Source organism: Sphingobium sp. IP1, assembly GCF_002708645.1.
GTDB classification, from domain to species: Bacteria; Pseudomonadota; Alphaproteobacteria; order Sphingomonadales; family Sphingomonadaceae; genus Sphingobium; species Sphingobium yanoikuyae.
This window is the reverse complement of the sequence record NZ_NOIW01000030.1, coordinates 1-54,828: the sequence shown is the minus strand read 5'-3', so window position 1 is coordinate 54,828 and position 54,828 is coordinate 1. Positions and strand designations below refer to the sequence as shown.

The 54,828-nt window shown below is 61.1% G+C and carries 60 protein-coding genes and 3 pseudogenes; 31 read left to right on the top strand and 32 right to left on the bottom strand.

Annotated features, from left to right (window positions below; translation table 11 throughout):
• The first annotated feature begins 53 nt into the window (after positions 1-53).
• The 8 genes from CG471_RS12795 to CG471_RS12760 all read left to right on the top strand — a co-directional run bounded on the left by CG471_RS12795 (position 54) and on the right by CG471_RS12760 (position 5,386).
• Entirely contained in the window at positions 54-680 is a 627-nt protein-coding gene (locus CG471_RS12795) for an acyl-homoserine-lactone synthase (RefSeq protein WP_099232089.1), read from the top strand.
• Entirely contained in the window at positions 677-1,549 is an 873-nt protein-coding gene (locus CG471_RS12790) for a phytanoyl-CoA dioxygenase family protein (protein WP_004209632.1), read from the top strand. Before CG471_RS12795 ends, CG471_RS12790 begins: the two co-directional genes overlap by 4 nt.
• The gene (locus tag CG471_RS12785; protein ID WP_004209633.1) at positions 1,546-2,145 is read left to right on the top strand and encodes a GntR family transcriptional regulator; all 600 of its coding nucleotides are present in this window, start codon (positions 1,546-1,548) and stop codon (positions 2,143-2,145) included. Before CG471_RS12790 ends, CG471_RS12785 begins: the two co-directional genes overlap by 4 nt.
• A 161-nt stretch (positions 2,146-2,306) precedes the next feature.
• On the top strand, positions 2,307-2,876 hold the full coding sequence (locus CG471_RS12780) for a helix-turn-helix transcriptional regulator (RefSeq protein ID WP_004209634.1): 570 nt from the start codon (positions 2,307-2,309) through the stop codon (positions 2,874-2,876).
• A gap of 60 nt (positions 2,877-2,936) precedes the next feature.
• On the top strand, positions 2,937-3,299 hold the full coding sequence (locus CG471_RS12775) for a hypothetical protein (protein WP_004209635.1): 363 nt from the start codon (positions 2,937-2,939) through the stop codon (positions 3,297-3,299).
• Positions 3,300-3,348: 49 nt separating this feature from the next.
• Positions 3,349-3,810 carry a hypothetical protein gene (locus CG471_RS12770; RefSeq protein ID WP_004209636.1) on the top strand — a complete coding sequence of 154 codons (462 nt, stop codon included), beginning with the start codon at positions 3,349-3,351 and terminating at the stop codon, positions 3,808-3,810.
• An 88-nt stretch (positions 3,811-3,898) separates the two neighbouring features.
• On the top strand, positions 3,899-4,387 hold the full coding sequence (locus tag CG471_RS12765) for a MarR family winged helix-turn-helix transcriptional regulator (protein WP_037490798.1): 489 nt from the start codon (positions 3,899-3,901) through the stop codon (positions 4,385-4,387).
• Between the two features lie 54 nt (positions 4,388-4,441).
• Positions 4,442-5,386: a HEPN domain-containing protein gene (locus CG471_RS12760; protein WP_099232090.1), complete on the top strand. Its 945-nt coding sequence runs from the start codon at positions 4,442-4,444 to the stop codon at positions 5,384-5,386.
• Here CG471_RS12760 and CG471_RS30660 read toward each other — a convergent pair whose 3' ends face one another.
• The 7 genes and pseudogenes from CG471_RS30660 to folE all read right to left on the bottom strand — a co-directional run bounded on the left by CG471_RS30660 (position 5,387) and on the right by folE (position 9,417).
• Entirely contained in the window at positions 5,387-5,554 is a 168-nt protein-coding gene (locus CG471_RS30660) for a DUF6771 family protein (protein WP_004209640.1), read from the bottom strand.
• 355 nt (positions 5,555-5,909) lie between these two features.
• Positions 5,910-6,311: a hydroxyisourate hydrolase gene (uraH, locus tag CG471_RS12755; protein WP_004209641.1), complete on the bottom strand. Its 402-nt coding sequence runs from the start codon at positions 6,309-6,311 to the stop codon at positions 5,910-5,912.
• 126 nt (positions 6,312-6,437) lie between these two features.
• Positions 6,438-6,977: a lipocalin family protein gene (locus CG471_RS12750; RefSeq protein WP_080993714.1), complete on the bottom strand. Its 540-nt coding sequence runs from the start codon at positions 6,975-6,977 to the stop codon at positions 6,438-6,440.
• A gap of 91 nt (positions 6,978-7,068) precedes the next feature.
• Positions 7,069-7,827, bottom strand: coding sequence for an SDR family NAD(P)-dependent oxidoreductase (locus CG471_RS12745; protein WP_004209644.1), 759 nt, complete (start codon positions 7,825-7,827; stop codon positions 7,069-7,071).
• A complete protein-coding gene (locus tag CG471_RS12740; protein ID WP_048939285.1) occupies positions 7,824-8,507 on the bottom strand; it encodes an NAD(P)/FAD-dependent oxidoreductase in 684 nt (227 codons plus the stop codon). The genes CG471_RS12745 and CG471_RS12740 overlap by 4 nt, the downstream gene beginning before the upstream one ends.
• A gap of 87 nt (positions 8,508-8,594) precedes the next feature.
• A pseudogene (locus CG471_RS31785) lies at positions 8,595-8,783 on the bottom strand (NAD(P)-binding protein); the annotation flags it as partial.
• Between the two features lies 1 nt (position 8,784).
• Positions 8,785-9,417, bottom strand: a complete 633-nt coding sequence (gene folE, locus CG471_RS12735) for a GTP cyclohydrolase I FolE (RefSeq protein ID WP_004209646.1) — start codon at positions 9,415-9,417, stop codon at positions 8,785-8,787.
• Positions 9,418-9,500: 83 nt separating this feature from the next.
• Between folE and CG471_RS12730 the strand changes: the two genes are divergently transcribed.
• Positions 9,501-10,115 carry a PAS domain-containing protein gene (locus CG471_RS12730; protein WP_048939287.1) on the top strand — a complete coding sequence of 205 codons (615 nt, stop codon included), beginning with the start codon at positions 9,501-9,503 and terminating at the stop codon, positions 10,113-10,115.
• Here CG471_RS12730 and ispH read toward each other — a convergent pair.
• On the bottom strand, positions 10,112-11,980 hold the full coding sequence (gene ispH / locus CG471_RS30655; RefSeq protein ID WP_080993715.1) for a 4-hydroxy-3-methylbut-2-enyl diphosphate reductase: 1,869 nt from the start codon (positions 11,978-11,980) through the stop codon (positions 10,112-10,114). The genes CG471_RS12730 and ispH overlap by 4 nt on opposite strands.
• 136 nt (positions 11,981-12,116) lie before the next feature.
• Here ispH and CG471_RS12720 point away from each other — a divergent pair, with 136 nt between their 5' ends.
• Positions 12,117-13,604, top strand: coding sequence for a phytoene desaturase (locus tag CG471_RS12720; RefSeq protein ID WP_037509653.1), 1,488 nt, complete (start codon positions 12,117-12,119; stop codon positions 13,602-13,604).
• Positions 13,605-13,672: 68 nt separating this feature from the next.
• Here the strand turns inward: CG471_RS12720 and CG471_RS12715 are convergent, their stop codons facing one another.
• From CG471_RS12715 to CG471_RS12700, 4 genes are all read right to left on the bottom strand, one after another.
• A complete protein-coding gene (locus CG471_RS12715) occupies positions 13,673-15,283 on the bottom strand; it encodes an FAD-dependent oxidoreductase (protein ID WP_004209650.1) in 1,611 nt (536 codons plus the stop codon).
• Between the two features lie 29 nt (positions 15,284-15,312).
• The gene (locus CG471_RS12710) at positions 15,313-18,222 is read right to left on the bottom strand and encodes a TonB-dependent receptor (RefSeq protein ID WP_234415667.1); all 2,910 of its coding nucleotides are present in this window, start codon (positions 18,220-18,222) and stop codon (positions 15,313-15,315) included.
• Positions 18,223-18,350: 128 nt separating this feature from the next.
• Positions 18,351-19,052, bottom strand: coding sequence for a FecR family protein (locus CG471_RS12705; RefSeq protein ID WP_257211519.1), 702 nt, complete (start codon positions 19,050-19,052; stop codon positions 18,351-18,353).
• 220 nt (positions 19,053-19,272) lie between these two features.
• Entirely contained in the window at positions 19,273-19,731 is a 459-nt protein-coding gene (locus CG471_RS12700; RefSeq protein ID WP_240700618.1) for an RNA polymerase sigma factor, read from the bottom strand.
• Positions 19,732-20,247: 516 nt separating this feature from the next.
• Between CG471_RS12700 and CG471_RS12695 the strand changes: the two are divergent.
• Positions 20,248-20,966 (top strand): annotated as a pseudogene (locus CG471_RS12695) (transposase); the annotation flags it as partial.
• Positions 20,967-21,071: 105 nt separating this feature from the next.
• Here CG471_RS12695 and CG471_RS12690 read toward each other — a convergent pair.
• The 6 genes from CG471_RS12690 to groES form a co-directional block, all read right to left on the bottom strand.
• Positions 21,072-21,713 carry a response regulator transcription factor gene (locus CG471_RS12690; RefSeq protein ID WP_004209656.1) on the bottom strand — a complete coding sequence of 214 codons (642 nt, stop codon included), beginning with the start codon at positions 21,711-21,713 and terminating at the stop codon, positions 21,072-21,074.
• 281 nt (positions 21,714-21,994) lie between these two features.
• Positions 21,995-22,279, bottom strand: coding sequence for a DUF1905 domain-containing protein (locus tag CG471_RS12685; RefSeq protein ID WP_234415665.1), 285 nt, complete (start codon positions 22,277-22,279; stop codon positions 21,995-21,997).
• A gap of 385 nt (positions 22,280-22,664) precedes the next feature.
• On the bottom strand, positions 22,665-22,853 hold the full coding sequence (locus tag CG471_RS12680) for a hypothetical protein (RefSeq protein ID WP_004209657.1): 189 nt from the start codon (positions 22,851-22,853) through the stop codon (positions 22,665-22,667).
• 210 nt (positions 22,854-23,063) lie between these two features.
• Positions 23,064-23,249: a YdcH family protein gene (locus CG471_RS12675; RefSeq protein ID WP_004209658.1), complete on the bottom strand. Its 186-nt coding sequence runs from the start codon at positions 23,247-23,249 to the stop codon at positions 23,064-23,066.
• 56 nt (positions 23,250-23,305) lie between these two features.
• Positions 23,306-24,931, bottom strand: coding sequence for a chaperonin GroEL (groL, locus tag CG471_RS12670; RefSeq protein ID WP_004209659.1), 1,626 nt, complete (start codon positions 24,929-24,931; stop codon positions 23,306-23,308).
• A 55-nt stretch (positions 24,932-24,986) separates the two neighbouring features.
• Positions 24,987-25,301: a co-chaperone GroES gene (gene groES, locus CG471_RS12665; protein ID WP_004209660.1), complete on the bottom strand. Its 315-nt coding sequence runs from the start codon at positions 25,299-25,301 to the stop codon at positions 24,987-24,989.
• 272 nt (positions 25,302-25,573) lie between these two features.
• Here groES and CG471_RS12660 point away from each other — a divergent pair, with 272 nt between their 5' ends.
• From CG471_RS12660 to CG471_RS12650, 3 genes are read left to right on the top strand one after another with little or no spacing between them, the layout of a single operon-like run.
• The gene (locus CG471_RS12660) at positions 25,574-25,810 is read left to right on the top strand and encodes a hypothetical protein (protein WP_004209661.1); all 237 of its coding nucleotides are present in this window, start codon (positions 25,574-25,576) and stop codon (positions 25,808-25,810) included.
• Entirely contained in the window at positions 25,807-26,076 is a 270-nt protein-coding gene (locus CG471_RS12655) for an usg protein (RefSeq protein WP_004209662.1), read from the top strand. Before CG471_RS12660 ends, CG471_RS12655 begins: the two co-directional genes overlap by 4 nt.
• Entirely contained in the window at positions 26,073-26,645 is a 573-nt protein-coding gene (locus tag CG471_RS12650; RefSeq protein ID WP_037490812.1) for a hypothetical protein, read from the top strand. The genes CG471_RS12655 and CG471_RS12650 overlap by 4 nt, the downstream gene beginning before the upstream one ends.
• 18 nt (positions 26,646-26,663) lie before the next feature.
• Here CG471_RS12650 and CG471_RS12645 read toward each other — a convergent pair.
• The 8 genes and pseudogenes from CG471_RS12645 to CG471_RS12610 form a co-directional block, all read right to left on the bottom strand.
• A pseudogene (locus CG471_RS12645) lies at positions 26,664-26,984 on the bottom strand (NADH dehydrogenase ubiquinone Fe-S protein 4); the annotation flags it as partial.
• Entirely contained in the window at positions 26,968-27,483 is a 516-nt protein-coding gene (locus CG471_RS12640) for an Hsp20/alpha crystallin family protein (RefSeq protein WP_004209663.1), read from the bottom strand. The gene CG471_RS12640 and the pseudogene CG471_RS12645, both read right to left, overlap by 17 nt.
• 100 nt (positions 27,484-27,583) lie before the next feature.
• Positions 27,584-28,057 carry an Hsp20 family protein gene (locus CG471_RS12635; RefSeq protein WP_004209664.1) on the bottom strand — a complete coding sequence of 158 codons (474 nt, stop codon included), beginning with the start codon at positions 28,055-28,057 and terminating at the stop codon, positions 27,584-27,586.
• Between the two features lie 520 nt (positions 28,058-28,577).
• On the bottom strand, positions 28,578-28,769 hold the full coding sequence (locus CG471_RS12630) for a hypothetical protein (protein ID WP_004209666.1): 192 nt from the start codon (positions 28,767-28,769) through the stop codon (positions 28,578-28,580).
• Between the two features lie 48 nt (positions 28,770-28,817).
• Positions 28,818-29,390, bottom strand: coding sequence for a class I SAM-dependent methyltransferase (locus CG471_RS12625; protein WP_004209667.1), 573 nt, complete (start codon positions 29,388-29,390; stop codon positions 28,818-28,820).
• 661 nt (positions 29,391-30,051) lie between these two features.
• Complete coding sequence (locus CG471_RS12620; protein ID WP_004209669.1) at positions 30,052-32,385, bottom strand: xanthine dehydrogenase family protein molybdopterin-binding subunit; 2,334 nt, start codon at positions 32,383-32,385, stop codon at positions 30,052-30,054.
• Entirely contained in the window at positions 32,382-33,365 is a 984-nt protein-coding gene (locus CG471_RS12615; protein WP_004209670.1) for a xanthine dehydrogenase family protein subunit M, read from the bottom strand. Before CG471_RS12615 ends, CG471_RS12620 begins: the two co-directional genes overlap by 4 nt.
• Positions 33,362-33,868 carry a 2Fe-2S iron-sulfur cluster-binding protein gene (locus CG471_RS12610; RefSeq protein WP_004209671.1) on the bottom strand — a complete coding sequence of 169 codons (507 nt, stop codon included), beginning with the start codon at positions 33,866-33,868 and terminating at the stop codon, positions 33,362-33,364. Before CG471_RS12610 ends, CG471_RS12615 begins: the two co-directional genes overlap by 4 nt.
• Before the next feature lie 345 nt (positions 33,869-34,213).
• Between CG471_RS12610 and CG471_RS12605 the strand changes: the two genes are divergently transcribed.
• Both CG471_RS12605 and CG471_RS12600 read left to right on the top strand, forming a co-directional pair.
• Entirely contained in the window at positions 34,214-35,044 is an 831-nt protein-coding gene (locus CG471_RS12605; protein WP_004209673.1) for a S1/P1 nuclease, read from the top strand.
• A gap of 1 nt (position 35,045) precedes the next feature.
• Positions 35,046-35,246 carry a DUF5818 domain-containing protein gene (locus tag CG471_RS12600; RefSeq protein ID WP_004209675.1) on the top strand — a complete coding sequence of 67 codons (201 nt, stop codon included), beginning with the start codon at positions 35,046-35,048 and terminating at the stop codon, positions 35,244-35,246.
• 24 nt (positions 35,247-35,270) lie between these two features.
• Here the strand turns inward: CG471_RS12600 and CG471_RS12595 are convergent, their stop codons facing one another.
• The 3 genes from CG471_RS12595 to CG471_RS12585 are packed head-to-tail and all read right to left on the bottom strand — an operon-like array spanning position 35,271 to position 40,802.
• Positions 35,271-38,612 (bottom strand): error-prone DNA polymerase, encoded by a 3,342-nt coding sequence (locus tag CG471_RS12595; RefSeq protein WP_004209676.1) that lies wholly within the window; start codon positions 38,610-38,612, stop codon positions 35,271-35,273.
• Complete coding sequence (locus tag CG471_RS12590; protein ID WP_080993680.1) at positions 38,609-40,150, bottom strand: DUF6504 family protein; 1,542 nt, start codon at positions 40,148-40,150, stop codon at positions 38,609-38,611. The genes CG471_RS12595 and CG471_RS12590 overlap by 4 nt, the downstream gene beginning before the upstream one ends.
• Positions 40,074-40,802 (bottom strand): ImuA family protein, encoded by a 729-nt coding sequence (locus CG471_RS12585; protein WP_037490814.1) that lies wholly within the window; start codon positions 40,800-40,802, stop codon positions 40,074-40,076. The genes CG471_RS12590 and CG471_RS12585 overlap by 77 nt, the downstream gene beginning before the upstream one ends.
• Before the next feature lie 129 nt (positions 40,803-40,931).
• Here CG471_RS12585 and CG471_RS12580 point away from each other — a divergent pair, with 129 nt between their 5' ends.
• The 14 genes from CG471_RS12580 (at position 40,932) to CG471_RS12515 (ending at position 52,177) form a co-directional block, all read left to right on the top strand.
• Positions 40,932-41,591, top strand: coding sequence for an SOS response-associated peptidase family protein (locus CG471_RS12580; RefSeq protein WP_004209686.1), 660 nt, complete (start codon positions 40,932-40,934; stop codon positions 41,589-41,591).
• 123 nt (positions 41,592-41,714) lie between these two features.
• The gene (locus tag CG471_RS12575; RefSeq protein WP_080604484.1) at positions 41,715-42,359 is read left to right on the top strand and encodes an SOS response-associated peptidase; all 645 of its coding nucleotides are present in this window, start codon (positions 41,715-41,717) and stop codon (positions 42,357-42,359) included.
• A gap of 8 nt (positions 42,360-42,367) precedes the next feature.
• Positions 42,368-42,544, top strand: a complete 177-nt coding sequence (locus tag CG471_RS30650; RefSeq protein WP_170978466.1) for a hypothetical protein — start codon at positions 42,368-42,370, stop codon at positions 42,542-42,544.
• A gap of 231 nt (positions 42,545-42,775) precedes the next feature.
• Entirely contained in the window at positions 42,776-43,762 is a 987-nt protein-coding gene (gene trbB, locus CG471_RS12565; protein ID WP_004209691.1) for a P-type conjugative transfer ATPase TrbB, read from the top strand.
• Complete coding sequence (locus CG471_RS12560; RefSeq protein ID WP_004209692.1) at positions 43,759-44,094, top strand: TrbC/VirB2 family protein; 336 nt, start codon at positions 43,759-43,761, stop codon at positions 44,092-44,094. The genes trbB and CG471_RS12560 overlap by 4 nt, the downstream gene beginning before the upstream one ends.
• Positions 44,094-44,363 carry a VirB3 family type IV secretion system protein gene (locus CG471_RS12555; RefSeq protein WP_004209694.1) on the top strand — a complete coding sequence of 90 codons (270 nt, stop codon included), beginning with the start codon at positions 44,094-44,096 and terminating at the stop codon, positions 44,361-44,363. The genes CG471_RS12560 and CG471_RS12555 overlap by 1 nt, the downstream gene beginning before the upstream one ends.
• Positions 44,360-46,846, top strand: coding sequence for a conjugal transfer protein TrbE (trbE, locus tag CG471_RS12550; protein ID WP_099232086.1), 2,487 nt, complete (start codon positions 44,360-44,362; stop codon positions 46,844-46,846). Before CG471_RS12555 ends, trbE begins: the two co-directional genes overlap by 4 nt.
• Complete coding sequence (trbJ, locus tag CG471_RS12545) at positions 46,843-47,529, top strand: P-type conjugative transfer protein TrbJ (protein WP_099232085.1); 687 nt, start codon at positions 46,843-46,845, stop codon at positions 47,527-47,529. The genes trbE and trbJ overlap by 4 nt, the downstream gene beginning before the upstream one ends.
• A gap of 1 nt (position 47,530) precedes the next feature.
• On the top strand, positions 47,531-47,773 hold the full coding sequence (gene trbK-alt / locus CG471_RS31780) for a putative entry exclusion protein TrbK-alt (protein WP_080604485.1): 243 nt from the start codon (positions 47,531-47,533) through the stop codon (positions 47,771-47,773).
• A complete protein-coding gene (trbL, locus tag CG471_RS12535) occupies positions 47,770-49,008 on the top strand; it encodes a P-type conjugative transfer protein TrbL (RefSeq protein ID WP_099232084.1) in 1,239 nt (412 codons plus the stop codon). Before trbK-alt ends, trbL begins: the two co-directional genes overlap by 4 nt.
• A 4-nt stretch (positions 49,009-49,012) precedes the next feature.
• Positions 49,013-49,696: a conjugal transfer protein TrbF gene (gene trbF / locus CG471_RS12530; RefSeq protein ID WP_004209700.1), complete on the top strand. Its 684-nt coding sequence runs from the start codon at positions 49,013-49,015 to the stop codon at positions 49,694-49,696.
• Positions 49,693-50,700: a P-type conjugative transfer protein TrbG gene (trbG, locus tag CG471_RS12525; RefSeq protein WP_004209701.1), complete on the top strand. Its 1,008-nt coding sequence runs from the start codon at positions 49,693-49,695 to the stop codon at positions 50,698-50,700. Before trbF ends, trbG begins: the two co-directional genes overlap by 4 nt.
• Positions 50,700-51,968: a TrbI/VirB10 family protein gene (locus CG471_RS12520; RefSeq protein ID WP_004209703.1), complete on the top strand. Its 1,269-nt coding sequence runs from the start codon at positions 50,700-50,702 to the stop codon at positions 51,966-51,968. Before trbG ends, CG471_RS12520 begins: the two co-directional genes overlap by 1 nt.
• Complete coding sequence (locus tag CG471_RS12515; protein WP_004209704.1) at positions 51,968-52,177, top strand: DUF2274 domain-containing protein; 210 nt, start codon at positions 51,968-51,970, stop codon at positions 52,175-52,177. The genes CG471_RS12520 and CG471_RS12515 overlap by 1 nt, the downstream gene beginning before the upstream one ends.
• Positions 52,178-52,343: 166 nt before the next feature.
• Here CG471_RS12515 and CG471_RS12510 read toward each other — a convergent pair whose 3' ends face one another.
• On the bottom strand, positions 52,344-52,694 hold the full coding sequence (locus CG471_RS12510; RefSeq protein ID WP_080604549.1) for a response regulator: 351 nt from the start codon (positions 52,692-52,694) through the stop codon (positions 52,344-52,346).
• 334 nt (positions 52,695-53,028) lie between these two features.
• On the opposite strand from CG471_RS12510, the gene CG471_RS12505 reads away from it, so the two are divergent.
• On the top strand, positions 53,029-53,826 hold the full coding sequence (locus tag CG471_RS12505) for a hypothetical protein (RefSeq protein ID WP_004209706.1): 798 nt from the start codon (positions 53,029-53,031) through the stop codon (positions 53,824-53,826).
• A gap of 152 nt (positions 53,827-53,978) precedes the next feature.
• Here CG471_RS12505 and CG471_RS12500 read toward each other — a convergent pair whose 3' ends face one another.
• Positions 53,979-54,155: a hypothetical protein gene (locus CG471_RS12500; protein ID WP_234415664.1), complete on the bottom strand. Its 177-nt coding sequence runs from the start codon at positions 54,153-54,155 to the stop codon at positions 53,979-53,981.
• Positions 54,156-54,396: 241 nt separating this feature from the next.
• Positions 54,397-54,606: a hypothetical protein gene (locus tag CG471_RS12490; RefSeq protein WP_072893433.1), complete on the bottom strand. Its 210-nt coding sequence runs from the start codon at positions 54,604-54,606 to the stop codon at positions 54,397-54,399.
• Positions 54,607-54,828 lie beyond the last annotated feature (222 nt).

Genomic DNA, 54,828 nt, shown 5'->3' with positions numbered 1-54,828 from the left:
GTCGGGCTGCGATGATGTCATGCGTGCATGTTCAATCATGACAGGAACAGCACATGGCTTCCCCGATCATCCGGGACCCGCATATCGACGAGGATATGGTGCTCCGCGCCATGTTCGAAGCGCGCAAGCGGGTCTTCATCGACCTGCTCAAATGGGATCTTCCGGTGCTGGCCGACCGCTATGAGGTTGACCATTTCGACACGCCAGACGCGCAATATCTGGTGCTGACCGATACGGAATTGCATCATCGCGCCTCAACACGGCTGCTGCAGACAAACCGGCCCCATATCCTCGCGGACATCTTCCCGCATCTGTGCGCTGGTCCGGTCCCGACCGGCGACCATGTCCGGGAGATCACCCGTTTCTGCCTTGATCGCGACCTCAGGGCCGCTGAGCGGCTTGACGCGCGCAACCAGCTCGTGATCGCGCTTGTCGATCATGCCCTGGCCAATGGCATCGGCTCCTACACCGGCGTCGCCGAGCGCTCGTGGTTCGCGCAGGTCGCGACATTCGGCTGGCGATGCGAAGCGCTGGGCCAGCCGGTTCGGCATAGAGATCAGTTCCTCATCGCCCTGCACATCCATATCGATGCAAGCACGCCGTCCATGCTTGAACGGGCGGGGATCCATGCCTCGCTTCAATATCAGCTGAGCGCCCCACGCCATGGGAGGCGCGCATGATGCGCCTACAGGCTTGGGACATCAGCATGCGGGAGACGCTGCTGCGAGACGGCTACTGCGTCATCGAGGATGCGCTGCCGCCAGACGTCATCCATGCGCTCAATGCAGATCTTGAACCCAGTTTCGCCGCCACCCCGCTCTGCCAGGGACGCTTCTATGGCGAGAGGACCAGGCGCTTTGGCGGCCTGCTCAAGCGCTCGCGCGACGCGCAGGCGCTCGTCCTCAACCCGGTCATCATGGACCTGGTCGAGGCCGTGCTGAAGCCCGCCTGCGACCGGATCCAGCTCAATGTCATGCAGGCGATCGAGATACTGCCCGGCCCAGCCCAGCAATTGCCGCATCGCGATCATAGCATGTGGCAGGGTGCCAAGGGGGCGCATGAATATCTTGTCAATGTGATCTGGCCGCTCGATGCCTTCTCCCGCGAAAATGTTGCGACACTTGTCTACCCCGGCAGCCATGGCGAAGCCGGCATGGCCAGGGCTGGACAGGAGGAACCCATCGTCGCCCAATGCCCGGCGGGCAGCGCGATCTGCTTTCTTGGCTCGACGGCCCATGGTGCAGGCGCCAATATCAGCCAGAGCGCCAGGCGTGCCATCGTGGTCGGATACTGCCTTGGTTGGCTCAAGCCCTATGAGAATCATTGGCTCGCCTATCCGCCTGCAGTGGCCAGACATTTCAGTCCCGAACTTGCGGCGCTGGTCGGCTATGCCCAGCATCGCCCCAATCTGGGCAATTATGAAGGTCAGTGCCCGTCGATCCTGCTCGGTGACAATCTGCCCGACCATGTCGGTGCGATCGATGCGCTGCGGCCCGATCAGGAGGCGCTGCTGGCCGCGTATTTGGAAAGCGCTGGAGAAAAGGCATGAGCCCGGCCCATGTGCTCGAGCCCACCTATGATGCGCTGCGCCGGCGGCTGATTGCCGGTGCCTGGCCGTCGGGCTTTCGCCTCGAGGCGACCAAGCTGGCGATGGAGCTGGGCGTCAGCATCACCCCTGTGCGCGACAGTCTCAGTCGCCTTTCGGGCGAGCGGCTGGTCCAGGCCACGGCAGGGATCGGCTTCCATGTGCCCCGTCTCGATGCCGCCGATATCAGCCAGTTGCTCGACTGGCACCAGATGCTGCTCGGCATCGCGGTGCAGCGGCTCGAAACCAACCAGGCCGCGCTGACCATTCCCCATGGCCATAATGGCATCGCGGATCATAGCGCGATCCTGTTCGGTTCGATCGGCATGGCGGCCGGCAATGGCGAACTGGACCGGGCGGTCGCCAATGCGGCGGCGCGGCTTGGCCCCTATCGCCGTATGGAAACCGAATTGCTGGCCGACGCCCCAGCCGAAATCGAGCGGATCGACCAATTTGCGCACGCCGGGAGATGGCAGGCGCTCAAGGCGCTCCTGGAGCATTATCATGAACGCCGGCGCGCGATCGCGTCGCAATTGGCCCAGGCGGTTCGCGACAGCTGATTGCGCGCAATCGACGGGGCCAAGGTCAAGGCCGGCACGATCATCCTCGCGTTTCCAATCCCGGCCCCGATCATCGCTGAAAAAGCGTTTGGAATTGCAACGCAATATCGCCTGAGGGAAGATGCCCCCACCCCGAAGGCCGAGAGGTTCCAGACGCACGCATGACCGAGACGCAATTTGATCGGCTGACGCCTCGCGAGTGCCAATGCCTGCTGATGGTGCGCGATCTCAAAAGTTCGGAGGATATTGCCCGCGCCCTCAATATCAGGCCCGGCACCGTCAACACCTATATCCGCGACGCGGTCGTCAAGCTGGGCGCGCGCGACCGCCGGCATGCGGCCCTGCTCTATGCCGAGCATCTGGCCCGGATCGTGCCGCCATCTACCACTAGCGCCCCCGAGAAAATAGGGGGCGATTTGATAGGTCTAGCCGATCAGGCCGATCCTGCAGCAGCTGTGCCACACGCCCAGAACGCCATCGATCGGTCCAGGCCGGAGGATGGTCTTGAGGGCGAGAGGCGGTCCGTCACCCCGCCTCGCGGGCAGGTCAATCTCGGCCTGCTCGTGCGGGAAATTCTCGATGGAACGAGACCGGACGGGATGACGCTGGTTACGCGGTCGCTTCTCACTCTGGCGGTCGCGATCGCGATCGGCTTCTGCTTCTTCGCGATCAGCGCTGGCCTAGGCATGCTATTCAGCATTGCCGATTTTCTCCGCCGCCTCTCCCACTGAGCCTTCCCCACACCGGCATCACAGCAGGTGCGCCACGATACTGGCGCGAGGAGAATGCGCATGTCCAAGCCGACCGACCATCCGCTCCATAGCGGCATCATGACCGTCGCTGCGGCAATCCAGCTGGCCGAGAAGTCTGCCGACAGCGGCATCGTCTCGACGGCCGAGCTCATCATCGCAACGATCAGGGTCCAGGAAGATCAGGGTCTTCCGCCCGGTATTGCCGAACCGGCGCTCGCCAAGCTGCGGCGCGCGATCGATGCCCATATGGAAAGCCGAACAGCGATCGTGGAAGCCCATGCCGAATATGGCCGGATCGCCAAGCGCTTCGGGGCCACGCCAGAAAGCTTCGGTCCGACCTGGCCCTGCCAGCAGGCCAAAGCGCCCTCTGCGCCTGTCGCCACGCTTGCAGCCGCCGCCTGAGCCCGATTTGCAAATGAGGGAAGGCCAGCCTTAATGTGGACAAGCGACCATGATCCTGCTGGCCTTCCTCATCCTTTCGGCAATCTGCTGCAGCTATGCCCTGGTGCGGGGCGGCAGCCCCGAGCGGCTGACCGCAGGAGTTTTTCTTGCAGGCACCTTCGCCTCGATCATGATTTCCATCCATGCGCCTCCCCCGCCAGAGGGCTTCCAATCGGCGATCTTCCTGGTCGATCTCGCCATGCTGATCGCGCTGGGGGCGATCATGCTGTTCGCGCGCCGCTACTGGCCGATGGCGATCACGGCCTGTCAGCTGCTGGCGGTGATGGGCCATGTCATCCGGTTGCTCGATCCGCAGATCGTTCCTGTCCTCTACTGGATCAGCACCGCCTTCTGGGCCGTGCCGCAGATGCTTTTCCTGGCGGCTGCCACCGCGCGGCATCGCAGTCGGCTCCGCCGCCATGGCGTCGACCCGGCCTGGTCGCGCCGGCCTGCCGCCGACCACGCCGGGTAAAAGGCACAAGCCCAGCGCAGCGGCATGTCGGGCCAAGAGCCGGACTTATCCACAGGTCAGACCTGCGTCATGCCGGAAACAAGGCGAGATGACCGATCAACCGCGCAAGGCGCTCCGACCTGGCAACATGGCGGCGCCAGGAAAGCCTGCCAGGATGCTAGCCGGCACCAAACGGCGGCGCGTGCCCCGAGCCCCTACTCCTTTGGAGGACGAGATGGGTGCAAGATTCATCCGATCGATCGGCGAGATGCGCCGTCGCCGCGCTGATCATGCCGCGCTTGTCCAATCGGCTGAACCGGCATGGGATATCATGCTCGACATCTATGCCTGCGCCCTTGAACGGATCGACCTCTCTGTCACGGCGGTAGGAATTGCCGCAGGGATTGCGCCGGCAACCGCGCAGAGATGGATCAAGAAGCTGGCAGCGCTCGGCGTCATTGAAAGGCTTGCCGATCCCCGTGATCGCCGCCGCAAGCTGGTGAGACTATCCCCGGCAGCGCTGGCGGCCATGCACCATTGGCAAACTGAAGCGCGCGCGATCTTGGAACAGATCGTACGTCGTGAAGAGCCATCGTGACGAACGGCCGGCCCCTCATTGCAGCCGCCCTGCGGACTAAGCTAGGATAGGATGATGCGGACCGATCTGGATCATTTGCCCGGCGACAAACAGCGCGAGCTCGAACGGGTCGTGCGGATCATCTTCGAGGAATTCGAGGATGCGCTGGCGCTCGCCAACCATGGCTGGAAGAAGCGCGGCCGGATCGAGAAGATCATTCTCTATGGCAGCTATGCCAGGGGCGGATGGGTCGACGAACCGCACACCGCCAAGGGCTATCAGTCCGACTATGACATTCTCATCATCGTCAATGACAAGCGGCTGACCGAGCGGGTCGACTATTGGCTCAAGCTCGAGGACCGCTTCAATCGCGAACTGGCGATCACCCACGCGATCCGTACCCCGGTCAATTTCATTGTCCATACGCTGCAGGAGGTGAATGACGGTCTGGCCCATGGCCGCTATTTCTTCATGGACGTGCGCGAAGACGGCATCGCGCTCTATCAGGTCGAAGACAGCGAGCTCCATGTTCCCAAGCCAAAGACGCCCGACCAGGCGCTTGCCATGGCACAGGAATATTTCGAGGAGTGGTTTCCTACGGCAAACCATTTCCACGCGTCCGCTTTGCATTCCGCGTCGCAAGGTTGGCTAAAAAAAGCGGCATTTGACATGCATCAGGCCACTGAACGGCTCTATCACTGCGTGCTGCTCGTCACGACCTTCTACACGCCCCATGTCCATAATATCGGATTCCTGCGCACACGGGCGGAGCGGCTGGATCGCCGGCTGGTCGATGTCTGGCCGCGCGAGCGGCGCATCGATCAGGCACGCTGGGAAAAGCTCAAAGAGGCTTATGTGAAGGCCCGCTATTCCAAGCATTACAAGATCAGCGAAGCGGAACTCAGCTGGCTTGGCAGACAGGTCGAGGATCTGGGCTGTGTGGTGCATGAAGTCTGCGCCGAACGGATAGCCGAGTTGAAGCGGACTGCCGGCGTTCTCGCCCGAACATCCAGGACCTGATCATTCGGGCAGTTCGCCCTGCTTGCGGATGGCGTCGGCAATGATCATGGCGAGCGACTCCTCCGCACGGACACGGGCGCCTAAATCCTTCGATGTCAGATCCTGCCGGATCCAGATCGGGGCGCGTTTGATCACGGCGAGAATGGCGGCCTGTACGAATTCACTCATATGCGCGCCTATGCCGGGCCTTGGCTATCGAGGCAACGCATCGGTCTCACACATCCGTGGGGCGCGGCGATGCGGGTGCAAAAAACATGATCCACTATAGTGAGTGGGCCGCCGCCGGACACGGATACCGCGCTTCTTGCCTTTGCTATCCCCGATGTCTCGACGTCATGTCCCTGCAGCGGAAAGAAGATTGCACTCAATATGCGCCGATTGGCTGTCCTTTGCGCTAGCCAATTGGCGACTGAGAGAAAGCGCAGGCCGATAGGTACTGGCTCTCAAACCCTCAGCTGCACATCATCGACGGTTTGGCCAACTGGCTTCGACCGCGGATCTCAAGAGCTTCGCTCCCTGCACATTAGTTGCCCCGGTAAGTCGAGTATCCATAAGGGCTGACTACCACCGGGACATGATAATGGCCCTCTTTGTCGGCAACGCGGAAGGTCAGGACAATTTCAGGAAAGAAGGGATTTGCAGACGCATCGGGATATTTCGACATATCGAATTCAAGGCGGTAGACGCCCGTGTCGAACAGGCCGCCATCGTCGAAGCTACGAACACGACCATTGGCATCCGTCGTTGATTTGGCCACTTGCTGCCAGACGCCATCCGCCGAGCGCTTGGACAGTGCAACAGGCACGCCCTTGCCGCCGGTGCCACGTGCAAGGTCGAGCACATGCGTGGAAATTTCAGCGGCGGTGGCCGGGAAGACGCTGCACCCATAGATTGAGGCGAATACGGCCAAGGTAGCTAGTTTCATGGTGACCTCCCCGAAAAGCGATGCTCTTTTCCAAAATACGTCCATTTGGCTCACGTCCTCCCGCCCGATGCTCAAAGCGGGCTGAGTGCGTCCAGTTCCCGCTATGAGAAATGTCGAAACGCGCCATCATTGGCGGGTGATGCGTACCAGATTCCAGTCATATCCCAACCGTTTGACGCGCTCGGCAAGCTCGGTTTTCATCTGGTCCGAAGGATGTTGGTCACGGGTCAGTACCCACAGATAGCGGCCGCTGGGTTCTCCGACGATAGACCAGCTATAGTCATCGCCATGATCCAGCACCCAATAGTTGCCATAGAATGGGCCGAAGAATGATACCTTGAGCTTGGCGTTGCCGCTACCCTCGACCAGCTTGGCCTTGCCGACCGATTCCTTCCATTTCGATCCCCGGCGTCCACGGTTGACGACCCGGACGGTGCCGTCCGGATTCATCACATAGTTGGCTGTGACGCCGTCCATGTCCTTCTGAAAAGGTGCCTCATATCTGAATTGCTCGAACCAGAGCCCCATATACTGTGCGAGGTCGACGGCTTTGGCGGGGGCGGGTACATTAACGTTACCAACTGGTCCGGGCCGCTGGATGAGCGCGCATGCGCCTAGTAGAGTCGTGGCAGCCAGCAGGCTGCCGATAATCAATTTTCTATGCATCTTGCTTTCACGATATGTTGGAATTTGCCTGCTATACGCACCGAATGTTGGATGTTTCCGTGAAGGAGGGAGACGCGCCGCTCGTACCACTTTAGTCTGGCAGCCGGACTCCGTTCCACGCGAACAGCCCGCCACTGTCTTGCGGTGTAAGCCCATCGAGCACATCGAGCAGCCGCTCCGCAGCATATTCCGGCGTGAAGATTTTTCCGGTCGAAATGCGGGCGGTGAAGGGAGCGGAAAGGGCGCTCCTTACGGTGCCGGGATGGAGGGCAGCGGCGATGGCCTGGGGATGTGTCCGCCCCATCTCGATCGCGAAATTTCGGATCATCATGTTCAGTGCTGCCTTGCTTGCCCGATAGGCATGCCAACCGCCAAGCCGGTTATCGCCGATCGACCCGACCTTTGCTGAGAGCACAGCGAAGATGGCGCGTCGATCTTTCGCAAGCCGTGGCAGGACATGTTTGGCGATGAGAGCGGGGCCGATAGCATTTATCAAATAGCTTCGTGCGAGTGCTTTGGCGTCCAGGGCACGCATCGTCTTTTCCGGAGCGATTGCCGCCACCTGATCGTGCAACATGCCGGTGCAGACAAATATCAGGTCGAGCGAGCTTGGCAGAGTTGCTGCTGCCGCGGCAATCGACGCCTCATTCTCCAGGTCGAAGCTGAAGGGCACGCAGTCCGGGGCCGGGACAGATCGACCTTTTCGCGAGCCGGTGTGGACCGAACTGAACCGTCCACCTTGCGCGAGACGGAGCGCAATGGCCTGGCCGATCGCGCCACTCGCGCCGAATATCGCCGCCGTTGCGGGTCGGGCCAGATATTTGCCTGTCTCATTTTGCAAAGCAGTCATCGTGCGACGGCTCCATTGACGCTAGCGTCGATCGGTTGCGACAGCATTGTGTCAGCAAGCAGGACGCCCGAAAGCCATGCGCCCTCGACCGTCGGTGAATGACACCAGTCTCCGCAGGCACCCAAGCCTATGCCAGGATTCCAGATGATCCTGCTCGACTGCGCATAGGGCTGCGAGAACCGCCAGCGATGGGCCTTCAAAAATGTGGGGGCAGGGAGCCTGATCTGGAAAAGTCGCGCAAAGGCGTCGAGAAGATACGCGGCAGCCTCAGGCGGCGACCATTCCAGATGATCCTGGGACCAGTGGCTGTTGGCGTGCAATATCCAACATTCACCATCACCCCTTTCAGGTTTGGACCTGTTGCATGCAACCATCGAGAAAATATCGACGTTGGTAGCGAACGGCGTTGGTACATCCAGTTGATGCGGAAATTCGACCATAACCGCCCAGCAAGGTGAGGACCTGACAGACGCGGCCTCGCGCGCAGCTTCGAGATCGTGAAGAGACAGCAGTGGTGCCGCCTGCTCAGCCGGAACGGCGATCACCACCGTGTCGAATGGACCTACGCAATCTCCCTCTGCCTGGATCATCCAACTTGAATCTTCCCTGACAAGAGATTGAACCCGGAACTCAAAATGGACGTCAAAACGCCGGCTTTGCTCGCGAACCAAGGTGGCCATTGCGGGCACCCCTACCATCGCATTCCCTGGGCCGTCGCTCCAACGCGCAACCCAGCCAGCCTTTCGCCAACGCCCGACTTCAGTTCGGAATCTGGGATCCCTTGCCGTGAACCAAGGCGCTCCCAAATCCCATGATGATGATCCAATTGCGACCGTTGTGAGCCTGCCACCGGGACGATGCCCCTTGTCGACGAGCATGATTTCACCGCAATGACGCAGCCGTCCTGCGCAGGCCAATCCTGCAATGCCAGCCCCGATGATGCCAATGCGAGGCATTTTATTGAGACTGCATGAGTGTCATGATCTCCCTACGGCTTGTGGGATCATCGCGGAAGCAGCCGAGCATCTTGCTGGTCATCATCGTTACGCCATGGGTACGTACACCGCGGCCGGTCATGCAACCATGACTTGCCTTGATGATGACAGCGACCCCATGGGGCTTGAGATTGTTCCAGATACAGTCCGCAATTTGAGCGGTAAGGCGCTCCTGGACCTGGAGGCGCCGGGCATATCCGTTCAGAACACGGGCCAACTTGGATATGCCCACGACCCTGTCCTTGGGAAGGTAGGCTATCGAGGCGGTTCCCGTGATTGGCGCAAGATGATGCTCACAGTGGGACTGGAAAGGGATGTCACGCAAGAGGACTATTTCATCATATCCTCCTACCTCATCGAACGTGCGAGAAAGATAGGTGGCTGGATCGATCTCATATCCGTTGCAATATTCTTTCCATGCACGCGTCACGCGCGCAGGCGTATCTCGAAGGCCTTCACGATCAGGATCGTCGCCCGTCCATCGCAGAAGCGTTCGGATAGCATGGTGAACTTCTTGGGGAGCTGAGAGAGGCTCTGGACCGCTTTTCGAGCTATCCTCATCGATAGGGACGAACCCGGCAGTAACGAAATTCATGACAGCTCTCGAATATCTGGCCGCCTGCCCCTTGCAAGCGATGCGAAGAGGGCATGCTAGTCAACTGAACAGGGCTCTGCGATATGACCAAATGGGAAGGAGTTGCAGTGACCAGAATATCGGATCCCAATTCTCTGATTTGCAACAGCCAGGTAGCGGCCGTGGTCAGCGATCCTCGGCGCGCCGACAATCCTATCGTGGCCTGCAATCCTGCCTTTGTTGAGTTGACGGGCTACTCCCAAGAAGAGGTCATAGGCCGAAACTGCCGGTTCCTGCGCGGTGCCGGAACCGAGGCCGAGCAGACGGAGATGTTGCGCGACGCTGTAGCCCAGGTGCGACCTGTCATGGTCGAGCTGATTAATTACCGTAAAAACGGCACCCCTTTTCGCAACGCTGTAATGGTTGCGCCGCTTTTCGATGACGAAGGCGAACTGGAATTCTTTCTGGGTTCTCAGATGGCCATCGACGATCGGCCGGTCAGCCGCCATCAGCAGGCACGCATGCGAATTGAAAATCTTAGTGGCCGTCAGCGTCAAATAATCGAGGCGCTTGCCCAAGGGCGCCTAAACAAACAAATCGCGTTCGAGCTGGGGGTTACCGAGCGGACGGTGAAGATGCACCGCGCTGCCGTTCTTCGAACTTTGGAAGTGCGGTCGGTGGCAGAGGCAATCCGGATTGCGATAGAAGCTGGCCTCTAGAGGTCGCGCCGCGCAGCGAACCGGGCCAAAGTCCTCAATCGGGCAGCGCTTATGCCAAACGGCTCCAGAGCGCTATCGCATGCGCGCAGGAGCGCTTCCACTTCAAGAGCTGTAGTTTCTGCTCCCAGGACCGTGACGCCGGTCTCCCGGCTTTTATCTTTGTCCTTGTTTACGGCCTTTCCGACAATGGCTGCATCGCCCTCAGAATCGAGGAGGTCGTCCCTGAGCTGGAAAAGAAGGCCGAGGTCGGTAGCATAGGACTTTAACGCGCTGCGCGTTTGCGCATTGCTTCGGCCCAGCAACATGCCTGCTTCCACTGCGAACCGCACAAGTGCGCCAGTTTTCCGATTGAGGCAATCGATGAGCCCTTCTCGTGAAAGGTCTGCTTCGGGATACAGATCCATCATCTGACCGCCGGCAAGTCCATCCTGACCGATGCATTTCGCAAGGCCCAGAACAAGTTCGCTGCGCACGGCCGCATCGGCATGGGTGCGCGGATCAGAGAGAATTTCAAAGGCCAGTGCCAGCAGAGCATCGCCCGCCAGGACCGCTGTGGCCTCGTCGAACCGACGATGAACGGTAGGTCGTCCTCGCCGAAGATCGTCATCGTCCATGCAGGGCAAATCGTCGTGGACGAGGGACTGAGCATGTACGCACTCAATTGCCGCAGCGACACGCAGTGCCGAACCCCGGTCACCCCCCAACATTTCAGCCACAGCCAGGGCAAGAGCGGCTCTAAAACGCTTTCCTCCTGCCGTAGCAGCGTAGCGCATCGCGTCGGCGAGACGAATATTGCGTGTGGGGCAGTCACCGATCGCATCCATCAGCACCGTGTCGACTGCTGCACGATCATCAGCCAGAATCTTGGGCAGATGCGGAGGGGCTTGCTCGGTCGTTACCACTGAAATGGGTCGAAATCGGATTGATTCTTCCGGTCCAGCCATTTCCTCGCGCAAGAAGCCAAGGCCATCAAGCCAGGAACATATTTCTTCAATCGCCTCGTCCGGGGCGGATGCGGCTGCGCTCAACCCTATTGTAGAGGCTTTCGCCAGTGGAATATGAGCCAAATCTTCAGCATCTTCGATCAGAAACGCCTGCGGACAATCAGCCGCCAGCGCCGCTTCGACCAGTCGGCGCGCATTCGAAGATGTGGGATCTCCAACAATCAACATGATATCGCAACGCGGCGCTATTTGCGTCACAGCAGATTGCCGGTTTGTGGTTGCATAGCAGATGTCGCTTGAACGCGGACCGACGCAATTGGAGAATCGAGCCTCTATCGCCTCGATCAATCGAGCTGAATCGGCGACTGAAAAGGTCGTCTGGACGGCGTAAGCTACTGGCGTTTCATCTGGCAGGGGGAGGGCGCTGACACTGGCCAGATCCGCTACTATCGAAATGGCGTCAGGGGGCAATTGTCCAGTGGTTCCGATTATCTCGGGATGGTCCGCATGGCCGACGAGCAAGACGTGGCGGCCTTGCGAATTCCATTGAGCGACCTCGGAATGAATTTTTGCGACCAAAGGGCAAATGGCATCCACGACGCGCAAACCACGTTTATCCGCCTGCGCTTTCACGGCGGCTGCACTTCCATGCGCGGACAATATCGTGACTGCGCCTTGAGGGATTTCGCTCACATCCTCAACAAAAACGGCGCCTAATTCCTCAAGCTGCTTTAGCACCCTTCGGTTGTGCACGATCGCATGGCGCACATAGACAGGAGCACCATGGACATGCAGCGCGTCCTCAACGGCTGCAATCGCACGTCGTACGCCAGCGCAAAAGCCACGCGGATTGGCCAACAGCACCCGTCTGGGCTCAGGAGAAAAAGCCTGATCTTCTCTATCGTCTGGTGCGCTGATCATCGCCTCATCCTATCTATCTGACATATTTTCAGTTTTTGGCTTTGAATACCATACTCCCCTTTGGACAGGTTGTGGCACTCCACCAATTCCATAGCGATGCCTTGAACCAGCATTCCTCAAACCAAGGCGATACATGATGTCATCAAAGCCTTCTGCAATCGTCATCGGATCAGGCTTTGGGGGACTTGCGCTTGCAATCCGCTTGCAAAGTGCCGGTATCGGCACGACGCTCATCGAGGCACGCGATCGCCCAGGCGGGCGAGCCTATCGCTGGGAAAGAGAAGGTTACATATTCGACGCCGGTCCGACCGTGATTACCGATCCGGCCTGCCTGGAAGAATTATGGATGCTTTCAGGCAATCGAATGGATGAGGATGTGACCCTCAAGCCGGTGAGCCCCTTTTATAGGCTTGTCTGGAACGATGGCACACAGTTCGATTATTCCAATGATGACGCGCTGTTGGAAAAAGAGATTGCCAAGCTCGATGCGAAAGACATCGAAGGCTACCACCGGTTTCTGGACTATGCGCGGTCAGTTTACCAGGAGGGCTACGTAAAGCTGGGTGCAGTCCCATTTCTTGATTTCAAGAGCATGTTGAAAGCGGCACCCGCCCTTGCCCGGCACAAAGCATGGCGGTCTGTCTATGCAATCTTATCGAGCTTCGTGGGGAACGAAAAGCTACGCCAGGCCCTGTCATTCCACACTTTGCTGGTCGGGGGCAATCCGATGAGCACGAGTGGCATCTACGCCCTTATCCACCACTTGGAGCGGGAGGGAGGAATATGGTGGACGACTGGCGGCACAAACGCACTCGTCGATGGGATGGTGGCGCTTTTTGAGCGATTGGGCGGAGCGCTCATGCTGAATGAACCGGTACGGGAAATTTTACATGAAGGGCGTCGCGTAACTGGCGTGGTCACGCAGGCTGGACGTCGCATTCATGCAGATCAGATCGCCTCCAACGCGGATGTTGTCAGCACCTATAAAATGATCGTTGGGTCTTCTCACGCATTGAGGAAAAGGCATTCACTCGAAGCTAAGCGATTTTCTCCCAGTCTTTTTGTTTTACATATGGGAATTAAAGGAAATTTTCCGAAAATCGCGCACCACTCGATTCTATTTTCCGATCGCTACGGTCCCTTATTGGACGACATTTACAAGGGGGGGCGCTTGCCGAAGGACCCGTCAATCTATTTGCATAATCCCGGAGCCAGTGACGCAAGCGTGGCTCCTGCCGGCAAATCGGTCTTGTACGCGCTCGCCCCTGTGCCGCATTTGGGCGCTGCGGCAGTCAATTGGGCGGAGGAGGGCGACCGCTATCGCCAAATCATCATAGGCCGCATTCGCGACCTGTTGATCCCCGATATCGAGGATCGGATCGAAATCTGCTTTCACTATACGCCGGAAGATTTCCAAAGGGATTTGGACGCTCATCTCGGTAGCGCTTTCAGTCTAGAACCGGTGCTGACGCAGAGCGCCTGGTTTCGAGCACATAATCGTGATGACCGATTTGAAAATCTTTTCCTGGTAGGAGCAGGTACCCATCCCGGCGCGGGCATCCCGGGCGTTGTCGGAAGTGCCAAAGCGACTGCAGGGCTCATGATGCAAACCGGGAGGCCCTGAGGCCCGTGTGAACATTGCTGTTCTATAGGCCTACAGAGCTCTATCGCTCACGCTCTATGGATGATCCGTTATCTTTCCAGCGCCAAGATCTGCTGCTCGGACAATAATTGCTGTTTCAGCATCCCGTAATCGACATCCTGCACGCTCCTGCCCTCCCGGATCGCGATGGATGCCGCAGCAGCGGCCGATTGGCCAAGGATCATGAAGACGGGCTCCATTCGGATCGAGCCATAGGCAATGTGCGATGCCGACAAGGCGACCGGGACCAGTAGGTTGGTCGCTTCCTGGCGCTTCGGGATGATCGCATCATAGCTGATCGGATAGGCGCGTTCAGGGCTGACCTCGATATTCCCTTCGTTGCGCGCAAAGCCTCTTGCATCGACGATCCGCCGGACATTGTGCGAGTCCATATTATATGATCCCATGCCGACCGGCCTGGGCGTCGCCTTCGTGCCGCGCAAATGCGGTTCGGCCATGACAAAGTCCGAAACCATGCGCCGCGCTTCGCGCACATAAACTTCCCGCGGCCAGTTACCATTGCCGGTGAATTCATCCTTGCACAGGCCCCAGCGCGACATTTCGGTGCGCGTCTCGGCCGGTACGCCAGGATCGTTTGCCATGAACCACAGCAGCCCCTGCTGATAGTCCACATGCTCCTGAATGATGGCAGCCCGTTCGGTGTCGGTTCCCTCGGGATAGCGGTAATTCATGCCGATATCATCGAAGGAGAAGGCACCGAAATTGTTGGTGTCGGTCTTGCCGTTGGGGATGCGATCGAATTTGCGGAAAAAGTCGCGATAGCCCGCATCCATATAGCGTTTGAGCAACGCATATTGGCGCGGATCATAATGGCGCGGCCTGGGAAAAGGCGTGCGGTTGGCTGGCACGTCGGTCAGGCACATGCGGAATGTATAGGCCTGTATGCGATGGTCGCCCGTGCCGTCCGGCGCGATCGGATCTGCCGTTACCCGCGGCAACAGGCCGCTGCCGGGCTTACCCGGGACGACATAGGGATCGACGTCCAGTGTGAATTGATGATTGGTCGTGTTGGCCATCTGGACGCCGTTCAACGTCTCGCCGTAGGTGGCATTTGCTTCGCGCCCGACCGCAAAGCCCACCCCTGCCCCCGCCATCAGATCGCCTTCATAGCTGGCATCAATGAAGACATGTCCGGCAAAACGACGACCAGTCCCGGAACGGAAGGCGACAACCCGACCGGCTTTCACCTCCACGGCCCCGTCCCGCCGATCGATCGGCTGGGATCGAACGACGGTAACACCGGCCTCCTTCAGCCAGGCCTCGTAAATCCCCTCAGCCACCTTGGGCTCGAACTGCCACATCGCATCGTCATTGACGAAATTCTCGGCGTTCTCCGGACGCCTGGCAAAGGTCCAGGCAGCCGGATCATCATAATGACGCTTCACCCGCCGATAAAATTCGAGCGAGAGGCCACCAATGGCGCGATGATTGCCGGTGTCGGACCAGCCCAGGCCATTGGTCGTCATGCCGCCGACATAGGCGTCGCGACAGACGAGCAGCACCGACCGGCCCAGCCGCCGTGCCTCGACCGCCGCAATGACGCCGGCCGAGGTGCAGCCATATATCACGATATCCGCCGGTGTTTGTGCAACCGTGCTGGCGTCGGCCGCGCCGGCCAGCAGAAGGGCCGCGGCGAGCATGGGGCGAAGCGCCTTGATCCTGCCAGCCATCAGAAAGTCGCCGCCACGCCGAAGAAGAAACGTCGGTCCTCTCGCAGCGAACTGAGCAGGCGCGCCGGATCCTGGAGATATTGCCGTTCGACGGACCGGGTGAGATTGATGGCCTCTGCCGTCAGGCGGACGGTCTTGGTGAGGTTGATCTGGGCCGAAGCGTCGAGTTGCCCCCTGGCCTGCATATAGGAGCTGCCGCCCGATGCGGCGCTGCCCTGCCCCTGCAGATATTTGCTGCGGTGGATATAGGCGACCCGGAAGGACAGCAATTCGTCCTCATAATAGCCGATGAGATTATAGCTATGCTTCGACAGGCCCGGCAATGGCAGGCCGCGTTGGGTCGCCTCGTCTACCAGCGGCGTCTTGCTGTCGACGAAGGTATAATTGGCCTGAATGCCGAGATTGTCGAAGGGCGCCGGCAGGAAACGCAGCGCGTGCTGATAGGCCAATTCGAATCCCTTGATGGTACCCGACTTGCCATTGACCGGCTGGGTAATCTGGAACAGGTCGTCCGGCCCCGTCGACAGGCCGGGCACGAATTCGGGCCGGGTCGTGTTGATGGTGAAGGAACTGACGTCCTTGTAGAAGCCGGCAAGCGTCAGCGCACTGGACGGTGCAAAATACCATTCGAGTGTCGCATCATATTGCGTTGCCTGGAACGGCCGCAGGGCGGGATTGCCACGCGATCCCGTGCGGGCGACGATGAATGGAATGAAGCTCACCCCGACATCGTTAAGACTGGGACGCGCGACCACCTTGGCAGCGGCAGCGCGGAACATGAGGCTGGGCGACAGCTCGAGCGAGAGGTTGGCGCTCGGCAACCAATAGTCGAAGCGCGATTTCGACGCGGTTGCCTGTGTGTCCGACAGATAGCCCGAGGATATGCGCTCGATACTGATATAGCGCACCCCCGCATTGCCGGTGATCGGTATCGATCCGACCTCGCTCTTGAAATTGGCCCGGACATAGAAGGCGAGCGTGTCCTGATCCACGTCGCGGATCGACACGCGGCCAAGCGGGATCGTATCGGCGCGAGGGATCGGCAGGCCAAATGCATCGCGTGCAACATCCTTGTCCACGGTCCCGGTCAGCAAGTCGCGTGGGAAATCGCCCGAGGCTCCAGGAAAGAAGCTGCTCATGCTATTGTCATAATTGAGCCCCGGCATCTCATCGACGGTGATGATGCCATCGCCATTCTTGTCACCAACGGCCAGCAGGCTTGCCGCGGAGGGGACGCTTTGTGGCGATTCCGAATAAAATTTGATCTTCTCGTAGCGCGAGCCAACCTGGATCGAGCTGAGCAAGCCCCAGTCGGTGCGGATGTCGAAATCGACACGGCCGTCATAGCCGCTGTTGTTGGTGATATTGTCGCCATCGAAGATCGATGCCAGCTGATATTGCGCCGGATCGTTACGGTCGAAATTGGTGTCGAGCGAAAGGTTGGGCACCGGGCCGCCCCCCGAGAAATCATAGCTCGCATTGGTGACATTGCCGGCACGCGGGACCACCACATAGGTGAAGGATGCGCCAGGGCCACCATCCGTGCCCTTGCCCTTGCTGTAGGAAGCGTCCGCCGACATCTTCACGACATCACCGTCATATTTGGTCGAGAAACCAAGATTGGTGGATCGGAACTCGGTCGGCTCGTCATAGATGAGCGGCCGCAGCGTCACGCCGGTGAAGGTGCCGCTGACGACGGTGCCATGTTCGTCAGCAACAGCATCGACGTCATTATTATTGAAGAGAATCTGGTAATTGGCGCTGTTGCGTTCCCGTTTCAGCCGCGAATAGGTGCCGTCGAGAATGATCTCCCAATTGTCGGCAGGACGAAACTGCAGCGAACTGTTGAGCGTCAGGCGCTGCTCCCGCCGATCATAGATGCGCGCCATGAAACGATTCGGCCGGAACAGGCCGGGGTCGTCGACGCCGTCACCATCGCCGTCGATGGCATCAGTACGGGTCCAGCCGCCGGAATCGAATGACTGTCCCTGGGTATGGGTGTTGGAATAGGCGATGCTGGCAAGGACGCCGAAGCGATCGTCGAAATTCTTCGAGATGAGGGCTGAGCCTCGGTAGCCAAGATGATCGGCCTGGTCGGTATAGGCACCCTGAAGCCGCCCGCTGATGACAAGGTCGTCAAGGTCGAGCGGACGCTTGGTCTTGAGGTTCACGGTGGCGCCAAGCGCCCCTTCGGGCATGTCGGCGGTGGGAGACTTCGAGACGACGATGCTGCCGATGATTTCCGGACTGATCGATTCTAGCGACGCACTGCCACCTGCACCCGGCCCCAGGAAGGTGCGGCCGTTGATTTCCAGGCGGTTCTGGGAAATGCCGCGGACGGTGAAGTTCGAGCCATCGCCTTCGCGCCGCGTGATCTGGACGCCGGTGATGCGGCTCATGGATTCAGCGACATTCTGGTCAGGCAGCTTGCCGATATCCTGCGCCGTGATGACATCGACGATGTTGCTGGCGCGGCGCTTCACATTGATCGACTGCTGCAACGAGCCGCGAATGCCGGTGACGATGATGTCCTGCGCCGCCTGATTGTCGGAAGAGACTATGTCATCTGGTGCAGCGCCCGCCGCTTCACTCCCCTGTGGATTGGGCTCACCGGCCGGCATCATGGTGAAAGCGGCTGCCGGGGTCGGACCGACCTTGCCTCGCTTGAGCACGATGGCGCTGCCGACCCTGACCATGACGAGATCCGTGCCTGCAAGCAGGCGCTGAAGCGCCTGCGACACATCCATTGCCCCTTTGATGCCGGAAATGGTGACACCCTCAGCTGTGGGGGCCGACACCAATATTTCGATACCCGCCTGTCTGGCAAAGAGCGGGATGCCGGTGCGCGCCGGTTGCGCGGGGATATCGAATCGCCGGACCTGGGCCGCCGCCTCTGCAGGCGAAGCCATGCTCCAGGCCAGGCTGGCTGAAGCCAACATAAAATAGGCGCGCGAAGCTCTCATACATCCTCCCCTGTCTGGCGCCCTGTTTTCTGGTGCGCTCTCGACCATCAAGAGACGGGCGGGTCGGTTTTCCGTCAGCTGCCTGCGATCTTTTTTCGCGAAAGGCGAATTTCCTCGGCTGTCATACTTACCGAAATATCGAGGGAAATGGCCAGGGTCCGCGCAAAACCTGCCGGATTATCGATCCGGAACAGGCCGACCAGCTTCTCATTGGCAAGGCTTGGGTCGGACAGCACCAATTGCTGCTTGTTGTAGCGATTGAACCGGGCAATGGCGTCAGACAATGTGTCCCCTTCGAGCGCGATTTCACCCGCTCGCCAGGCGAGCGACCTCTCTATCGCCTGCGGTGAATTGCCAGTGGCGGGAACCAGCGCGCCCCGCTCGAAGGTCGCAAAATCCCCGGCCCTGAGGATGGTCATGGCCCCTGCCCCGTTACGGGCCCAGGTTGCCACGATCCCCTCGGTCACGGCAATCTGCACGCCATTTTCGGTCCGACTGACGGAAAAGGCCGTGCCGATCGCCCTTGCCTGCGCAATGCCGGCATCGACGATGAAGGGACGCCGTCGGTCCTTTGCAACCTGAAACCAGGCCTGACCTCTTGCCAGCGTGACGCGTCGGCTTTCCTCGTCGAGGGCAACCCGCAGGTCGCTACCACTGTCGATCGTTGCGACCGAACCATCTTCGAGCGGAAGACGCCGAATTTCACCGCGCTCGGTCGCGATATGCTCCCCCGTCCAGCGCGAAAACCCGACCATGCCCGCGATCGCCGCCGCCATGGCACCACCGACCCCGGCCGCCATCCATCGACGCCGCGTCCAATGGGAGCCGTGCTCCGGCCCGGCGTCGGCAACAAGCGCTTCCTCCGCCAGGGCCAGGGCAGCCTGCGCACGCAGCAGCGCCCCGGCATGGAGCCGGTCCTGTGCGAGCCATGCGTCAAGAGCGGCCTGTTGATGCGCATCCAAGGGATGGCGCATGGCCCAGTTGGCAGCTGCCTCGTCAATGCTTTCGCGCACGGACACCTCCGCTGCTCGAAGGCTGTTCCTGTTCGGGCTCGGTCAATGTGCGAAGAATGGTTCTCAAGCCGCGGCTCGCCTCATTCTCGACAATGGTTTCGCTGATGCCCAGCGTCTGGGCAATCATCTTCTGGCTCAAGCCCTCGACCCTGCGCATGATGAAGATCCGGCGGGCACGGTCGGACAGCTGTGCCAGCGCCGCCTGTACCCTGGCCAATTCCTGGCGTCCCTGCGCGAAGCGCTCGGGCGTCAGAGGATCACCTTCCTCTTCCCAACCATCAATGCCGGACGCAGTCTCGATGCGAACCACCCGCGCCCGCTCCACCTGTCGTTGCAATATGTGTCGCGCCATCGTGAAAAGATAGGCGCGCGGCACGGCAACATGCGCGACATCGGGCAGCTGGGCCAGACGGCAATAGCATTCCTGCACGATATCCTCCACATCGGCCGCCGCAAGCACACGCCGCCGCAACCAGCTCCGCAGGTCACGTTCATGGGGCAGAATTTCCCGTGCTACCCATCTGGCAAGCGCGTCGCGTTCCGTAGTTTCTCTCCTCTCTCGTTGCCAAGAGCCATGGAAGAGGCATTTCCGTCACGGTTAAAGCAATTTTGTGGCGGAGAAACAGATACGCGCCGATAGGTGCACATACTCGAACAATCTCCGCAAAAACTGACTGACTATCCCGATCCTTCGCTGCCACCCGATGGGATTTTTTCGCTTCTTTCAGCGGATTGTAGGTTCCAAGCGCTCATGTGAGATCAATGAATTGCAAAGGGAGATGATAATCCGATAAATTGCGGTAACTATCGGACATATCCCAATTGCCGTACTCTGGAAGCATGATCCATTAGGGCCGTGTCGAAGATGATTATTCCCGGTGACATGATGCAGACTGACCTGCCCCCCGAAAGATCCCTCATTCTGATGTAGAGTCTGTCCACGAGAAGGAGCAGACGCATGAGGAAGCGCCGTTTTACTGAGGCGCAGATCATCGGGATGATCAAGGAGCAGGAGTCCGGGCTACCGACGGTCGAGATTTGTCGGAAGCATGGGCTGAGCACGGCGACGTTTTACAAGCTGAAGGGCAAGTACGGCGGGATGGAAGTGTCCGATGCCCGCCGGCTCCGCCAGCTTGAGGAGGAGAACGGCAAGCTCAAGCGATTGCTGGCCGACAGCATGCTCGACAATGTGATCCTGAAGGATCTGTTGGGAAAAGTCTGACGACACCAGGTTTGCGGCGAGACGCGGTGCTCAAGGTGCTGGGGCTCTATCCGATTTCCCAGCGCCGGGCCTGCGTCCTGATCGGTGTCGATCCCAAAATGGTCCGGCGCGAACGCCCGCCGGACCACGGAGCCATCCGGACTGCGATGCGTGAGGTCGCAGGCCAGCGCCGTCGCTTTGGCTATCGCCGGATCGGCATCATGCTGGAACGCCAGGGGATGACTATGAACCACAAGAAGCTCTACCGGCTGTATCGTGAGGAAGGATTGTCGGTTCGCCGCCGTCGTGGGCGCAAACGGGCGCGTGGCAGCCGCACACCGATGCCCGTGCCGCTGGTTCCGGGTTCGCGCTGGTCGATGGACTTTGTCTCCGACACGTTCGGTGCCTCACGCAAGTTCAGGATCTTGGCCATCAATGATGATTGCTGCCGGGAGAACCTGTGCCTGGTAGGTGAGCTGCAGCGACGGCGGCTGATCCCTTAACTGCTACATGTCCAGGAAGCGTTCTACACTCAGCTTTCTACTGCCCTGAGGGGCGGAATTTCGGTGAGCTAGCGTTGATCATGGTTCAATGATGCAATTGCGAATCGCATATCGAACAAGGTCTGCCACATTTCGTAAGTCGAGGCGTTTCATCGCTTCCAGGCGATGTGCCTCCACGGTTTTGACGCTCATGCCCAAAACTTCAGCGATTTCCGTGTTTCGCCGCCCTTCAGCGATCTGCTGAACAATCTGACGCTGTCGTGGGGTAAGCCGCCGCAGCGGGATTACGCTTTCGTCCAGCACGCGCTCGACCAGGAACTCGCTCGCTTCTCCTGAAAAGAAGGGTTCGCCTTTGAGGGCATGGTCCATCGCCTGCTGCCAAACCGACGGCCCTTCAATTTTTGAGAAATACGCTTTGCAGCCTGCACTCAGGGCGCTGGCAATTGTGGTTTTGCTACGCTGCAGAGTGAACATCGCGATGTAGATGGAGGGAGTAACCTGTCTCAATTGCGTTGCGTAGTGCAGCTCATTCTTCAAAGGGGGAGGGCAATCAAGAATAGCGATGTCGGGGGCGTAATCGCGCGCCATAGCAACACCATGTACGCAATCTACTCCTTCTTCGACAACTTCGAAGCGGGAATCTTTCCGCAGAAGCCGGCACAGGACGTTTCGCATCTCTATGCTATCGTCGATCACCAATATCTTAGCGCGGTCAATCATCGTGACGAACTCTCCCAGGCGGGCCCAATCGATTGCCCTCGAACGGCCGCCATGCTCTGGATGGTAAATTCGCTTTAGACTCGCTGCAATCTCCTAAAATCACAGCGGACTGAGCATTTTTCTTCCCTGCTCTCCGTCCTTGATACTGAAGCTAAGATTGAAATCGGCGTCTACCGCCGACCCAAATTATACCTTCAGAGACAGAGTTCGGCTCCTCAGGCGCAGATCTTCCGTTTTTCCAGCGGCTCGCGACCAACTTCCCTCAGGTCGAGCGCTCATTTCTAGCGTGATGGTCCCTTGGATAGGGTAATGCGTACCGTGATCAAGTCGCCTTCGGCCAGCTTTTCTGCTTTTCTCACGCTCGCCTTGATGGGTAGCATGTAGCCTTGGCGGGCCTTGCTCGGAAAAACCGATGTGCGCCAACAAGTTTTGCTGATGGCAGCCTCTACATAGACTGATCCCCAAGCCGCTGAGTGACCAGACGATGCTACACGGATGGCTTCCGCGACGTAGCCGTCGATCGTCAGAAATGACGGCTGGCCATCCTTGCCTTCCCCGCGCCACAACCAGATAGGACCGGCATGCTCTCAAACTGTTTCGTCGGGTGAGACGTCTCCGCCCAGTTCCTCGCGCAGGAAGCGGATCAGCTCAGGGTCTGTTGGGCCATCGTTCGTTTGCGCCACTCGATCATTGGCTGTGCGCTCGTTTGATGCAACCCGATCTTGCGCTATCGTTTCGTCTAAACCAGTAGGCACTATCGGCGCGCTCCTCGCGCGACTGGACGACTTCGAGGTCGGCGCCAACGTGCGGGTCACCCTCCAGCGGGGGCAAGCTACGCGCGAGGTCAAGATCGCGCTTCAGCCGGACGAGCAGCTGCCACCAGACGCGCGCTATCGGAAATCCTCCCGCGATTCGCAGGTGCCGTGACGTTTCATGCGTTTCGAGAAAGGGTCAGGCATCGATCGGCTGGAGGACTTCTCCCGTTTCATCGATCAGGAATGAGCCATCGGTGCGGCGCGTGACGGCAAGACCACTATCCAGGATGAAATCGATTTCCTCGCCCCTTTCCATCTGGACGATAGTGTGTCGCCGGCCACTCTCGCCAGCTGCAGGCAGCCGTTTCGTTACGCGCCAGTGCATCGCCAGGTTCCTTGGCCTGTCCCATAGATTGTTGCTGACAGAGAAAGGAGCCCCGGCGGCTGGCTCGAGGCTCCCCTGTCCATCCTCGCGAGCTTCCGCGAACGGGGCGGACGACCATGGAACGCAGATGGGCGCCATCGGGTTTCCGGCAAAAGCTCGCTGCCGGTAAGCGGCGGGCACTTGCGCGGATCGTCCGCATCGGACTCTCGCTCAAGCGGCTTCGCGCTCTTCCGCGTGACCCGAGCAGGCCGCCATCTGGTCCTTGACCGCCAGCTTCAGTTTCTTGAGCCGGCCGATCAGGAAATGGCGCGGATGGAGACGCTTCTCCTCTTCGCGGATTTCGGCTTCGAGACGCGCATGTTCGCGCTCGAGGTAGCGCAGATAGTGGTCGTTCATCGTCGAGTTCCTCATGTTCGATGATGGGGCCCGGCCGCAGCCGGGCCCTTCGTCTGTCAGTACTCCATTTCCGGCATCGTGGCCCTGGCGCCCTTGTCATCCTTGGGCGCTTCGGCGACGAGCGCCTCGGTCGTGATCAGCAGCGAGGCCACCGAAGCTGCGTCTTGGAGCGCGGTGCGGACCACCTTGGCGGGATCGATCACGCCGGAGCCAACCAGATCTTCATATTGGCCGGTGGCGGCGTTAAAGCCCCAGTTGTAGTCTTCGCTCTCCAGAAGTTTGCCGACGATGAATGCACCATCCTCGCCGGCGTTGTCAGCAATCTGCCGTGCCGGCGCGCGCAGCGCCCGGCGGACAATGTCGATACCTGACTGCTGGTCGTCGTTCGCGGCCTTGATGCCCTCGAGCGCCTTGAGCGCGCGCAGGAGCGCAATGCCGCCGCCCGGCAGGATGCCCTCCTCGACCGCGGCGCGGGTGGCGTGGAGCGCGTCGTCGACGCGGTCCTTCTTCTCCTTGACCTCGACCTCGGTTGCGCCGCCGACGCGGATCACCGCGACGCCGCCGGCGAGCTTGGCCACGCGCTCCTGAAGCTTCTCGCGGTCGTAGTCGCTGGTCGTTGTCTCGATCTGCGCCCTGATCTGCGTGACGCGAGCGTCGATGTCCGAACGCGCGCCGGCGCCATCGACGACGGTGGTGTTGTCCTTATCGATGATGACCTTCTTGGCGCGGCCGAGCATGGCGATCGTGACGTTCTCGAGCTTGGTGCCGAGTTCCTCGCTGACGACGTTGCCGGCCGTGAGTACCGCGATGTCTTCCAGCATCGCCTTGCGGCGATCGCCGAAGCCCGGCGCCTTGACCGCCGCGACCTTGAGGCCGCCGCGCAGCTTGTTGACGACGAGCGTCGCCAGCGCTTCGCCCTCGACATCCTCGGCGATGATCAGAAGCGGCCGGCCCGACTGCACCACCTGCTCGAGCAGCGGGATCAGCGCCTGGAGGTTCGACAGCTTCTTCTCGTGGATAAGGATGTAGGGATCCTCAAGCTCGACCTTGAGCTTCTCGGCGTTGGTTACGAAATAGGGCGAGAGATAGCCGCGGTCGAACTGCATGCCCTCGACGGTCTCGAGCTCGGTCGCAAGGCTCTTGGCTTCCTCGACGGTGATCACGCCCTCGTTGCCGACCTTCTCCATCGCCTCGGCGAGAATGCGGCCGACTTCCTCGTCGCCGTTCGCGGAGATGGTCGCGACCTGGGCGATCTCGCTATTGGCGCGGACCTTGCGCGCATGGGCTTCAAGGTCCTTGACCACGGCGCCGACGGCGAGGTCGATGCCGCGCTTGAGGTCCATCGGGTTCATACCTGCCGAGACAGCCTTGGAACCCTCGCGCACGATCGCCTGGGCGAGCACGGTCGCGGTGGTGGTGCCGTCGCCGGCCTTGTCGTTCTGCTTCGACGCGACCTCGCGCAGCATCTGCGCGCCCATGTTCTCGAACTTGTCCTTGAGTTCGATCTCCTTGGCGACGGTAACGCCGTCCTTCGTGATGCGCGGCGCGCCAAACGACTTCTCGATGACCACGTTGCGGCCCTTCGGACCCAGGGTCACCTTCACTGCGTTGGCAAGCGTATCCACGCCGCGCAGCATGCGATCACGCGCGTCCGACGCAAACTTCACTTCCTTGGCAGCCATTGCCTCGTCTCCTTTCTTCGAATTCATTCCTGGGTGTTGAGGGGACAGGCCAGCCTCACGCCGCCTGCTTGAGCTCTGCCTTGGGCTCGATCACGCCGAGGATATCGTTCTCCTTCATGATGAGCAGATCCTCGCCATCGATCTTGACCTCGGTCCCCGACCATTTGCCGAAAAGGACGCGGTCGCCGGCCTGGACTGATAGCTCGACGAGCTTTCCGGCTTCGTCGCGCGCTCCCGGACCAACGGTGACGACTTCGCCTTCCTGCGGCTTTTCCTTGGCGGTGTCGGGGATGATGATGCCGCCCGAGGTCATCTCCTCGGCTTCGATGCGGCGGACGACCACACGGTCGTGCAAGGGGCGGAAATGCATGCATAACCTCCAGATGCAAAACTGAGATGTGATAGGCCCGGCGTTCATTCGAACGTCAGGTGACGCGGAATTAGGAAAGCTCATTTTTTGCGTCAAGATGGTGCGCGAAAATTTTTGGCACTCGCAGGCATCGAGTGCCAGGTGCCGACTTATCGAGTTGTTGTTGGGTCAATTTCCCTCTTGACGCGAATCGCCGGCGTTCCAAAATTTGCCGAGTGGGCGCTGCGCCCGCAGATGAGAAAGGAGCGACACCAAAGGAAGGAGGCAGAGCCATGTCGCAGCCATTTTCCCGCTATCTTCATCCCTTCGACGTTGCGCACAATCCGAGCCTGGAGCCCGAAGTGAAGCGCGCCATTCTGGCATCCTGGGCGTCCGACCGTTCCGCGGTGCGCGACCATCCCGGCCTGCGCAAGCCGCCCGGCGCCAGGCGCGCGGTGCCGATCGATGACATCCTTGCCGCCATGCATGCGATCGACAAGCCCGCGGAAGGTCCCCGCGCTTCGCCATGAGCCGCCGGGATTTTATCGTGCAGCTAAAGGGCCATCGGCTGACGACGGCACAAATCCACTACTACCGTCCCGATGCGCCCTCGCTGCTGCAGTTGTTCGTTTGGCAGGAGTACGATCTCGCGCCCGACTTTCCAAGGCTGTTCGCGTTTCTCGAGCATTGGCGACGCGAGATCGAGGCCCCGCTCCACTCGATGTGCATTTCCCATGAGGGGATGATCCGCCCTACCGAGTGGCGCGCGGTCGATGGCGTCATCGATATCCGGTGACGCGCAGTCTGCTCAAGGGGTGGCGCAAGCCGAAGCCGGACGACGTGCCGGTACGCCTGCCCTTCAGCCACATCATGGAATTCGCGATGGCGCTCCTGTCGATCTCGCCGCACGAGCTGCGAGCGCTGGGCTTGACCTTCGCCCATCGCAAGAGACTTCTCGATCACATGCTGGCTTGTGGCCGTGCAGCCGAAGGCATCGAGCCGAACAAACTGACCACCAAGCAGATCGAGCTGCGCTTGCCGAAGGGGGACCTTGCCCGCTTGCGCATTTCGCGGTGCGCGAACTGCCCAAGGCGGCGAGCAACGCGGCGGTTATCGACCGGGTGCTCACCGCCCTCGACGAGGCATGGCATCGACACGAGCGTCCATCGCACGCTGCATGCTCTGGCGAGCAGTCCTCGCCCACCTGAAGTGCGCCTCTACCTATGCAGATTTGCGATCAACCTCCTCATTGGCGGCCATGCTGGCGCAAGGGAAATTGCCGCAGCACAGAGCATGCGGGCCGGTGGGCCAGCAGCAAAGCACGGGCCCCAAGGCATCGGGGATAGCAAGACGGATTTGGCCTAGCGACGGCTCCGTCCGGCATTCGAAGTCAAGACCCTGCCTTTGGCAATATCGCTCGGCCGAGGCGCGGTCAGGAAAGCGCAGCTCGATCGTCGCGAGGGGATCGCCTCCGCCGGTCCAACCCGTCAGCGGGTCGGCAACCGGGCCCCAGCGCGGCGCAAACCTGACCCGCCATCGATTTTGGCGGCGTCGGCCGCCACTTGTCGCTAAGGCCAGCGGCTCGATGATCGCCTGAGCACCGAGCGGGAACGAGGTCGCACCCGCCAGGGCAACCGCCTGGTTGTCGTTAGCCGAAGGCCCGGACTCGAAAGTCCGGGCCCTGCCGTCAGCGGGCGCAGCCATTGACGGGAACCCGGCGGATGTGCTGCTCCGCCGCCTCTGTCCTCGGCAGCGTGACCGTCAGCACGCCGTTTTTGAAGGTGGCTGCGACCTTGTCGCGTTCGATGCCCCTAGGCAGGCCGATGCGGCGCTCGAAGCGGCCATAGCTGCGCTCCGAGTAGCCGCGATCCTTGTCCTCGACTTCGGACTTCTTTTCGCCACGCAAGGTCAAGGCGCCGTCCTCGACGAAGATCTCCACGTCCTTCTCGTCGAGGCCCGGCAGTTCCGCCGTTACCCGAATCTCCTTGTCGGTCTCGCCCAGCTCAAGGTGCGGCCATCCTGACATGCGGTCGAAGCCGGCGAAGGCGGGCATGCCGAAGTTGCGAAAGACATCGTCGAAGAGACGGTTCACGTCGCGGTGAAGCAACTGAAGCGGATGGGTTTCCCTTTCCCGCTCGGCGCTGACCGGAACGGGCAGCCGGTTTTCCTGCCGGCTCCAGGGAATGAGATCACGAATAGCCATGATGACATCTCCTTTTCTGGCTGGATGAAAGGCTGAACCTGCCGGACGCCGCGTGCGGGGGGTATCGGAAGGCGGCGCCGGCAGGCCGATGGGCGCGGGATCAGGCCGGCTCGGCCGCCTTTTCCTTCACTTCGCCCAGTCGCTTGTCGTTGGAAGCGGCGCCGAAGATCTCGATGCGGCGCGGCTTCATCGCCTCGGGCACGACACGAGTCAGCTCGATCGACAGGAGGCCGTGCTCGAAGTTCGCATTCCCGACCTCGATGAAATCGGCAAGCTGGAAGCGCCGCTCGAACGCCCGGGCCGCGATACCGCGATGCAGGTATTCGCCCTTGTCGGCGTCATCGGCACGCTTGCCGGTGACCGAGAGCAGGTTCTGGTGCGCGACGATCTCGATATCCTCGGGCTTGAAGCCGGCGACCGCGATGGTGACGCGGAAATTGTCGTCGTCGATCCTCTGGATGTCGAAGGGCGGATAGCCATCTTCCTCCCGCGCACCCGCTTCGAGCAGGTTGAACAAACGATCGAAGCCGACCGTCGAACGGCGATAGGGCGTAAAGTCAAAGTTCGGTCTCATCTCCAAATCCTCCAAATGAAGCAATTCGGGCATGAGATGCGCCAGTAACCAAGAGCCGGCGCTCTCATGTGTCCAACCGGACCCGGTTTGGCGTCCGGTACCCGTGAGCTAATTTTGGTCGCGCGGCTTTCAAGATAGTGCGGCCAAAAAATTTTTGCGGCGCGCGCAGATTTGCTCAGGCGCTGTGCTCAGCCGGGGAACCGAACGCCAGCAAGACCAATTTACCGGGCGATTTCAATCCAAATAGAGGTAATGTGTTCTCATGAGGTACCGACTGCTGCGCGATGACGACCGCTCGGTGGCGACGACGAGCGAGGATCTCGAGGGCGAACTGGCCGCGACGACGTGGGCTCGCGCATGGCTCGAAGACCATGCCGATCACGATCGCTACCGGCTCGAGCCTATGGGCGGTTCGCGGCCCATGCTGATGATTCGAACGGTCGCCGGACATGGTACGCTATTCCGATTGCTGCAGAGACGGAACGCACCTGAGCTTGCCGAACGACGCGCAAATTTCGCGTCAGGACGCGGGACCACCCTCTTCGTAGATCGGGCCGAGCGCTAGCCAGCGTCCGCTGCGCGAGCGCTCGATTGGTGTGCCGCACCAGTCGCACAGCGCCGAAAGGTCGCCGCCCCGCTTGCGCCGGCTGACCGAGATTATCGGCGGCCGGTGCCGTCCGATGAGACAGAACAGCAACCGCGCGTCGATCATGCTGGCATTGCCTCGTCATGCCGCGATCTCGCTTGATGCCATTACCGATCACTGCCGCTTTCCTGTCGCCCAATAAAGATGGCAGGGCGGGATGTTCCTCCATTCGTAGCTTTCGCGCAGGCTCGCGAAATGACGCCTCAGCAGCGGACGGATGGCGGTGCGCATCTGGTAGGCCGCCAGCGTGCCGCACGGCGACATGGCCCGCACCGTCTCGCGCATGATCGCCTCGGCGTCGCCCGGCTCGAGCGTCGAGAAGGGCAAGCCCGTTAAAATACAGTCGGCCTCGCCCAGTCCATGCTCGGCAAGGTGGCGATTGACGTCCTGCGCCGTTCCTTGAACGACGATGAGCCGGCGATCGTCGCAGCGCTGCCGCAAAGTTTTGACGAATCTTTCGCCGGTCTCAATCGCCAGAAGAACGGCATCGCGCCGCATGCGCTCCAGCGCTTCGAAGGTAAAACGCCCCGTGCCCGGACCATATTCGACCAGAATGCTGATGCGCTGCCAGTCGAGCGGGGCGAGCATGCGGCGAACCATGCGCGCGCTCGCCGGGACGGCCGAGCCGACCATGCCGGGATTGCGCACAAACTCCGAGACTGCCACCCAAGCTGAATCCTGCGCCATCGCTCTCTCCTTGCAACCGTGACAACGATACTCGCGGCCAGTGGTTCGCGGGGAGGAAGCAGTACCTCGAACTGCGCCGGTGGCGATGATGGTCGTGCTCATCCTGTTCGGCGATTCGCTGGTCCATGGCCTCCTCTCGCCGCTCGGCTCGGCCTAATGGGCGGCGGCCATTGCTATCATCATAATCGAGCGATTGCCCACCGGGCTGATCGGCATGACCGCTTTCAGGGCGGCGCGGCACGAGAAGTCGATGCTGACCTTTTTCGGCCTCCTAGTGTCGGATCGTTTTACTATATAGCTTATGGGGTCGACGACGGTCCGTTTGCCGGTTGCCACCGGCTGCGAACCCCTGCGGATTGTCGGCCCCTTGTCATCCTGCCGGCCAAACGATCGATGAATATCGGGTTCTGACAAGAGCTGTCCTCCGATCCATCGCTTGCGAACGGCAGCAAAGTCCCAGTCTCGGCCATAACCGGACCGACAGCTCGTAGGCGCGACACTTTTCCAATTGAACGGCATGCATGGGCGCGTTGCCGCCTTTCAGCATGAGGCTTCTACAGGTTAGTGAATGGCCGCTTTGCTGGTTCGGTTTCTCCGAAGCCGAAATTCGGGAAAGTCCCATTTGCCGTCATCACAGCCGGCGTTGCCATCAATTGATATCCTAAATCAATTTGTCGAGCGTGATCGGCAAATCACGCACGCGTTTCCCAGTCGCATTGTAGATCGCGTTGGCGACCGCCGCCCCCGTACCGGTGATGCCAATTTCGCCGACGCCGCGCGCGCCCATGGGTGTGTGGGGATCGGGTATGTCGGTCCAGATGACATCGATTTCGGGAACGTCCATATGCACGGGCATATGATATTCAGCGAGGCTGGGGTTCATGATCCGTCCGCTCCGCTCGTCGAACTGTGCTTCTTCCATCAGCGCGAGGCCCAGGCCCATGATGATGCCCCCCCTGAACTGACTCGCCGCCGTCTTGGGATTGAGGATGCGGCCGCAGTCGAACGATCCCAGGAAGCGAGATATGCACGGTTCACCCGTAATCATGTTGACCCGCACTTCGCAGAACATGGCGCCGTGGCTGTGCATCGACCAGTGCATGGTCTCGAGCGGCATGGGCGGCTCGGCTTCGATGACGACGGCGTCGCGCTGGGCGCGCGAGAGGATCGACGTGTAGCTTTCATACCGCGATGGATCGTCCAGGCTGGCTAGGCCGCCATCCCGACTTCCCACCTCTGCCTGTTTCAGCCCAGCCAAAGGCGAGTCATTTCCTGCCAGAGCCAGCAGTTGCGCAACCAGCTTATTGTAGGCCGCAATCACCGAGGCGCCGATCGATGCAGTCTGCTGCGATCCGCCTGCAAGGACCAGCCCAGGCAAGGTTGAGTCGCCATAGTTGAATTGGACGTGTGACATCGGCAGGCCCAGTCGTTCAGCTGCCACCTGTGTCTGCGCCGTAGCCGTACCCATGCCCATTTCGTGCGCGGCGATGTCGATCGTCGCATGGCCGGCGCGAGACAGGGTGATGCGGGCTGCGCCGCCGGGCATCCGGTAATAGGGATAGGTAGCGGTGGCGCATCCCATGCCGATCAGCCATTCGCCTTCCTGGTGCATGCGCGGCAGAGGGTTGCGTGCGCTCCACCCGAAGCGCTCGGCCCCGTCGCGCCATGCCTGATCAATATGCCGCGCTGAAAAGGGCAGGCCGGATATCGGGTCCTTCTCCGGCTCGTTGCGCAAGCGGAGCTCGATGGGATCGATACCGAGCTTCTCGGCCAGTTCGTCCATCGCGCATTCAAGCGCGAAGGTGCCCACCGCTTCGCCCGGCGCGCGCATGAATGTGTTACTGGTCATGTCGATCTCGACATGCTGGACGTCCAGCAGGATATTCTCCGCGGCGTATGCGCTGCGCGTCGGGAGGATGAATGGTTCGGGCATGACATTGTGCGATGTCTTGGCCGTCACACCGCGATGGATGAGTGCGGTGAGCTTGCCCTCGGCGGTCGCGCCCAGAGCAACCTGCTGCTCGGTCGGCGAACGACCACCAACCGTGCGGTAGACACCTTCTCGGGTCAGCATCAATCGGACAGGTCGCTCGACAAGCTTCGCGGCTGCGGCCGCAATGATCTGATGCTGCCACAGCGTCTTACTGCCGAAACCGCCGCCGACATAAGGCGATGTGATGACGACCTTGTCCGCGGGTAGATCTAACACCTGCCCCAGCGTCCAGGCCGAATGCGCGACAGCCTGCTGCGCGTCATGGATGCGGAGTGTGTCGCCCTCCCACGAAAGCGTGACGGCATGAAGTTCGATAGGATTATGATTGTGGCGCGGCGTCGAATAGGCCGCGTCGATCTTGACGGCGGCCTTTTCGAACGCTGCCTGCGCATCGCCCACCTCGTCATGCAGCGGCTGGCCCATGAACTGCGATTGGGTGGTACCCCTGGCGATCGCCGCGTGGAAGTCGGTCTCCGCCGGCTCGGCCGCATAGGCCACATCGATCAGGCCAGCGGCATGGTCCGCTTGCTCCTGCGTGTCAGCAAGTATGATGGCGATAGGCTGACCGTTCCAGTAGATCTTCTCATCCTGCAGGACGGGAATGCTGTCGCCCGCAGCGGCCTTGGGATCACTCATGAACAGGGGGGCAGGCTTTAGTCTTGGCGCGTTACGATAGGTCATCACGAGCAGGACGCCGGGCGCGCTCTCAGCCCTTTCGACATTGAGCGAGGTGATGCGGCCTTTCGCGATCCTGCTGTAGACGATGGCGGCATAGACCATGTTTTCCAGAGGAAACTCCGCCGCAAAAGGAGCAGCCCCCGTCACCTTGAGTGGCCCGTCGATGCGCGAGACGGGCTTGCCGACATGACCATGCTGGTGACGGATGAGCGGATCGGGTTCGCCTCCCGGCATCCAACTATCTGGCGCGAGCGCCACTACCTTCGCCATCGCGCCCTGCATCAGGCCTTGCGCCAACGCCTTGCCGCTATCGATCAGGCTCATGCCATGTCCTCCATCAACTGCGTGAGTACAGCGACCATCGTCCGCTGCGCGAGCGCGACCTTGAAGCCATTGTCCCGGAGCGGCCGGGCATGGGACAGTTCTTCCGAGGCTGCCTTGATGAAGGCATCCACCGTTGCAGGTGATCCACGCAAAAGCGCTTCCGCTCTGGCTGCACGCCACGGCTTATGGGCAACGCCGCCGAGCGCCAGCCGGACGTCCCGCACATGCCCCTGTTCCACATCGAGGACGGCCGCGACGGACACCAGCGCGAACGCATAGCTCGCCCGATCACGGACCTTGCGGTAGGTTGAGCGCGCAGTGGATGGCACGGCTGGCAGTTCGATTGCGGTGATGAGTTCGCCCTGCTGCAGATTGGTGTCGATATCGGGTCGCTCGCCGGGCAAGCGATGAATGTCAGCGAACGCAATCCTTCTTTCGCCGTCGGGTCCTCGCACATGCACAGCGGCGTCTAGCGCAGCCAAGGCCACGCACATGTCCGATGGATGGGTGGCGATACAATGATCGGACGCGCCAAGAATCGCATGATTTCTGGTGAAGCCGCCAATCGCATCGCAGCCGCTTCCTGGGATGCGCTTGTTACATTGCGTGCCATCCTGGTCGTAGAAATAGAGGCACCGGGTGCGCTGCAGGATGTTGCCGGCGACGGTCGCCATATTGCGGATCTGCGCGCTGGCTCCGGCGACGATCGCGCGGGAAAGAAGGGGATATCGTTCGCGGATGGCGCGATGTTCGGCCACCGCAGTGTTGCGCGCCGCAGCGCCGATCAGCATGCCGCCATCGGATTGCTCGACTATGCCCGTGTCGAGACCTGTCACATCGATCAAGGTCGATGGACGCTCGATATTTTCCCGCATGAGATCGACGAGGTTTGTTCCTCCGCCAAGATAGCGGACACCGTTACCGGCCTGTCGCAGCGCCTCGTCGGCGTTGGCGGCGCGATGATAGGTAAAGGGGATCATTCGGTGACCTCCGCAAACGTCTCGAGGATCGCATCGACGATGCCATTATGCGCGCCGCAGCGGCACAGGTTGCCGCTCATCCGCTCACGAACCTCGTCGCGCGTCATCCCTATGCTGTCGGTGTCGAGCGCGTGCGTTACGTGACTGGGAACGCCGCGTTGCAGTTCGGCGGCCATCCCGACTGCAGAGCATATCTGTCCCGGCGTGCAATAGCCGCATTGGAAACCGTCATGCTCGACAAAGGCCTGCTGAAGCGGGTGCAGATTGTCGGCCGTTCCCAAGCCTTCGATCGTGATGATCTCCTGCCCCTCATATTGAACGGCGAGCGCGAGACAGGAGAGGATCCGCTCCCCATTTGCCAGCACGGTGCAGGCGCCACATGCTCCTTGATTGCAGCCTTTCTTCGATCCGGTGAAGCCCTGATTCTCCCGCAGAAAGTCGAGGAGGGAAACACGAGGGTCTCCAGGACACTCGGCCAAGGCGCCATTTACAAGGATGCTCATCCATCACTCCCCATAGTCGGGTGCGTAAACGATGTAGAAATGCGCGGATCGAGGTTTCGGGCCCATCGACAGCATTTTCCAGATGCGATTGCCGATCGGGCTCTCATCAATCAGTCTGGAAACTACCGCCCGCATAAGCGATGATCGACATGGTGGTGCCACCTTTCTGGAAGCAGAAATGCGCGGTGGCACGTCAGGAATTCAGGGCGATAGTTGACAGACCGACCAGCGGGATAGGTTCAGACCTTTGTGTCCGACTTGCCTAAGCTCGAGAGCCGTAGCCTTCCAAATGGATCCAGAATCGAATTGCTGGATCATGCGTGGAGACGCGCTAATGGTGCGTCCATGCGCAAACTCATTCTACCTCTAATCCTTCTCTCGATCACCTCGCCGGCTTTTGCCTGGGGGCCCATCGGCCACCGCGTCACCGGTGCCATTGCCGACCGGAACCTGAGCGGCGTGGCCCGCGCCAATGTCCAGCTTCTCCTGGGGGACGAAGATCTGGCACAGGCGGCGACCTGGCCGGACGACATGAAATCCGACCCCGCCGATTTCTGGCAGAAGCAGGCCAGCCCATGGCATTATGTGACCGTGCGCGAGGGCGACGCCTATACGAGCGCCGACGCGCCGCCCGAAGGCGACGCGATGAGCGCGCTTGCCCGCTTCACCGCGACGCTGCGTGATCCTGCGGCCTCAATGGACGACAAGCGCCTGGCCCTGCGCTTTGTCGTCCATATTATCGGCGACCTGCATCAGCCACTTCATGCCGGCGGCGGCAACGACCGGGGTGGCAATGACATGAAGGTGAGCTGGTTCGGTCGCTCGACCAATCTCCATTCGGTCTGGGACAGTGCGATGATCGAACAGCGATCGCTCTCCTATTCCGAACTCGCCGACTGGCTGGCGCGCGCGATCACGCCGCAGCAGATCATCGCCTGGAATGTTCGCGATCCAGGCACCTGGATCCGCGAGAGCATCGCGCTGCGCAAGACGATCTATCCCACCGATACCAGCCTGTCCTGGGACTATGCCTATCAGCACCGGGTCGAGCTTGATGATCGGCTCAAGCGCGGTGGTATCCGCATCGCCGCCTATCTCAACTGGGTGTTCGAGAATCCGCAGGACCAGAACCCGTCCCAGGCTCAAACTCCCCGCAAGCCCGCAAGGCACAAATGACATGCCACTCGGCACGCGGCACGAACTGATCGGCATCCTGCTTGGCGGCGATCCCTATACCGTGCTGCGTGTCGCTGATGGCGGGGAATGGCGGCTCGATTGCCCCAGATCCTGCCGGCATCTTATTGGCCAGAAGGTCCGGGTCGTGGGAACGAGATCCGATTTCGACATGCTCGATGTCGAGCGGATCGAACCCGCCTGAGCCGTATGGGCGGCCCGCCGCCATTCAGCGAAAATCCCGTGTCTTGACCTTGATGCCCTCTGTCGGCTGGCCCGGAATGATGCCCGAGCCAAGGCGCAGATCGGGATCGTAAAGATCGCGGGCCCCGCGCCCGAGCGGCCTGTTCGCCGCATCGCGTGGATCGGGAGCCATGGCGCTTCTGACGATATCGGCGCGGCTGACCTGATAGATGCTGGCGACATCCGCCCGCTGGCCGACGCTGGCGAGGAGAGGCGAGAGATCGTCGAGCCGCTGGGCGATGAGATGGATGACCTCGCCCTCCTTCTGGACCTGACCGCGCACGCCCATCATCGAGGCGCCCAGCACCACGCGGCGATGCTTCTCGAAGAGATTGGGCCAGACGACGAGATTGGCGACATCGGTCTCATCCTCGAGCGTGATGAACATGGTGCCTTTGGCGGAGCCCGGCTTCTGGCGCAGGAGAACGAGACCGGCGAGATTGACCCAGCGCCCGTCGCGAATGTCCCTGAGCGCGGCGCAGGTCACCATCTTCCGGCGCGCCAGTTCGTCGCGCAGAAAGGCGAGCGGATGGGCGCGCAGCGAAAGTCCGATCGCGCGATAATCCTCCACCACCTCTTCGCCTTCGCCCATCTGCGGGAGCGCCACCTCCGGCTCGATCGCTTCGGGGCGAAGCTTGCCCGCCCTTGCGTCAGCGGCGGCAAAGAGCGGCAAGGCTTCTTCGCCAAGACCCTTCACCTCCCAGAGGCCGGCGCGGCGCGAGAGCGCCAGCGAACCAAAGCCACCGGCATGGCCGATCCGGTCTAGCGCGCGGCCGCTGACGCCGGCGCGGCGCTGGATTTCCTCGACACTGGCATAGGGTTCGTTGCCACGGGCCAGGACGATCGCGGCGCCATCTGCATTTTTGAGCTCGCGCGCATAACGCAGCCCGATCCTTAACGCATGATAGCGGCCTTGGGTCGGCTCGAGCGTGCAGTCCCAGCGGCTGTGATTGACGTCGATGGGGCGGACCTCGACCCCATGCTGGCGCGCGTCGCGGACGATCTGGGCGGGCGCATAAAAGCCCATGGGCTGGGCGTTGAGGAGCGCTGCGCAGAAGACGTCGGGATGATGGCATTTCATCCAGGAAGAGGCATAGGCGATGAGCGCGAAGGATGCGGCGTGGCTTTCGGGAAAGCCGTAGGAGCCAAAGCCCTCGATCTGCTTGAAGGTCTGTTCGGCAAAGTCGCGCTGATAGCCGCGCGCGATCATGCCGTTGATGAGCTTGTCGCGGAAATGGGAGACCCCGCCGGTCAGCTTGAAGGTCGCCATCGCCCGGCGCAGCAGATCGGCCTCCGACGGCGTGAAGCCCGCGCATTCGATCGCGACGCGCATCGCCTGTTCCTGGAAAAGGGGCACGCCCAGGGTCTTTTCCAGCACCCGGCGCAGTTCTTCGGTCGGATAGCTGATCGCTTCCTTTCCCTCGCGGCGACGCAGGTATGGATGGACCATGTCGCCCTGGATCGGGCCCGGGCGCACAATCGCCACCTCGACCACCAGGTCATAGAATTTGGTGGGCTTGATCCGCGGCAGCATCGCCATCTGCGCCCGGCTCTCGATCTGGAAGACGCCCAGCGTATCGGCCTTGCGGATCATCGCAAAGGTTTCCGGATCATCATGGGGAATGGAGGCCAGGTCCATGACGATCCCCTTGTCATCCTCGAGGAGAGCAAAGGCGCGGCGCATGCAGCCCAGCATGCCTAGACCCAGCACATCGACCTTCATGAAGCCGAGCGCATCGATATCATCCTTGTCCCATTCGATGATCTGGCGATCGGCCATGGCGGCGGGCTCGATCGGCACCAGTTCGTCGAGACGCTCAAGCGTCAGCACGAAGCCGCCGGGATGCTGGGACGTGTGCCGCGGCGTATTGATGAGGGTGCGGGCGAGCTCGAGCGTCAGCGCCAGGCGCTTGTCGCTCGTGTCGAGATTTAGCTCCTGCGCATGTTTCGCCTCGACGCCGTCGCGGGCCCAGCCCCAGACCTGACTTGAAAGGCCCGACAGCATGTCTTCGCTGAGCCCCAGCGCTTTGCCGACCTCGCGCACGGCGCCGCGCGCGCGAAAGCGGGAGATGACGGCGGTCAGCGCCGAACGTTCGCGGCCATAGGTTTCATAAATCCACTGGATCACTTCCTCACGCCGCTCATGCTCGAAATCGACGTCGATATCGGGCGGCTCGCGCCGCTCGGCCGAGACGAAGCGCTCGAAGAGCAGTTCGGATTTGACCGGATCGATCGAGGTGATGCCGAGCACAAAGCAGACCGCCGAATTGGCGGCGCTGCCGCGCCCCTGGCAGAGAATATCCTTCGAGCGTGCAAACTGGACGATCGAATGGACGGTGAGGAAATAGGGCGCATAGGCCAGATCACCGATCAGCCGAAGCTCATGGGAAAGCTGCTCGCGGACATTGTCGGGCACCCCATGAGGATAGCGGCCCGGCGCCTTGGTCCAGGTGAGGCGCTCGAGTTCCTGCTGCGGGGTAAGGCCGCTTTCTCCGATCTCGTCGGGATAGGTGTAGGTGAGCTGACCAAGGTCGAAGTGGCAGGCCCGCGCAATCTCGACGCTGCGGCGGAGCGGCGTCAGGTCGCCCAGATAGCGGGTGAAGAGCCGCTCCATTTCCGCGATGGATTTGAGATGCCGGTCGGCAAAACGCTCGCGGCGCTGGCCCAGCGTATCGACCGTGCATTTCTCGCGGATGCAGCTCACCACATCCTGCAGCAGCCGCCGCTCGGGCGCATGGTAGAGAATGTCGCCGGTGGCGACGGTCTGGACCCCGGCGCGCGCGGCGAGGCGGGCAAGGTCGCGCAGTCGGGTGGCATCGCGCGGCCGGCGCCGGATCGAGAGGGCGAGATAGGCGTGGGGACCGAAGATCGAGCCAAGCCGGTCGAGCGCCTCCTCGCACGCCGCATCGGCGCGATCGGGCACCAGGATGCCGATCACCCCTTCCACCCAGTCCGCCACGTCCGACCAGTCGAGATGGCAGCTGCCCTTGCCGCCACGGGCCTTGCCGATGCTCAAAAGTCGGCAAAGCCGTGAATAGGCCTCCCGGTCCGTGGGATAGACGAGCAGGGACGTGCCGCAGACAAGGTCCAGGCGGCAGCCGATGATCGCCCGGCAGCCGGTAACCTTCTGCGCGTCCCAGGCTCGCACGGCGCCGGCCAGACTGTTGCGATCGGTGATGCCAAGGGCTGGCAGGCCGAGCAGTGCAGCGGCCGAGAACAGCTCTTCGGGGCTGGAAGCGCCACGCAGGAAGGAGAAATGGGTGGTGACCTGCAGCTCGACATAGCGGGCGCCCTCAAGCTCGTCTGCGAGATCATGCTCGGCCATCATGCAAAGGCCCCGTGGATGAACCAGCGCATCGGTCCGGTGGACGCCTGTTCGCCATCGCCCATGCGGAACAGCCAGTAGCGCGCGCCGCTTGACGTCTCGACCTGGAAATAATCGCGCACGGCATAGGGTGTGTCCGCCTCATGGCCGTCCTGGCGCCACCATTCGCCATGGAGGCGTTCGGGCCCATCCGCCTGGGCGATCCGGTAGCGCCGCCCCCGCCAGACGAACATGGCGGGCGGATGATCGGGCAGCATGGCCATCACATCGACCGGCTCGGGTGGGGTCAGCATGCGGGCCGGCCGGGGAAGATCATCGGCCCAGGCCGCGCCGCCGGCCGATGATAGGGGCGCAACATGTCCGACTTCGCGTTCGGGCATGCTGCTCGCCCGGGGCGCCGAGCGATAGAGGCTGCGCGCGCCGAAACGGTTGGCGAGCGTATCGACGATCGCGGTGAGATCCGGGCCGCGATCCTCGCCAGCCAGGACGCTCCCGACCTGCGCAGCTGCCATGGGTTGGGTGAGCGACGCGACCAGTGCCATGGCCTCGATCCCCATGCCCGGATCAATCGTCTCGATCTTCTGGGAGAGCAGCTTTGCCAAATGACGCACATCGCGCGAGGGGGAAGCAGTCCCGACCCGCACGGCCTGCCTGGCGCCATCGACCCGCTCGAAATGAAGATCGAGCCGGCGCGCGCCTGTCCCCGCGCGCAGCAGGAGGCGGGCAAGATCGGTGCACAGGTCCGCGATGACCTGGCCAATGGCATCGGCGGTACCGATCGGTTCGAGCAGGCTGCGCCGCACGCGCGGCAAGCTGGCGCGGTAGATCGGATCGATGGGTTCGGGCACCTGGCCCAGGGCCTGGTCGAGCCGTTTGTAGAGCTGCCGGCCGAACCGCTTGGCGAGGGGCGCACGCGGCGCGGCGATCAGCTGCTCGATGCGCTCGAACCCCATGCGGCGCAGTTCGCTCACGACGCCCGGCTCGATGCGCAGCGCCGACACCGGCATGATCGAGAGCGCGGCGCGCGTGGCGCCGGGCTCGATGATGTTCGGCCGTCCTGATGGCACAAACCGTGCCACCGCATGGGCGCAACCGGGCGTGTCGGCGACCGCGACCTGGCAGGCGAGGCCCGAGCCACTGACCCGGCGCATCATGTCCTTGAGGAGTGGCACTTCACCCTCGAAAAGATGGGCGCAGCCGGTAATATCGATCCACAGGCCATCAGATGGATCGGGCGCGACGATCGGAGAATAGCGCTTTCCTGCCCACAGAGCGAGCCGGCGCAGGCCCTCAAGATCGCCCTCGGGATCGGCATCCACGACGTCCAGGTCCGGCGCCAGCGACCGGGCGCGCGTTACCGTCATGCCGACGGCTATGCCAAGCCGGCGCGCCTCCTCGTCCACGGCCGCGATCAGGCGGCGGCCATGGTCGGCATGGGCGGTGACGAGGGGCGGTGCGCCGCCTTCAGGCGGCCTGCCGGCTTTGCGACGGATACGATCCGTCGACCAGCGCGGCAGGAACAGCGAGACAACCCGTCTCATCGCTTCCCTCTACGGTCCAGATTTGGGGTTCGGTGCCGCGCGCGCGCTCAAGCGCCAGCGACCAGCGCGGACGCGCGAGACCGGGAAAGCCCAGCGCCGGGCTGGGCACGGCCCGCACCCGCCAGCGGGTCAGCGCGGCGCTGCCCTCGGCCTGGCTTTCCGGGGGCATGGCGCGGCGAAAAACCATGGCCAGCACGCCCGATTGTTCGGCTGCCAGCTGCAGCCGGCGCGAAGCGGTCAGCGACATTTTCCGCAGTTCCCCGACGACACCACCAAGGCCGGGGTGACGCAGGCATTCCTCCATCGCGATGAGGACATTGGTGTCATTGCCCGCTTCCACAAAGATGACCCGATCGGGGTGGAGCCCGGCGAGATGCAGGGCCGGCGAAAACAGGTCGCGCCAGTGGAGGCACCAGATGATCTGGCCCCGCGACCGCGCGAGAATGCCGGCCAGGAAGATGGTGGCGGCCGCATCATCGGCGAGATCGGGACTTCCCGCCACCTCATGGAGAGCGCCGGTCGCGATACCGCCACCCGGCAGATGATGGTCGATGGCGTCGATACCGAAGGGCAGCACCGGGTGCCGACCGCCCACAGCTTCGACCTGCGCGATGCGCGCGCGCAGTTCGTCGAGGATGGCGGTTCTGGACATGGGCGGTAGGGACTCGAAAATATGTTCCATATTTGTTCGCTCCAATCTGCCACTGGAGTCAACGGCATTTCGTTCTTCATATGTTCTATGTTAGGAAGATGGCTTCGAGTCCCTCCAGGAGGTGAGGTCATGTCACGGCTGCATTGCGCGCGGGCGAGCATCGCCGAGATCGCGGCGCATTTCGGGATCGATTCCTTGCCCTCGATCACGGTGCCCGAGGAGACAGTCGAAGGGCTGCCGGGGCTGGTTGTCTTCGAGAAGAGCGGCCGGCGCCTCTTGCGGTCCATGACATGGGGTTTTCTGCGCCTGACCAAGGATATGCGCGCGCGCGGCGAAGAAGCGGGGCGTATCGGCCTTGTCGCAGATCTCACCAACCCAATGTGGGAGGAGATGGTGGTCGATCCGCGCTATCGCTGCCTTATCGTGCTCACCCATTTTGCCAATCCCGATGGCGTGCCCGGTGCCAGGACCAGGACCTGGTTTTCGGTGAAGCGCCAGCCGATCATCGCCTGGGCCGGCTTCTGCCGAAACCTGCTGAGCGAGGGGCCGGTCTATGCCGGCATGACGATGGAGGCCAATGCCGCGATCCCGCCGACCAATGACCGAATGCCGGTGCTGCTCGACCCCCATGACTATGACGCCTGGCTGCGTGGCGGTATCCAGGATGTGATCCGGTTTCAGTTCCGGCCACCTTTTGCAGCCGAGCGAATGAACGTGCAGCGAACCGAGGATAGCTGGCGCAGCAAGGCACCGCCGCCCGGAACGCAGGCGCAGGCGCTTCTGCTGTAGTCGGGGCGAGAAGTTTGCCGGCTATCCTGCCAGACAGGCGGCTTTCCCGTCTCTCGCGCCATGATAGGATGAAGCTGGAATCACCAGCTGCTCCAGCGGCTTCGTTCGAACAGGAGGTCAGCCATCTGCAATCTCTACACCGAGCGTCTGAGCGCTGCCGAGGTGGCCGCCCATTTCGGCGTCGCCAACCCGGTCATGTCCAATGCCGGTGACGAGGTCTATCCCGGCACGCCGGGCCTCGTGATCCGGGAGGAAGCCGGGCAGCGCATCATGCAGTCGATGACCTGGGGCTTCCCGTTGCGCCTCAAGGGCATGGCCCCGACGGCAAAGCCCAAGCCTGTCAACAATATTGCCGATCTCGCCAAGCCGATGTGGAAAGGCCTGGCGGCCAAGCCGCAATGGCGCTGCCTCATCCCGCTGACGGCCTTTGCGGAAGCGGAAGGCGTGAAGGGCGCCAAGACGCGGACCTGGTTCAATGTGAAGGGACAGCCGATCTTTGCATGGGCGGGGCTCTGGCGCGTGAGCGATGAATGGGGGCCTGTCTATTCGGGCGTAATGACCGATTGCAACGAAGCCATCCGGCCTGTGCATGATCGCATGCCGGTGCTTCTCATGCCGGAAGATTATGAGCGGTGGCTTCACGGCTCATTTGATGACGCGGTGTCATTTCAGGACCGCTGCTTTCCCGATGCGTTGATCGAGATGACGCGCACCAGCGAGCTCTGGGTGAAGAAGAAGGCGGTGGCCGAGGCTCCGTCACTCCTATGACCCGGGAGATGGAACGTTGGGCCGCGGCTCTCGCCGTTGATCGCCAATATGGCACCGGAGCAGCGGAGTTCATCGCAGGGCGCGTGAAAGCCCTTGCCATTGCGGGGGATGAGGCTGGCGTGCTGCGCTGGCTTGCGATCGCAGACTGCCTTGACGCTCTTGCCGCTGGCGGCACCATCCAGTGACATGATTGGCCGCATTTGGGGCCAGCCGCCGAACCGGTATCAACTGCCGCCAATGGCTCCGGCACGAAGAATCGTCGACGATATGGGCCGTGTGCGATCAGCGTCCTACGCCAGCGCCTGTCTTTCTTCGCCACAGCTTCATGATCGCAGACATCTGTTGAAACCCGCCATTTTCTGCGTCTCTTAATCATCCCATCGGCGGTCCGGCATCGCCATCAGATGGGAAAAAGCATGTCTGAGACCGCGACAATAGCTGTCAGAAAGCCCCAGCGCAGCGCGCGCATGCTGCAGACCGCCTTGGGGCCTCATATCGGGCGGTGGCTCCAGGATCCGGCCGTCATCGAGGTCATGCTCAATCCGGACGGTCACCTCTGGGTAGATCGGCTGGGCGAGGGCATGTCCGACAGCGCCATCAGGCTGGCACAAGAGGATGCAGAACGCATCATTCGCCTCATTGCCCATCATGTCGGCGTGGACGCACATTCAGGATCGCCGCGCGTGTCGGCAGAACTGCCGATAACGGGAGAGCGGTTCGAGGGGCTGCTCCCACCGATTGTCAGGGCGCCGACCTTCGCCATTCGCAAGCCAGCGACCGCGATCTTCACGATCGACGACTATGTCGCAGCGCAGGTGATCACGCATGAACAGGCGGCAGTGCTGCGGCGTGCTGTTGCCGACCGTGCCAATATCATCATTGCGGGCGGCACTGGGTCGGGCAAGACGACGCTGGCCAATGCCCTTCTCGCCGAAATCGCCAAGTCGCCGCATCGGGTCGTCCTCATCGAGGATATGCGTGAGCTGCAATGTGCCTCGCCCAATCTGGTCGCCATGCGGACGAGGGATGGCATAGCATCGCTGCAGGATCTGGTGCGCTCGGCCTTGCGTCTGCGCCCTGACCGCATCCCCATTGGCGAAGTACGCGGGGCAGAGGCGCTCGATCTGCTCAAGGCCTGGGGAACCGGCCATCCCGGCGGCATCGCGACGCTTCATGCCGGTTCCGCCCTCGGCGCGCTCCGCCGGCTCGAACAGCTGATCCAGGAAGCGGTCGCCACGGTGCCCAGCGCACTCATCGCAGAAACCGTCAATCTCATCGCGGTCCTTGATCGCAATGCCCAGGGCCGACGCCTCACCGAACTGGCCTGGGTGACAGGCCTTGATTCCGCGACCGGCAATTATCGCCTGATTTCTCATGCTTCCAGCTCAGGAGAAGATTCATGACCCATCCCCTCAATCGCTACGCTTCGCGGATGCGTGCCATGCCCGCCGCAGCCTGCATCGCCTTGATGCTGATAGCGGCGCCAGCAAATGCCAGCGGCTCGTCCATGCCATGGGAAGCACCGCTCCAGTCGATCCTTCAGTCGATCGAGGGGCCGGTTGCCAAGATCATCGCGGTCATCGTGATCATCGTCACGGGGCTCAGCCTCGCCTTTGGCGACACATCGGGTGGCTTCAGGCGGCTGATCCAGATCGTCTTCGGCCTCTCCATCGCCTTCGCAGCATCGAGCTTCTTCCTGTCCTTCTTCAGTTTCGGCGGTGGGGCGCTCATCTGATGCAGGACCATGACACCACGCCCGGCTTCCATGCGCCTGTCTATCGGGCGCTGGGCGAACCGATATTGCTGGGCGGGGCGCCGCGCTCGCTGGCGATCGTCAATGGTACGCTGGCAGGTGCGGTCGGACTTGGTCTTCGGCTCTGGATATTGGGCATCGCCCTGTGGGCCATCGCCCATTTTCTCGCCGTCTGGGCCACGCGCAACGACGCACAGTTCGTGGAGGTGGCCCGCCGCCATCTCAAATATCCCGGATGGATGCAGCCATGATGTCATTGCGGGAATATCGATCGACGTCGGCCTGCCTGGCAGACTTCCTGCCCTGGGCGGTGCTGGCGGCACCGGGCATCGTCCTCAACAAGGATGGGTCGTTCCAGCGTACGGCCAGGTTCCGCGGCCCGGATCTCGACAGCTCGACGCCCGCAGAACTTGTTGCCGTCGCGGCGCGCATCAACAATGCGCTGCGACGCCTGGGATCAGGCTGGGCGCTGTTCGTGGAAGCGCAGCGTCTGCCCGCGCAAGCCTATCCCCAAGGCCTGTTCTGCGACCGGGCATCGGCTCTAGTGGACATGGAGCGCCGCGCGCAGTTTCGCGAGGCCGGCGTCCATTTCGAGAGCTTCTATTATCTGACCCTGCTCTGGCTGCCACCGGCCGAGGAAATCTCGAGGGCGGAATCCTGGCTTTACGAAGGGCAAGTGAAAGGCGCACTCGACCCACTGACCCACCTGCGAAATTTTGCCGACCGGACAGATCGGCTGATCCATCTGCTCGACGGCTTCATGCCTGAAGCCCGATGGCTGAAAGATGGCGAGACGCTGACTTTCCTCCACAGCTGCATTTCGACCCGGCACCAGCGGGTTCGCGTTCCCGAAACACCGGCCTATATCGATGCGCTTCTTGCCGATGAGGGCCTGTCCGGCGGTTTCGAGCCGCGCCTTGGCGAGCATCATCTGCGCACCCTCACCATCACCGGGTTTCCGACGTCGACCTTCCCCGGTCTCCTGGACGAGCTTAACGCGCAGGCCTTTGCCTATCGCTGGTCGACCAGAGCGATCATGCTCGACAAGAATGATGCGACCAGATTGCCGACCCGAATCCGGCGGCAATGGTTTGCCAAGCGCAAGTCTCTTGCCGCAATCCTCAAGGAGGTGATGACGAACGAGCAGTCTGTCCTGCTCGACAGCGACGCTGCGAACAAGGCCGCTGATGCAGACATGGCGCTCCAGGCGCTGGGCGCCGATCATGCTGGCATAGCCTATGTAACGGCGAGCGTAACGGTATGGGACCGTGATCCGACCGAGGCATCGCACAAGCTGCGGCTTGTGGAAAAGGTGATCCAGGGGCGTGACTTCACTTGTTCGATCGAGCGCGTCAATGCCGTCGAGGCATGGCTGGGTGGCCTGCCTGGCCAGGTTTACGCCAATGTCCGCAGGCCTCCCATAACCACGCTCAACCTTGCGCACCTCATTCCGCTGTCCGCGGTGTGGGCAGGCGCCGCGCGCGACGAACATCTCGATGGTCCGGCGCTTCTCTATGGCAAGACCGAGGGATCCACACCCTTTCGCCTCTCCCTTCATGTCGGCGATGTCGGTCACACCCTCGTCATCGGCCCTACCGGCGCAGGTAAATCGGTACTGCTCGCCATGATGGCCATGCAGTTCCGTCGCTATGCCGGTAGCCAGATATTCGCCTTCGATTTTGGCGGGTCGATCCGCGCCGCCATCTTAGCAATGGGCGGAGACTGGTGCGATCTAGGGGACCAAATTGATGCAGGTCAGGAAGCCAGCCCAAGGATTGCGCTTCAGCCACTGGCTCGGATCGACCAGCCGGCTGAACGAAGCTGGGCTGCGCAATGGATTGCTGCTCTTCTTGGAACGGAAGGCATTGCGCTCGATCCGGCCGACAAGGATCATCTCTGGACGGCGCTCAATTCGCTGGCATCGGCCCCTATCGCCGAGCGCACGCTGTCGGGTCTGGCAGCGCTCCTTCAGACCCAGCGCCTCAAACAAGCATTGATCCCCTATTGCGAGGGAGGCTCCTGGGGCAATTATCTCGATGGAGAAAGCGAAAATCTGGGATCGGCATCGGTCCAGGCTTTCGAGATCGAAGGTCTGGTCGGCTCCTCTGCCGCAGCGCCCGTGCTGGCCTATCTTTTCCACAGGATCGAATCGCATCTCGATGGTCGTCCGACCCTCATCCTGATCGATGAAGGCTGGCTGGTGCTCGATCATCCGCAATTTGCCGAGCAACTGCGCGAATGGCTCAAGACCTTGCGCAAGAAGAATGCGAGCGTGGTGTTTGCCACCCAGAGTCTTTCGGACATTGATGGCTCCGCGATTGCGCCGGCCATTATCGAGAGCTGCCCAACCCGTATCTTCCTGCCCAATGAGCGCGCCCTAGAGCCGCAGATCACGCAGATATATTCTCGCTTCGGCCTCAATGATCGCCAGATCGAGATATTGAGCAGGGCGACGCCCAAGCGCGACTATTATTGCCAGTCCCGGCGCGGCAATCGCCTGTTCGAGCTCGGTCTGGGTGAGGTCGCACTCGCCTTCACCGCCGTCTCTTCCAAGCAGGATCATCGCTCGATCAGCGACATCCTCGATCTGGTCGGACGGGAGCAGTTTGCCTCCAGATGGCTGACAAAAAGGGGCCTGGACTGGGCGGCAGACCTTCTCGCGCACATCGATATTGCGCCACCGGTGGATCCTGATCCGCAGATCCCTCCCCATGACGAGGAGCCTCCGCAATGAAGAAGCGCTTTGTCCTGATCGCTCTGATGGCGCCGATGGCAATCATGATCCCGCCGGCTGCGCATGCTCTGGTGGTCTATGATCCGACCAACTATGCCTCCAACGTCCTGCAGGCGTCCCGGGCACTTCAGCAGATCAACAATCAGATTCAGCAGATTCAGAACCAGGCCACATCGCTTCTTAATGAGGCAAGGAATCTGACGAGCCTTCCGCTTTCGACATTGTCGACACTCCAGACACAAATAGGCCAGACCCGTCGCCTGCTCGCGAGTGCGCAGCGCATCGCTTATGATGTGCAGGACGTCCAGAATGTCTTTGCGACCCGCTACTCGGGCGCCGCGCTGCGCGGCGATGCTGCCCAGATGGTCGCGAATGCCGACGCTCGCTGGCACGATAGCGTCGACGCGTTGCAGGATGCCATGCGCGTACAGGCCGGCGTGGTCGGCAATCTTGATGGCGCGCAGTCGAGCATGGAGCGCTTGATGGTGGCGAGCCAATCAGCAACCGGTGCCTTGCAGGTCGCGCAAGCAGGAAACCAGATGTTGGCGCTCCAGGCTCAGCAGCTTGCCGATCTGACGGCAATATCTGCGGCACAAGGCCGGGCTCAGGCGCTGGCGGCCGCGCAGCAGGCGGCGGTCGAAGCGGAGTCGCGCGAGCGTTTCCGTCGGTTCCGAGGCAATTGACATGCGGCGGCCGGGCATCGCCATATTATGCTGCGCTGCCGCGGGAATGATCGTTGCGCTGACAATGGTCATGGCGCGCGACCGAGCGGCCGAAACATCAGCCACGGTCCGTCCACAGGAGGCCAATGCTCCTGCCGCGCCGATCCCGCCCCAGTGCCGCACGGTCGCGCAGCCGGACGCAGCATGCCTGGCGATCTGGGAAGAGAGGCGACGCCGCTTCTTTGCGTCGGATCGCCCGCGATGACCGACACAGGCGTCATCGACGAGTTCCTCCTCGTCTTCACCACCTATATCGACAGCGGTTTCGGCTTGCTGGGTGGTGAGGTCGGCTTCCTCTCCTCCAGTCTCATCGCCATCGATGTGACGCTTGCCGCCCTCTTCTGGGCGTGGGGCGCCGACGAGGATATCCTCCAGCGCCTTGTCCGCAAGACGCTCTATATCGGCCTGTTCGCCTTCATCATCGGCAATTTCTCAACGCTTGCGACGATCCTGTTCCAGAGTTTTGCGGGATTAGGGCTCAAGGCTTCGGGAAGCGGACTTGCGATCGGCGATTTTCTGAAACCCGGTACGGTCGCCGCCACTGGCCTCGATGCTGGCGCGCCGCTGCTCGATGCGACGGCCGACCTGTTGGGTCCGGTCGGTCTCTTCACCAACTTCGTCCAGATCATGATCCTGCTCCTTGCCTGGCTGATCGTCGTGCTCGCCTTCTTCATCCTCGCGATCCAGATTTTCGTGACGATCGTGGAGTTCAAGCTGGTGACGCTCGCGGGCTTTGTCCTGCTCCCCTTCGCCTTCTTTGGTCGAACTGCTTTCATGGCCGAGCGCGTGCTTGCGCATGTGATCTCGTCCGGGATCAAACTGCTTGTCCTTGCGGTGATAACCGGGATCGGAACGAGCTTGTTCGCACGCTTTACGACCGCTGGCATCCCCGCCGAACCGGACCTTGCACAGGTGATGTCGATAGCCCTTGCTGCATTGACGCTCCTGGGGCTGGGCATTTTCGGTCCCGGCATAGCCAATGGGATCGTCTCGGGCGGTCCGCAGCTTGGCGCCGGGAGCGCAGGAAGGCTGGCAGCCGGCGCCATCGGAAGCGCGGCAGGCAGCGCGGCAGCGAGCGGCGCCCGGATCGCTGGCGCCGCAACGCGGGCCTATTCAGCCGGCGCCAGCGGGAAATCCGGCGCGTCCGCGGTGGGCGGTGGTCTGGCAGAGGTTGCAAAGAGCGCTGCGGCATCGCTGACCTCGCCGCTGCGCAACAGCGCCGCCGGCCTCAAGGACGGTTTTGCCCAAGGACGTTCAGGCGCCACAGGACAGCCTTCAGGCGCGATCGCCCAGGAGGGCGCCGGCCATGTGCCGCATTGGGCCACGGCTATGAAGCGGCGCCAGATGATCAGCCACGGCGCCACAGTCGCCAGCCAGACGCTCAAAAGCGGCGACAGCCATGGTGGCGGCGCCGGCCCGGATATCAGCGAAAGGAACTGACATCATGTTCCAGCGAACATCGGTCCATTATGGAAAGTCGCCCGAAGCAGTGACCCCATATCAGCGGGCCGCTCAGGTCTGGGATGACCGGATTGGTTCGTCACGCGTGCAGGCGCGCAACTGGCGCCTGGCTTTCTTCGCCAGCCTCGCTCTCTCGACGACGATGAGCATCGGGCTGCTGTGGCAAATGGCGCGCGGAACCGTGACGCCCTGGATCGTCGAGGTCGACAAGCTTGGCCAAGCGCAGGCGGTGGCACCCGCAACGCGCGACTATCGCCCGACGGATCCCCAGATCGCCTTTCATCTTGCCCGCTTTGTCGAGCAGGTCAGAAGCCTGCCGACGGATCCCATCATCCTGCGTCAGAACTGGCTGCGCGCCTATGACTTCACGACCGACAGGGGGGCGGCAGCACTGAGCGAATATGTGCGGCGCGATGATCCTTTCACCAAGGTCGGGCGAATTCAGGTGGCAGTCGACATATCGAGCGTCATCCGCGCCTCGGACGACAGCTTCAGGATCGCCTGGGTCGAACGACGCTATGAGCAGGGCATATTGAGCGACACCAGCCGATGGTCGGCAATCCTGACCGTGGCGCTCCAGCCTCCTCAATCCGAGGACATCCTCACCAGAAACCCGCTCGGAATCTTCGTCGATGCCCTCAACTGGTCAAAGGAGTTCGGACAGTGACAAACCCTCGCCCCTCCCTGGTTGCCGGCAGTGCCGTCCCCTTGCTGGTCGCGTTCATGGTCGCGCCTCTGTCGATTGCGCCTGCATATGCGCAGGACAGCGGAGAAATGGCAGCGGCAAAGCACTCCTCCAACAACGCCACAATCAAAGTCGTGCCACTTCCGGTTCCCATGCCGCTGCCGGGGCAGCTCAAGCCTGTGCCGCATGCGGTCCGGGCGCTGCCGGCTGCGCCCCAGCGGGATGTGAAATCAGCCAACGCAGCGGCTCGTATCCAGCCCAGTCAGGGCGATTATGTGAATGCTATGCAGCGCTATGCGTTTGCAGATGGCGCGCTCTATCAGGTCTATGCTGCGCCCGGGCAAGTTACCGACATCATGCTACAGGAAGGCGAGGAGCTTGTAGGCGCCGGTCCGATCGCCGCCGGCGACACTGTACGCTGGATCATCGGGGACACCGTAAGCGGGAGTGGTTCCTCGCTGCGCGTTCATGTGCTGGTGAAGCCGACGAGAGGCGATATCGCCACCAACCTCATCATCAACACGAACAGACGCACCTACCATCTCGAACTGAAGGGGACGCCATCGACCTACATGGCATCGGTGTCCTGGACTTATCCACAGGATGCGCTGTTCGCATTGAAAGCTGCAGCGGCGCAGGAAAGCCGCAATGCGCCGGTCGCGACGGGCTTGGATCTGGCATCCCTGAACTTCCGTTACCAGATAAACGGGGATCTGCCTGCCTGGCGCCCGCTGCGTGCGTTTGACGATGGCCGTCAGGTCTTGATCGAGTTTCCCTCGGACATCGCGACCGGCGAAATGCCACCGCTTTTTGTCACGGGTGCATCAGGATCGGCCGAGCTCGTTAATTACCGCGTGCAGGGGCACTTCATGATCGTCGATCGCCTTTTCAGCGCAGCGGAACTGAGGCTTGGGGACAAGAAAACCAGCAAGCTGGTGCGCATCGAACGGATCGACCCGAAGCCAGTTCATCGGGCAAGCCGATAATGAGCAGCGCAGAAAATAGCAGCAAGCCGGCCGATAAGGTCGAGGACCAAGTCGGGATCGATAACGACGACATCCCGCCCGCCAATGTATCAAAAGGCAAAAATTCTGAGGCGGTTGCGTTGCGGGCGGCCTCGCCGCCGGCCATGCGTCTGTCCCGGAAAGCGATCGGGCTTCTGGCGGCCGTCAGTTGCATCTGCATTGCCGGAACATTGATCTATGCCCTGCGGCCAAAGACGATCGAGCGCGTCGAAAACATACCGGTCTCGCACGGCCGCATCAAAGCCGAAACCATTGCCTCAGCACCCGACGACTATTCCAAAATTCCCAAATTGGGGACGCCATTGACCGACGTCCCGGGACAGCCGCTGCTTGAAGCGGAACAACAGCCAAGTCTGACGAACCCCGGCCGCTCGCCACCCAGCGATGAGCGCCTGACGGCGCGCCAGCAAGAGCGAGAGCGCCAGAGGAGCATGCGTGAGGCCGCGCTATCGAGCAGATTGTTTCTTGCCTCAGCGCCGACGGTTGCAAGGGCGAAGGAACCGGACGGGGTGCTGCCAGCGGAGGCCAGAGCGCCCCGGGATCCGAGGGCAGAAGCTGAAAGCCAGCCCCTCCAGTCCCGAACCACCGATACGAATAGGCGCACGTTTCTGGCGCCGGTCGCTATCGCCGAGGCAAGCACACAGCGCGTTGCGAACTCGGCATCGCCCTATGTCGTGCAGGCGGGCAATGTCATCCCCGCTGCGCTGATCACAGGCATCCGATCCGATCTTCCCGGCCTTATCACCGCGCAGGTGACGGAAAATGTTTATGATAGCCCGTCGGGCCAGATCCTGCTCATCCCGCAAGGGTCTCGGCTGATCGGCGAATATGATAGTGCGACCGCAGCGGGACAGCAGAGGATATTGATCGCCTGGGACCGCCTGATTTTTCCCGACAGCCGTTCGATTCTGCTCGACCGGCTTCAGGGCGCCGATCAGTCCGGCAGGTCGGGCCTGCAGGATGGTGTGGACAATCATTGGGCCGGCTTGCTCGGCGCAGCATTCATCTCGACCCTGTTGAACATGGGGACCGAGGTTATGGCCGACGATGACGGAAGTCTCGTGCGAGCGCTGCGATATGGCACGCAGGACAGCATCAGTCAGGCAGGCCGACAGATCATCGGGCGGCAACTGACGATTCCTCCGACACTCACCATCAGACCTGGCCATCCTCTGCGCGTGATGGTGAAGCGAGACATCATATTGGAACCATGGGAAGGGCAGAAGTGATGGTCAAACTCAAGCTAGGACCGATCGAGGATGATAAGCCAGTCAAAATCTCGGTCGAACTTTCCGCTGCGGTACATCGGGATCTGACGGCTTATGCGCGCATCCACGCTAGCGACACAGGACTGACCCATCCCATGGCAATTGAGCGGTTGATCGGCCCGATGCTGGAGCGTTTCATGGCCAGTGATCGGGGTTTCAGAAGAGGATGATGCCCAAACGGCCTTCGACAAACTTCTGCGTGATAAAATAATCCCAAGAAATGAGTCTGGTGCAGCAGGTTACTGTCCAGCAATCAGACTCTCACTTTGTCCCTGCCGCAACCGATGATGGGAGGTGTGAGCATCAGGATGCGCCAGATGATGGGAGGTGTGAGCATCAGGATGCGCCATTTGCACTGTCTCCAAGCAGTGACCTGAGCCTTTCGACCGGTTGGCCAGGCTTCATAACAAGCGGCAAGTGAGGATGCCGCGCTTGCAGTTCTGGAGGAAGTCCGGCAGCGCTGTACACTAGGAACGGTATTGCGCTTTCTATCAGCAAAAGTGCTAGAGGCGTCACATCGCGATCCCGGAGATTTGCGTCAACGATGGCAGCGTCAATCTTGGCCTGGGTAAGGAAATTGACGGCTTCACTGACGGCTGAAAACGGCCCGGCAACTGTACCGCCTACGGCTTCTACATTTTCGCAAAGCGCCATTGCAATAAGCGGATCATCCTCGACGATCAGCACGCAGAATCCTGATAGCATATGTTCTCCCTTGCAGCGGGAGCACAATGTCTCTCAGTCGGTGATGCGCCGAACATGTCACCGATAGGCTGTAAGCGGATTGATATGGATTAAGTTCCGAAATTCATTTTATATTTCAGCGACTAATTGTGGTGCCCCTATATTGTTGGTCGAGACGCATTGGCTATTTCCCGCCAAATCGCAGTCTCCAAGGCTACACCGTGCGGTATAGCCTTCCTTGCCATGCCTCCAAAAGGCAGGCATGGTTCGGTGTCACCGCGTAATCGACGCCACTTCGGTTTACGGCGCGCTTGATCCAGAACGCGACAGGAATTCCATGAACTATAGCGGAACGCGCATTGCGCGGTCGTCGCCCCCTGCCTCCAATGACGCCTGGAATGGCAGAGGCGCATCCCCAGAAAGGAAAGGAGTACAGGAAAACGGGGCAGGATCGGACAAAAGCCTCCCGATAATTACGGTCGATATTGCCGATATTCCGGGCGGTGGCCAGCTTCACCTCCTCCAGTGTGGGACAGAGTTCTCGATCCAGTTCGGCGATGATGAGTTGATGGGCAGCCGGGATCATGAATCCGAAAAGGCTCTCGCAAGGCTGACCCAAGAGCGTCTTGCTCAGCGCGATGGCAATATTTTGATTGGCGGCCTCGGCATGGGCTTCACGCTCGCGGCTGCGCTCGACGCCTGGTCACAAAGCGCGACCATCACGGTTGCCGAGCTCGTGCCCAAAATCATAAGCTGGGCTAACGGACCTCTGATGCACTTGTTCGGTACCAATCTGACAGATCCGCGAGTCAGAATTCAATTGGCCGACGTGTTTGATGTCATTACCCATGAGAAGGATCGCTTCGATGCCATTCTGCTCGACGTCGATAATGGTCCAGACGGTTTCATCAGAAAAAGCAACGACAGGCTTTATTCGACCGACGGCTTGGAAATGGCCTATGCGGCACTGAAACCGGGCGGCCTACTGTCGATATGGTCAGCCTACAGCGATGACGCATTTGCCGAAAGGCTGGAGCAGGCCGGATTCTGTCTGGATGAGATTTTGCTGCCAGCCTTTAGCGGCAGCGCCGAACGCTGGCACAATATCTGGTTCGCCGCCAAGGCCGGGGCCTGACAGTCCGTACCAGCTTTGCAAGCATGAGACCAAGCCTGCCAGGCTTCCATTCGCGACAGCGCGCGACCGGGCTTGGCAGGCATCGTCGTTCTCAGGTCAGTAAACCGGAGACTCACATTTGATTTGTCGTGATGGCACTTGGCCGGGTTAGTTCAGAATTGCCACTGCTGTAGAGGCGTTGAAGCCTCTTCGCGTTGCAACACGGAAATGATCTTCGCATAGGCACGAGCCAAATCCTCGTGCCTTGCTCTGATCGCAGGATTCTCCGCAAGCTCAGCATGCTTTAACTCGGCCAATCTCCGGCGGTTAAGATAGTCGAACCGACCCATGGCCATATTCATCGTGCTGACGGCGGATGGTGACGGGCCACATGCGATCGGGAGCGTGTGACAGATCCTTCGATCAGCTTACCCTTCATCAAAGCGCGAAGCGCATCGGCATCCCGTGGGTCAAGCAGAACGATCCGCACGCCACCGGAGTCAAGCGCCTCGAGAACCGAAATCCTGAAGCCGTTTTTTTGACACACCAGCCGCACGGAGTCGGCTGACTCCATGATGTTTATGGCCCTGCTCATATCCGACCATCCCGCTGGTCATTCAAAGCGAAAGGGGCTGAACCATCGGGACGCTCTGATCGATAGGGGTGCACATGTTCTCGAATGCGCTGCGCATAACGGTTGGCCAAACGCTGATGCGCATGGGATGCAGCGCGGCAATGCGCGCTTTGGGCACGCAGCAACTCTTCCTGCTCGCGCTTGAGCAAATAATTTAGATCTTCCACAGATGGGCTCCCTCAGCTGGCAAGCGGGAGCACGTTGGTCTCTCTGTCACGGCGAATGCTTGCAGCAAATTTCGCGCAATAATTGTGTTTATCAAATAATATTCTCAAAGTCCATGATTTAATTTATAAATCACATGAAAAACCTTAAGAATTATTGGATCGACATAGCAACGATATTTTATAAAATATAATGCATGATATTTGAGATCAAATATGTAGAAC

Bases quoted from the DNA above. Each gene is read 5' to 3' on its own strand.
- CG471_RS12795 (WP_099232089.1), top strand. From the start codon at position 54: ATGGCTTCCCCGATCATCCGGGACCCGCATATCGACGAGGATATGGTG.
- CG471_RS12790 (WP_004209632.1), top strand. From the start codon at position 677: ATGATGCGCCTACAGGCTTGGGACATCAGCATGCGGGAGACGCTGCTG.
- CG471_RS12785 (WP_004209633.1), top strand. From the start codon at position 1,546: ATGAGCCCGGCCCATGTGCTCGAGCCCACCTATGATGCGCTGCGCCGG.
- CG471_RS12780 (WP_004209634.1), top strand. From the start codon at position 2,307: ATGACCGAGACGCAATTTGATCGGCTGACGCCTCGCGAGTGCCAATGC.
- CG471_RS12775 (WP_004209635.1), top strand. From the start codon at position 2,937: ATGTCCAAGCCGACCGACCATCCGCTCCATAGCGGCATCATGACCGTC.
- CG471_RS12770 (WP_004209636.1), top strand. From the start codon at position 3,349: ATGATCCTGCTGGCCTTCCTCATCCTTTCGGCAATCTGCTGCAGCTAT.
- CG471_RS12765 (WP_037490798.1), top strand. From the start codon at position 3,899: ATGACCGATCAACCGCGCAAGGCGCTCCGACCTGGCAACATGGCGGCG.
- CG471_RS12760 (WP_099232090.1), top strand. From the start codon at position 4,442: ATGCGGACCGATCTGGATCATTTGCCCGGCGACAAACAGCGCGAGCTC.
- CG471_RS30660 (WP_004209640.1), bottom strand. From the start codon at position 5,554: ATGAGTGAATTCGTACAGGCCGCCATTCTCGCCGTGATCAAACGCGCC.
- uraH (WP_004209641.1), bottom strand. From the start codon at position 6,311: ATGAAACTAGCTACCTTGGCCGTATTCGCCTCAATCTATGGGTGCAGC.
- CG471_RS12750 (WP_080993714.1), bottom strand. From the start codon at position 6,977: ATGCATAGAAAATTGATTATCGGCAGCCTGCTGGCTGCCACGACTCTA.
- CG471_RS12745 (WP_004209644.1), bottom strand. From the start codon at position 7,827: ATGACTGCTTTGCAAAATGAGACAGGCAAATATCTGGCCCGACCCGCA.
- CG471_RS12740 (WP_048939285.1), bottom strand. From the start codon at position 8,507: ATGGCCACCTTGGTTCGCGAGCAAAGCCGGCGTTTTGACGTCCATTTT.
- folE (WP_004209646.1), bottom strand. From the start codon at position 9,417: ATGAATTTCGTTACTGCCGGGTTCGTCCCTATCGATGAGGATAGCTCG.
- CG471_RS12730 (WP_048939287.1), top strand. From the start codon at position 9,501: ATGACCAAATGGGAAGGAGTTGCAGTGACCAGAATATCGGATCCCAAT.
- ispH (WP_080993715.1), bottom strand. From the start codon at position 11,980: ATGATCAGCGCACCAGACGATAGAGAAGATCAGGCTTTTTCTCCTGAG.
- CG471_RS12720 (WP_037509653.1), top strand. From the start codon at position 12,117: ATGTCATCAAAGCCTTCTGCAATCGTCATCGGATCAGGCTTTGGGGGA.
- CG471_RS12715 (WP_004209650.1), bottom strand. From the start codon at position 15,283: ATGCTCGCCGCGGCCCTTCTGCTGGCCGGCGCGGCCGACGCCAGCACG.
- CG471_RS12710 (WP_234415667.1), bottom strand. From the start codon at position 18,222: ATGGCTTCGCCTGCAGAGGCGGCGGCCCAGGTCCGGCGATTCGATATC.
- CG471_RS12705 (WP_257211519.1), bottom strand. From the start codon at position 19,052: ATGGCGGCGGCGATCGCGGGCATGGTCGGGTTTTCGCGCTGGACGGGG.
- CG471_RS12690 (WP_004209656.1), bottom strand. From the start codon at position 21,713: ATGATTGACCGCGCTAAGATATTGGTGATCGACGATAGCATAGAGATG.
- CG471_RS12680 (WP_004209657.1), bottom strand. From the start codon at position 22,853: ATGCACTGGCGCGTAACGAAACGGCTGCCTGCAGCTGGCGAGAGTGGC.
- CG471_RS12675 (WP_004209658.1), bottom strand. From the start codon at position 23,249: ATGAACGACCACTATCTGCGCTACCTCGAGCGCGAACATGCGCGTCTC.
- groL (WP_004209659.1), bottom strand. From the start codon at position 24,931: ATGGCTGCCAAGGAAGTGAAGTTTGCGTCGGACGCGCGTGATCGCATG.
- groES (WP_004209660.1), bottom strand. From the start codon at position 25,301: ATGCATTTCCGCCCCTTGCACGACCGTGTGGTCGTCCGCCGCATCGAA.
- CG471_RS12660 (WP_004209661.1), top strand. From the start codon at position 25,574: ATGTCGCAGCCATTTTCCCGCTATCTTCATCCCTTCGACGTTGCGCAC.
- CG471_RS12655 (WP_004209662.1), top strand. From the start codon at position 25,807: ATGAGCCGCCGGGATTTTATCGTGCAGCTAAAGGGCCATCGGCTGACG.
- CG471_RS12640 (WP_004209663.1), bottom strand. From the start codon at position 27,483: ATGGCTATTCGTGATCTCATTCCCTGGAGCCGGCAGGAAAACCGGCTG.
- CG471_RS12635 (WP_004209664.1), bottom strand. From the start codon at position 28,057: ATGAGACCGAACTTTGACTTTACGCCCTATCGCCGTTCGACGGTCGGC.
- CG471_RS12630 (WP_004209666.1), bottom strand. From the start codon at position 28,769: ATGATCGACGCGCGGTTGCTGTTCTGTCTCATCGGACGGCACCGGCCG.
- CG471_RS12625 (WP_004209667.1), bottom strand. From the start codon at position 29,390: ATGGCGCAGGATTCAGCTTGGGTGGCAGTCTCGGAGTTTGTGCGCAAT.
- CG471_RS12620 (WP_004209669.1), bottom strand. From the start codon at position 32,385: ATGAGCCTGATCGATAGCGGCAAGGCGTTGGCGCAAGGCCTGATGCAG.
- CG471_RS12615 (WP_004209670.1), bottom strand. From the start codon at position 33,365: ATGATCCCCTTTACCTATCATCGCGCCGCCAACGCCGACGAGGCGCTG.
- CG471_RS12610 (WP_004209671.1), bottom strand. From the start codon at position 33,868: ATGAGCATCCTTGTAAATGGCGCCTTGGCCGAGTGTCCTGGAGACCCT.
- CG471_RS12605 (WP_004209673.1), top strand. From the start codon at position 34,214: ATGCGCAAACTCATTCTACCTCTAATCCTTCTCTCGATCACCTCGCCG.
- CG471_RS12600 (WP_004209675.1), top strand. From the start codon at position 35,046: ATGCCACTCGGCACGCGGCACGAACTGATCGGCATCCTGCTTGGCGGC.
- CG471_RS12595 (WP_004209676.1), bottom strand. From the start codon at position 38,612: ATGATGGCCGAGCATGATCTCGCAGACGAGCTTGAGGGCGCCCGCTAT.
- CG471_RS12590 (WP_080993680.1), bottom strand. From the start codon at position 40,150: ATGAGACGGGTTGTCTCGCTGTTCCTGCCGCGCTGGTCGACGGATCGT.
- CG471_RS12585 (WP_037490814.1), bottom strand. From the start codon at position 40,802: ATGTCCAGAACCGCCATCCTCGACGAACTGCGCGCGCGCATCGCGCAG.
- CG471_RS12580 (WP_004209686.1), top strand. From the start codon at position 40,932: ATGTCACGGCTGCATTGCGCGCGGGCGAGCATCGCCGAGATCGCGGCG.
- CG471_RS30650 (WP_170978466.1), top strand. From the start codon at position 42,368: ATGGAACGTTGGGCCGCGGCTCTCGCCGTTGATCGCCAATATGGCACC.
- trbB (WP_004209691.1), top strand. From the start codon at position 42,776: ATGTCTGAGACCGCGACAATAGCTGTCAGAAAGCCCCAGCGCAGCGCG.
- CG471_RS12560 (WP_004209692.1), top strand. From the start codon at position 43,759: ATGACCCATCCCCTCAATCGCTACGCTTCGCGGATGCGTGCCATGCCC.
- CG471_RS12555 (WP_004209694.1), top strand. From the start codon at position 44,094: ATGCAGGACCATGACACCACGCCCGGCTTCCATGCGCCTGTCTATCGG.
- trbE (WP_099232086.1), top strand. From the start codon at position 44,360: ATGATGTCATTGCGGGAATATCGATCGACGTCGGCCTGCCTGGCAGAC.
- trbJ (WP_099232085.1), top strand. From the start codon at position 46,843: ATGAAGAAGCGCTTTGTCCTGATCGCTCTGATGGCGCCGATGGCAATC.
- trbK-alt (WP_080604485.1), top strand. From the start codon at position 47,531: ATGCGGCGGCCGGGCATCGCCATATTATGCTGCGCTGCCGCGGGAATG.
- trbL (WP_099232084.1), top strand. From the start codon at position 47,770: ATGACCGACACAGGCGTCATCGACGAGTTCCTCCTCGTCTTCACCACC.
- trbF (WP_004209700.1), top strand. From the start codon at position 49,013: ATGTTCCAGCGAACATCGGTCCATTATGGAAAGTCGCCCGAAGCAGTG.
- CG471_RS12520 (WP_004209703.1), top strand. From the start codon at position 50,700: ATGAGCAGCGCAGAAAATAGCAGCAAGCCGGCCGATAAGGTCGAGGAC.
- CG471_RS12515 (WP_004209704.1), top strand. From the start codon at position 51,968: ATGGTCAAACTCAAGCTAGGACCGATCGAGGATGATAAGCCAGTCAAA.
- CG471_RS12505 (WP_004209706.1), top strand. From the start codon at position 53,029: ATGAACTATAGCGGAACGCGCATTGCGCGGTCGTCGCCCCCTGCCTCC.
- CG471_RS12500 (WP_234415664.1), bottom strand. From the start codon at position 54,155: ATGGGTCGGTTCGACTATCTTAACCGCCGGAGATTGGCCGAGTTAAAG.